General features: G+C 44.8%; 46 protein-coding genes and 1 pseudogene (1 of these 47 only partly in view). 19 read left to right on the forward strand and 28 right to left on the reverse strand.

Features of this window, described 5'->3' with window-relative positions:
- The 5 genes from ATB76_RS01535 to ATB76_RS01555 all read left to right on the forward strand — a co-directional run.
- Nucleotides 1-1,751, forward strand: the 3' portion of a protein-coding gene (locus ATB76_RS01535) for a hypothetical protein (protein WP_061034463.1). The gene continues 1,765 nt to the left of window position 1, outside the view; 1,751 of the gene's 3,516 nt are visible here — the last part of the coding sequence; its start codon lies off the left edge, out of view; it ends in the stop codon at nt 1,749-1,751.
- 9 nt (nt 1,752-1,760) lie between these two features.
- A complete protein-coding gene (locus ATB76_RS01540; RefSeq protein ID WP_045423819.1) occupies nt 1,761-2,666 on the forward strand; it encodes an OmpA family protein in 906 nt (301 codons plus the stop codon).
- Nucleotides 2,667-2,762: 96 nt separating this feature from the next.
- Nucleotides 2,763-3,611, forward strand: a complete 849-nt coding sequence (locus ATB76_RS01545; protein ID WP_038881031.1) for a mechanosensitive ion channel family protein — start codon at nt 2,763-2,765, stop codon at nt 3,609-3,611.
- A 271-nt stretch (nt 3,612-3,882) separates the two neighbouring features.
- Nucleotides 3,883-5,925, forward strand: a complete 2,043-nt coding sequence (locus ATB76_RS01550) for an EAL domain-containing protein (RefSeq protein ID WP_061034464.1) — start codon at nt 3,883-3,885, stop codon at nt 5,923-5,925.
- A 387-nt stretch (nt 5,926-6,312) separates the two neighbouring features.
- Complete coding sequence (locus tag ATB76_RS01555) at nt 6,313-8,379, forward strand: EAL domain-containing protein (RefSeq protein ID WP_061034753.1); 2,067 nt, start codon at nt 6,313-6,315, stop codon at nt 8,377-8,379.
- A 69-nt stretch (nt 8,380-8,448) separates the two neighbouring features.
- Here ATB76_RS01555 and azu read toward each other — a convergent pair whose 3' ends face one another.
- Nucleotides 8,449-8,901 carry an azurin gene (azu, locus tag ATB76_RS01560; protein ID WP_005441233.1) on the reverse strand — a complete coding sequence of 151 codons (453 nt, stop codon included), beginning with the start codon at nt 8,899-8,901 and terminating at the stop codon, nt 8,449-8,451.
- 612 nt (nt 8,902-9,513) lie between these two features.
- Between azu and ATB76_RS01565 the strand changes: the two genes are divergently transcribed.
- The 3 genes from ATB76_RS01565 to ATB76_RS01575 all read left to right on the forward strand — a co-directional run bounded on the left by ATB76_RS01565 (nt 9,514) and on the right by ATB76_RS01575 (nt 15,976).
- A complete protein-coding gene (locus ATB76_RS01565) occupies nt 9,514-13,137 on the forward strand; it encodes an Ig-like domain-containing protein (protein WP_061034465.1) in 3,624 nt (1,207 codons plus the stop codon).
- 218 nt (nt 13,138-13,355) lie between these two features.
- On the forward strand, nt 13,356-14,585 hold the full coding sequence (locus ATB76_RS01570) for an NAD(P)/FAD-dependent oxidoreductase (protein ID WP_038870385.1): 1,230 nt from the start codon (nt 13,356-13,358) through the stop codon (nt 14,583-14,585).
- 83 nt (nt 14,586-14,668) lie between these two features.
- A complete protein-coding gene (locus ATB76_RS01575) occupies nt 14,669-15,976 on the forward strand; it encodes a dicarboxylate/amino acid:cation symporter (RefSeq protein ID WP_061034466.1) in 1,308 nt (435 codons plus the stop codon).
- Nucleotides 15,977-16,027: 51 nt separating this feature from the next.
- Here ATB76_RS01575 and ATB76_RS01580 read toward each other — a convergent pair whose 3' ends face one another.
- The 3 genes from ATB76_RS01580 to norR all read right to left on the reverse strand — a co-directional run bounded on the left by ATB76_RS01580 (nt 16,028) and on the right by norR (nt 18,995).
- Nucleotides 16,028-16,561 carry a cytochrome b gene (locus ATB76_RS01580; protein ID WP_038870389.1) on the reverse strand — a complete coding sequence of 178 codons (534 nt, stop codon included), beginning with the start codon at nt 16,559-16,561 and terminating at the stop codon, nt 16,028-16,030.
- A 156-nt stretch (nt 16,562-16,717) separates the two neighbouring features.
- Entirely contained in the window at nt 16,718-17,365 is a 648-nt protein-coding gene (locus tag ATB76_RS01585; RefSeq protein ID WP_038870391.1) for an HAD family phosphatase, read from the reverse strand.
- 97 nt (nt 17,366-17,462) lie between these two features.
- Complete coding sequence (norR, locus tag ATB76_RS01590) at nt 17,463-18,995, reverse strand: nitric oxide reductase transcriptional regulator NorR (RefSeq protein ID WP_038870393.1); 1,533 nt, start codon at nt 18,993-18,995, stop codon at nt 17,463-17,465.
- 190 nt (nt 18,996-19,185) lie between these two features.
- On the opposite strand from norR, the pseudogene norV reads away from it, so the two are divergent.
- From norV to ATB76_RS01615, 5 genes and pseudogenes are all read left to right on the forward strand, one after another.
- Nucleotides 19,186-20,685, forward strand: a pseudogene (norV, locus tag ATB76_RS01595) (anaerobic nitric oxide reductase flavorubredoxin); the annotation flags it as partial.
- Between the two features lie 11 nt (nt 20,686-20,696).
- Entirely contained in the window at nt 20,697-21,845 is a 1,149-nt protein-coding gene (norW, locus tag ATB76_RS01600; RefSeq protein ID WP_038870396.1) for an NADH:flavorubredoxin reductase NorW, read from the forward strand.
- A 42-nt stretch (nt 21,846-21,887) separates the two neighbouring features.
- Nucleotides 21,888-22,226 (forward strand): DUF1971 domain-containing protein, encoded by a 339-nt coding sequence (locus ATB76_RS01605; RefSeq protein ID WP_038870398.1) that lies wholly within the window; start codon nt 21,888-21,890, stop codon nt 22,224-22,226.
- Between the two features lie 663 nt (nt 22,227-22,889).
- Nucleotides 22,890-23,213 (forward strand): DUF3302 domain-containing protein, encoded by a 324-nt coding sequence (locus ATB76_RS01610; protein WP_005441217.1) that lies wholly within the window; start codon nt 22,890-22,892, stop codon nt 23,211-23,213.
- Nucleotides 23,213-24,208 carry an efflux RND transporter periplasmic adaptor subunit gene (locus ATB76_RS01615; RefSeq protein WP_038870400.1) on the forward strand — a complete coding sequence of 332 codons (996 nt, stop codon included), beginning with the start codon at nt 23,213-23,215 and terminating at the stop codon, nt 24,206-24,208. The genes ATB76_RS01610 and ATB76_RS01615 overlap by 1 nt, the downstream gene beginning before the upstream one ends.
- A 47-nt stretch (nt 24,209-24,255) precedes the next feature.
- Here ATB76_RS01615 and ATB76_RS01620 read toward each other — a convergent pair whose 3' ends face one another.
- A complete protein-coding gene (locus ATB76_RS01620) occupies nt 24,256-25,161 on the reverse strand; it encodes a LysR family transcriptional regulator (RefSeq protein ID WP_038870402.1) in 906 nt (301 codons plus the stop codon).
- Between the two features lie 286 nt (nt 25,162-25,447).
- Here ATB76_RS01620 and ATB76_RS01625 point away from each other — a divergent pair, with 286 nt between their 5' ends.
- Complete coding sequence (locus ATB76_RS01625) at nt 25,448-26,104, forward strand: hypothetical protein (protein ID WP_038870404.1); 657 nt, start codon at nt 25,448-25,450, stop codon at nt 26,102-26,104.
- A gap of 548 nt (nt 26,105-26,652) precedes the next feature.
- Nucleotides 26,653-27,564, forward strand: a complete 912-nt coding sequence (locus tag ATB76_RS01630; RefSeq protein WP_038870406.1) for a DMT family transporter — start codon at nt 26,653-26,655, stop codon at nt 27,562-27,564.
- Nucleotides 27,565-27,626: 62 nt separating this feature from the next.
- Here the strand turns inward: ATB76_RS01630 and ATB76_RS01635 are convergent, their stop codons facing one another.
- The 3 genes from ATB76_RS01635 to ATB76_RS01645 all read right to left on the reverse strand — a co-directional run bounded on the left by ATB76_RS01635 (nt 27,627) and on the right by ATB76_RS01645 (nt 31,965).
- Nucleotides 27,627-28,562, reverse strand: coding sequence for an ADP-ribosylglycohydrolase family protein (locus tag ATB76_RS01635; protein ID WP_061034467.1), 936 nt, complete (start codon nt 28,560-28,562; stop codon nt 27,627-27,629).
- A gap of 186 nt (nt 28,563-28,748) precedes the next feature.
- A complete protein-coding gene (gene manA / locus ATB76_RS01640) occupies nt 28,749-29,981 on the reverse strand; it encodes a mannose-6-phosphate isomerase, class I (RefSeq protein WP_061034468.1) in 1,233 nt (410 codons plus the stop codon).
- Nucleotides 29,982-30,057: 76 nt separating this feature from the next.
- Nucleotides 30,058-31,965, reverse strand: coding sequence for a fructose-specific PTS transporter subunit EIIC (locus ATB76_RS01645; protein WP_038881097.1), 1,908 nt, complete (start codon nt 31,963-31,965; stop codon nt 30,058-30,060).
- Between the two features lie 382 nt (nt 31,966-32,347).
- On the opposite strand from ATB76_RS01645, the gene ATB76_RS01650 reads away from it, so the two are divergent.
- Complete coding sequence (locus ATB76_RS01650) at nt 32,348-33,190, forward strand: AraC family transcriptional regulator (RefSeq protein ID WP_005451367.1); 843 nt, start codon at nt 32,348-32,350, stop codon at nt 33,188-33,190.
- Nucleotides 33,191-33,198: 8 nt separating this feature from the next.
- Here the strand turns inward: ATB76_RS01650 and ATB76_RS01655 are convergent, their stop codons facing one another.
- A complete protein-coding gene (locus tag ATB76_RS01655; protein ID WP_017819357.1) occupies nt 33,199-33,975 on the reverse strand; it encodes a PTS sugar transporter subunit IIA in 777 nt (258 codons plus the stop codon).
- Between the two features lie 12 nt (nt 33,976-33,987).
- Nucleotides 33,988-34,287: a PTS fructose transporter subunit IIB gene (locus ATB76_RS01660; protein ID WP_005441202.1), complete on the reverse strand. Its 300-nt coding sequence runs from the start codon at nt 34,285-34,287 to the stop codon at nt 33,988-33,990.
- Nucleotides 34,288-34,520: 233 nt separating this feature from the next.
- On the opposite strand from ATB76_RS01660, the gene ATB76_RS01665 reads away from it, so the two are divergent.
- Nucleotides 34,521-36,392, forward strand: coding sequence for a fructose-specific PTS transporter subunit EIIC (locus tag ATB76_RS01665; RefSeq protein WP_038870415.1), 1,872 nt, complete (start codon nt 34,521-34,523; stop codon nt 36,390-36,392).
- Between the two features lie 325 nt (nt 36,393-36,717).
- Here the strand turns inward: ATB76_RS01665 and ATB76_RS01670 are convergent, their stop codons facing one another.
- Complete coding sequence (locus tag ATB76_RS01670; RefSeq protein WP_042600114.1) at nt 36,718-37,611, reverse strand: LysR family transcriptional regulator; 894 nt, start codon at nt 37,609-37,611, stop codon at nt 36,718-36,720.
- A 101-nt stretch (nt 37,612-37,712) separates the two neighbouring features.
- Here ATB76_RS01670 and ATB76_RS01675 point away from each other — a divergent pair, with 101 nt between their 5' ends.
- Together ATB76_RS01675 and ATB76_RS01680 are read left to right on the forward strand one after the other, a co-directional pair.
- The gene (locus ATB76_RS01675; protein ID WP_042600115.1) at nt 37,713-38,081 is read left to right on the forward strand and encodes a DoxX family protein; all 369 of its coding nucleotides are present in this window, start codon (nt 37,713-37,715) and stop codon (nt 38,079-38,081) included.
- 100 nt (nt 38,082-38,181) lie between these two features.
- Nucleotides 38,182-39,060, forward strand: a complete 879-nt coding sequence (locus tag ATB76_RS01680) for an NAD(P)-dependent oxidoreductase (protein ID WP_061034469.1) — start codon at nt 38,182-38,184, stop codon at nt 39,058-39,060.
- Between the two features lie 195 nt (nt 39,061-39,255).
- Here the strand turns inward: ATB76_RS01680 and ATB76_RS01685 are convergent, their stop codons facing one another.
- The 17 genes from ATB76_RS01685 to ATB76_RS01765 form a co-directional block, all read right to left on the reverse strand.
- Entirely contained in the window at nt 39,256-40,692 is a 1,437-nt protein-coding gene (locus ATB76_RS01685; RefSeq protein ID WP_061034470.1) for a catalase, read from the reverse strand.
- Between the two features lie 294 nt (nt 40,693-40,986).
- A complete protein-coding gene (locus ATB76_RS01690; protein ID WP_061034471.1) occupies nt 40,987-41,604 on the reverse strand; it encodes a glutathione S-transferase in 618 nt (205 codons plus the stop codon).
- A 14-nt stretch (nt 41,605-41,618) separates the two neighbouring features.
- On the reverse strand, nt 41,619-42,650 hold the full coding sequence (locus tag ATB76_RS01695) for an NADP-dependent oxidoreductase (protein WP_061034472.1): 1,032 nt from the start codon (nt 42,648-42,650) through the stop codon (nt 41,619-41,621).
- Nucleotides 42,651-42,752: 102 nt separating this feature from the next.
- A complete protein-coding gene (locus ATB76_RS01700) occupies nt 42,753-43,340 on the reverse strand; it encodes a TetR/AcrR family transcriptional regulator (RefSeq protein ID WP_039839911.1) in 588 nt (195 codons plus the stop codon).
- Between the two features lie 50 nt (nt 43,341-43,390).
- Nucleotides 43,391-43,711 (reverse strand): N(4)-acetylcytidine aminohydrolase, encoded by a 321-nt coding sequence (gene yqfB, locus ATB76_RS01705; RefSeq protein WP_005432046.1) that lies wholly within the window; start codon nt 43,709-43,711, stop codon nt 43,391-43,393.
- 98 nt (nt 43,712-43,809) lie between these two features.
- Nucleotides 43,810-45,210 (reverse strand): serine hydrolase domain-containing protein, encoded by a 1,401-nt coding sequence (locus ATB76_RS01710; protein WP_061034473.1) that lies wholly within the window; start codon nt 45,208-45,210, stop codon nt 43,810-43,812.
- A gap of 98 nt (nt 45,211-45,308) precedes the next feature.
- Nucleotides 45,309-45,698, reverse strand: a complete 390-nt coding sequence (locus tag ATB76_RS01715) for a VanZ family protein (RefSeq protein WP_038867193.1) — start codon at nt 45,696-45,698, stop codon at nt 45,309-45,311.
- A 2-nt stretch (nt 45,699-45,700) separates the two neighbouring features.
- A complete protein-coding gene (locus ATB76_RS01720) occupies nt 45,701-47,008 on the reverse strand; it encodes an oligosaccharide flippase family protein (RefSeq protein ID WP_061034474.1) in 1,308 nt (435 codons plus the stop codon).
- Between the two features lie 8 nt (nt 47,009-47,016).
- Nucleotides 47,017-48,048, reverse strand: a complete 1,032-nt coding sequence (locus ATB76_RS01725; protein WP_061034475.1) for a glycosyltransferase — start codon at nt 48,046-48,048, stop codon at nt 47,017-47,019.
- On the reverse strand, nt 48,048-48,878 hold the full coding sequence (locus ATB76_RS01730) for a putative capsular polysaccharide synthesis family protein (RefSeq protein ID WP_038867197.1): 831 nt from the start codon (nt 48,876-48,878) through the stop codon (nt 48,048-48,050). The genes ATB76_RS01725 and ATB76_RS01730 overlap by 1 nt, the downstream gene beginning before the upstream one ends.
- Nucleotides 48,879-48,923: 45 nt before the next feature.
- Nucleotides 48,924-50,183 (reverse strand): O-antigen ligase family protein, encoded by a 1,260-nt coding sequence (locus tag ATB76_RS01735; protein WP_061034476.1) that lies wholly within the window; start codon nt 50,181-50,183, stop codon nt 48,924-48,926.
- Complete coding sequence (locus ATB76_RS01740) at nt 50,149-51,201, reverse strand: glycosyltransferase (RefSeq protein ID WP_061034477.1); 1,053 nt, start codon at nt 51,199-51,201, stop codon at nt 50,149-50,151. Before ATB76_RS01740 ends, ATB76_RS01735 begins: the two co-directional genes overlap by 35 nt.
- 2 nt (nt 51,202-51,203) lie before the next feature.
- A complete protein-coding gene (locus ATB76_RS01745; RefSeq protein WP_038867200.1) occupies nt 51,204-52,013 on the reverse strand; it encodes a putative capsular polysaccharide synthesis family protein in 810 nt (269 codons plus the stop codon).
- Nucleotides 51,991-54,186 (reverse strand): polysaccharide biosynthesis tyrosine autokinase, encoded by a 2,196-nt coding sequence (locus ATB76_RS01750; RefSeq protein ID WP_061034478.1) that lies wholly within the window; start codon nt 54,184-54,186, stop codon nt 51,991-51,993. The genes ATB76_RS01745 and ATB76_RS01750 overlap by 23 nt, the downstream gene beginning before the upstream one ends.
- Nucleotides 54,187-54,720: a polysaccharide biosynthesis/export family protein gene (locus ATB76_RS01755; RefSeq protein ID WP_054755177.1), complete on the reverse strand. Its 534-nt coding sequence runs from the start codon at nt 54,718-54,720 to the stop codon at nt 54,187-54,189.
- 12 nt (nt 54,721-54,732) lie between these two features.
- Complete coding sequence (locus ATB76_RS01760; RefSeq protein WP_061034479.1) at nt 54,733-55,959, reverse strand: outer membrane beta-barrel protein; 1,227 nt, start codon at nt 55,957-55,959, stop codon at nt 54,733-54,735.
- Nucleotides 55,949-57,349: an undecaprenyl-phosphate glucose phosphotransferase gene (locus ATB76_RS01765; protein WP_038867206.1), complete on the reverse strand. Its 1,401-nt coding sequence runs from the start codon at nt 57,347-57,349 to the stop codon at nt 55,949-55,951. The genes ATB76_RS01760 and ATB76_RS01765 overlap by 11 nt, the downstream gene beginning before the upstream one ends.
- Between the last annotated feature and the right edge of the window lie 322 nt (nt 57,350-57,671).

A 57,671-nucleotide genomic window follows, 5' to 3' on the forward strand; every position in this document is an offset into this window, starting at 1 on the left:
ACCAAGATTACGAAGCGTACGGAACAGATCTGACATTACGCGCTTCTGAAGGTACGTATTTGAAGGCGGAATTTGGCCATAGTAAAGGCCGTCAAACCGATTCAAACTTTGTCTCATTAGACGGTGGTTTAACTTTTGAGCCGATTGGTACTGTCGGTGAAGATAGAGAAGGTGACATCTATCAGGTGAAAGGCGTGATGAACCTTTATGATATTGCGCCGAATATCTTCTCTGCGGTGGGTAACGATGTTAAGGGCTGGTATAAATCTAAAGATGCGGGATACAGTTACGCAAACCAAGATGACGATTTAGAACAAGAATCTTACGGCACTGAAATTCGCTTCCAAGCGACCGATCGTGTTGCTGTGAAAACACGCTTTACCTCGATTGAAGAGCGCGAATCCGATGGAGATCTAAGAACAGATACCCAACAAGCGGAACTGGAAGCACAGGTTAAAGTTACCAAAAACATTAAGATCTCCGCAGCAGGTAAGCAAGTTGATGAACTGAATAACGAAAATGAAAAAGGCCAAGGCACCTTAGCGGGTCTTCGCGCCGATTACATTTGGGACAGCGACAATAATGTTTATGTTAAAGGCCAAAAAACCGTCGGTAAGACTGATGAATACGATGAGAACGACAGCGTTACTCTGGGTGGTGAAACCCGTATTTTAGAAGACTTCGTGGTTGGCGCAGAATACACCACTGGTGATCGCGGTGATGCTGCTGAAGCGAGTGTGACTTACGACGTAACCGAAGATTACAGCACATACTTAACTTACGTAGATGATACTTACGAAGGCAAAAACAATGTGATTGTCGGTCAACGTGCAGATCTGACTTCAACGGTCGACTTCTACCAAGAAAACCAATTTGTTGATGAAAACAACGGTAAAGGGCGTATCGACTCATTCGGTTTTGGCTATGACATGAACGATGACATCGACATGGGCATAGGCTACCAAAAAGGGGAAATAGAGGACGACCAGAAAATCACAACCGAGCGCCAAGCCGTGAGTGTGAGCACTTCGATTGATCTAGATGACGTGGTCTTCAAGAACAAAGTTGAATACCGTGTCGACAAAACCGATGAAACGACAGACCCAGATAAAAAACGTGTTGATCAATGGGTCACCACCAACCGTTACACTCATCACCTAACGGAGGAGTACACCCTATTTGGTAAATTCAACTATTCGCTTTCTGAAAGTAAATCGAGTGATAAAGTGTTAGCACGCTTCATTGAGTCGACAGCAGGTTTGGCATATCGCCCTATCTACAACGATCGCTTGAACGTGTTATCGCGTTACACCTACTTGGTGGATTTCGACCAACTTAATCGAGATGTTGATTACAAAGATGAAGAAAGCCACATCATCGAAATCGAAGGTATCTACTCGTTGGATGCAAACTGGGATTTAGGTGCGAAATACGCATTCAAAAATAAGAGTGAAATTTTTACTCGTCAATCAGGCGAAGACATTCCAGTCGACAGTAAAATTTCTCTCTATGGCTTGAGTGCCTCTTACCGCGTCATGAAAGATTGGGATGTAACGGGTGAGTACCATTGGAAGACCGACAGCACATATGATGAGCTAGAGCAGGGTGCATTGGTTTCGGTGAACAAACACTTAAGCGATAACTTTAAAGTTGGGGTGGGTTACAACTTCTCAAGCTTTGACGGTAACCTAGCGAATGATGATGATTACGATGCATCAGGCGTGTTCATTAACCTAGTTGGTAAGTTATAAGAGGGTCACATGAAAACGACGATGCGTTTAGTTAGCGGAATTATGGCCGCAGCATTATTAGGTGGCTGTGCAGCAGATGCTTACGTTAGCCAAGAGAACCGAGATAAATTTGCAGACTTAAATGTCTCCAAATTTTTAATCAGTGAGTGTTTAGCACCGCAGCGTGAAATTCATATCGCTGTTGCTGAACATTTCGATTTCGATAAATCCATCATTCGTGAAGCTGATGCTGCAAGCCTAGACGCGTTCATCCGTGATATTCGAGGCTTGAGTGGACGCATTACGATTGTCGGTCATACCGATTTTAAAGGTTCTGACGAATACAATGAGAAGTTGTCTATGCGCCGCGCTGAATCGGTAGAAGCATATCTACAGCAACAACTCGACCCAGAGCAATATGATTGGGAAGTGAAACACTTTGGTGAGTCGCAGCCACTGGCGCTGGGTAAATCTGATCAAGCGCGGGCAGAAAACCGTCGCGCTTACGTAATGTTTGAAGAGGCGAAGAAATATGAAGAAATGCCTTTCTGTGAGCCGCCAAAAGCAGAGCGTAAGGTTTACATGGCGATGACACCGCACTTCGATTTCGATAAGTCGAAATTAAAACCGGAAGACCTTTCACAATTAGATGACTTCATCGCAAAACTGCAAGGTTTAGAGGGTAGCATTATGGTCGCTGGTCATACTGACCAAGTCGGTGCTCGTTCATACAATGAAGCACTTGCAGAGCGTCGTGCTCAGGCTGTAGTGGAATACCTGAAGACGAAACTTGACCCATCACAGTTTGTTTGGGAAGTAAAAGCCTTTGGTGAACTTCAACCTGTGATCAATGAAGAATCTCCGGAAGCCAATGCTTTAAACCGCCGAGCGTTTATCGTATTTAAAGAAAGCGAATTGGGACAACCGACTGAATAATTTGGTAAGGTTGTCCTTTCGCAAGCTCTCTATCTGTTTTCTTAGTGATAGCTAGCATGAAAGGTCAACCTTCTAAACCAAACAGGGAGTCGGGTAATGGAGAAAGTGCAGTTAGTCGTCGATTTTCTTCTCACTCATAAAATTTTATTTTCCGCATTAATTCTGTTGTTCATCATTCTTTTACGTCGTTTGATTCTGTCTCGAATCCGTGGCGACGATGCCTTTATTACAGAAGAACAACGCAGTTGGATGTCGAGAACCAAAAACGGCACATTTGCTATCACCTTGATTCTGTTGTTCATCTTATGGCAATCAGAAATCAGCGAGTTCGCTCTAAGTGTTACGGCGATTGCTGTCGCGATTGTGGTGGCATCCAAAGAGATCATCTTGTGTTTTACGGGGTCAATCCAGCGTGCAAGTTCTCGCTCGTTTCGCATTGGTGACTGGATTGAAGTCGGAAAGCTATGTGGTGAGGTCATTGAACACAACATGATGGCGACAGTGATTCAAGAAATCGATCTGCATCATGGTCAATACCACTTCACGGGGAAAACTGCGACGCTGCCTAACAGTATGTTTTTCACCTACCCAGTGAAGAACCTCAATTTCATGAAGCGTTACGTGTACCATGACTTTTCTGTTGTGGTGAAAGATTTCGTCAATCTCTACCCACTTTTGCCTTTGTTGACCGATAAGATTGATGAGCATTGCAGTTACTTCGCCGACGTCGCTCACCGTTACAACGCGATGATTGAGAAGCACGCTGGTGTTGATCTACCGGGCGCTGAGCCGCACATCCACATCTCAAGTAACATTAATGGTGAGCAAATTCTGCATATCATGATTTTCTGCCCGACAGATAAAGCAAACCACTTAGAGCATCTGATTCGTAAAGACTTTATGGAGCTTTATGAGCAGCGATTTCCAATGAATCCTGAGCATTAAGTTCTCGCTCAATAATCATCTAGCAAATATTAACCCTCACTAGTCAACACTGAGGGTTATATTTGTATATTTCTTATCGTCACGATAAATAATCTTAATGGATCGAAGCGCATATAATCGATAAATTACGCCCGCAACGTAACTTCGTTTGTTGATGGATTTACAAATAAAACACCCACTAAGACTACACAGATAGTCGATTTCTTTAGCTGCGCTTGCACTCACGACTGTTTACACAGCAGTTGCCCCCCGTTTTACTATAAGATGCTTCATGCAAACTGGCTTAAATTTTACTTTTGCGCCTTTTCAACGTTTATCGGCGCTCACAGGGCAATGGCGTGCAGGGTCCAAATCCTACCTAACAGATTTGGCCTCTATTGCACTCTTGTTGTTACCCCTGACTCTATCAAATGCACTTGCCGTTTTTTTAGGCCACGCGTTCCGTCTCTCAGGATGGGTAGAATTATCACAGATGTTATTTCATCTGTCAGATATCCTCATCAATCTGTACCCAAGCGCATTTTGTGTAGTGGCGGGTTATTACCTGTCACATAAAACCAATGTGTCGAGTGCCGTCTTCATTATTTACTCGTTGATCATGTTCTACTTGATCTCGATAGAAAACGGCAGTTTGTCTGCGACTTATATGCTGCCAAACAACCCACTACTGGCATTGTTTAGTGCGATGATGACGTATGTCTATTGCTGCGTTTTCAAAATACGCTTGCTAGAGCCACAAGCGCTGGATTTCTCATCTCGTCTGCTCAAGCATGTCGTTCACTTCTTTCTGTTTGTGTTGATTGCTTTGGCAGTATCGCGACTAACCGCATTCATTATGGCTCTATTTGGTGGGATGATTCGCGGACTGGGTGTGGACCCTCTCACGCTAAAAGGCGGGATTATTTACCAAACGGTACTAGGCCTCTTAGGCTCAATCGGCATCAATGGGCATAACTTGTTGTTTGCCATTAAGCAGCAAATCTACGCCGCTACAGAAGCAAATGTTTTCGCGTGGCAAGCCGGTGACGCTCCTCTAAATGTAATTAGCCAAGGTTTTTACGACGCGTTTATGTCGATGGGTGGTTCTGGTAATTGCATCAGCCTATTGTTGTGCGTGTTGCTGTTTGCCAAAGAACGTAACCACCAGATGCTTGCGTTAGCAGCAACCCCGCTGGTGATCTTCAACATCAATGAAGTCTTGCTGTTTGGGTTGCCGATTATTTTCAACCCATTGTTGATTGTGCCTTTTGTGCTGGTACCGCTATTGAGCTTTCTCATCACTTACGGGTCAATTGCATCAGGGCTTGTTCCTCCGGTTGAAAATATTGTTAACTGGATGACGCCGCCTTTGTTCAGTGGTTATGTCGCGATGGGGAATCAGATTGAAGGCTCATTATTGCAATTATTGATCATCGTCCTTGGTGTCTTTATCTATCGGCCATTTTATTTGGCTTACGCCGGCAAGTATTCTGCGCAGTTTCGTGCGAATACGGCTTACACAGGCATTGAGAGTTCGCTGTTCAAAACCTTGCTTAACAACGTTCGTGATTCGAATAACTCAAGCATTAGTAAATCGACAGCACAAAAGCGACTGACTTCGATTTTGAGGGAAGGGGAGTTGGTCATGTTTTATCAAAAGCTCCAGTCGACCAGTGACGTCAATATCTTCTCTTATGAAGCCTTGCTTAGATACATTGATAAAGAAGGGAAACTGCACCCTCCGACATTTGTGAGTGACTTCCAAATGCTTAACTCAATGCCATTACTGGACAAGCTCGTGATTGAGAAAGTTCTGGCAGACATGCAGAAAATGACGTTATCAAAAGATCGTCGAATTGCCATCAACATTGCAGTCGCTACGATCGAGCAAGAAGAATTTGTCCCGCACTTACTATCGCGACTAACTCATTATGGTATCTCGCCGCAGTGGTTGGAAATTGAAATCACAGAAGAGGCGATTCTTAGTAATAAGGTGTTCTTAATTAAAACTATGGAAGCGCTGCAAGCTCAGGGCATTCGTATCGCTATGGATGACTTTGGCACCGGCTATGCGTCGTTCCCGCACTTACTAAAGTACCCGTTTGATAAGATCAAGCTGGATCGTTCGCTACTGCTGGATGCCAATGATCAAAAAGGCAGAGACTTATATGAATTGGTAGCGAAACTGGGCCATATTACGCATTGCGAAGTGGTCGCAGAAGGGGTGGAAACCCAACAAGAGTACGATTTTGTGAAAGGTTGTGGTGTCGATAAAGCGCAAGGTTACTTCTTTACTCGTCCACTTCCTCTTACGGATATTTTACGCGAGCAATAACAGTGCTGTTTTTTATCGTCACAATTAAAAAGTCGAGTGGAAAGAGGGGCTTGTTGGCGATAATGTGCGCCTCCTTGCTTAATTAGCATGCAAAAATACAAACCACGCTGACCTAAGAAACAGCGGGTTGTATCTAAACGAAGAGAGTGTCGGTCGTCCTAGTCCGCGCTCTTTTGGTTTGGTAGATAACAACAAGTTGGCCATGGCTACCTTTGTTGAGTGACTATTCGCAACGTTGAACGATCAACGCTTTGTTACTCGAATGATACCGTCATCGACTGTCTGTCGAAACTCTCCCTCATTGCGATACAAATTAAACGGACCTTAATTGCGGCGAACTTCCTGAGCGGCTCATCGAGTCGTTTACTAATGGATAAAATTAGCCAAATGAACAATCGATACGTAAATCGGCTTTTTACTTTAATTTCCTCCAACTCGTACATAAATGGCTTATGTAATGTACTGGTCATGTTGCTCCCAGTGTCATTGATTTCCGCATTCAGCACTTTGTTGAGCAATTTTTTTATGATGGCGGGTTACGAGCAAGTGGGTACCACGGTTGGAGCCGCGAGTTCTATCATCTGGAAACTGTTCCCAATCTTGTTATTGGTTTACTTCTCGCAGTTTCTTTCTTCTCTGTTAAAAGTCTCACGGGTTAATGTTATTACGCCTTCGTTGATGATCTATTTCATCGTGTGTAATGAGTGGGGGCTGCTGCAAGAAGGAACGGTCGTACCGAGCAATTACCCACTGGCAATCATCATTCCTATTTTGGTGGGATGGTCTGTCCGTGCAATGCAAAACCGCAAATGGTTTATGCGGTCGGAGCTGCCTAATATTGTCGACCAGTCTTACAACTTGATCATGGCAACGACGGTGTTGGTTGTTGGTTATACCTTATTAGGCTATGTGCTAGGACGCGTTTTCTGTGCCGCTGATATTGCTGGCTTTTTATTGCCAAATCTGGACCCATACTCTCTTTCCGATGGTGTTATTTACGAGCTGGTACGTAATCTATTTTGGTCCATTGGTATTAATGGGCACATTATTTTTGCGCCATATAAAGCGGAGTTGTATGAAGCGACACGTGTAGCGATAGAAAATCATGAGTTGCTCGGAACGCCATTGCCGATACTGACGACCAACTTCTTCGATTTTTATGCGGGCTTGGGTGGTGCAGGAAACACCATTTCTTTGGTGCTTTGTATGTTATTTCTCACTAAAAACCGCAGCTACAAAGCGTTGGCAACCGCAGCTTTAATTTTAAGTTTTTTCAACATTAATGAGCCGATTATCTTTGGGCTGCCAATTATGTTTAACCCTTTGTTGATCGTACCGTTCTTGATTGCACCTGTTGTTGGTCTTGTCATTGCTTATGTGGCAACGGCGCTTGGCTTGGTGGCACCAATGACGGAAATCATGAGTTGGATGACGCCACCTTTGATGAGTGGATATGTTGGCACTGGCTCTACGTGGACAGGCGCGGTGCTACAGCTGATCATTATCTTAGTCGGTGTCATAATCTATTATCCCTTCTTTAAACAGATGGACAATATCGGGAATGCTAATGCATCATTTGCTAAGTCACTTTCTGATGATTTCTTTAATTATGAAGGTGTTGAAAGTGGTAAATCGGCAGGGGCTTTTTTCCCCGAGATTACGAGTAAATTTGCGGCACAAAAGCGAATTACTGACCTAAAAAATAACGGTGAGTTTATCTTGTATTACCAACCTCAAGTAAACACGCGGACAGGTGAGATTCGTTCTCTTGAAGTGTTGATTAGGCACCGTTCTGAATCGGGTGAGATCTCGCCTCCTACTTTCTTAGATGACTTTGCCAAAGTGGGGTTAATGAGTGAGTTGGATTTGTGGGTGGTTGAAACAGCTTTAAAAGAGAGCGCTCCTTTAGCAGACTCGCCTAACTTTAAGGTTTCAATCAATATGTCACCAGAGACCTGTCTTGTCCCTGATTTTACGGAAAAAGTGCTGAGTATGATTAACCAAAGTGCTTTGTCTTACTCTCAAGTGGAATTCGAAATCACGGAAGACATGCTGATTCAAGATGAACACAGTACCCACCGAGTCTTGACTTCGCTCCGTGAGGCTGGAGTGAAGATTGCGTTAGATGATTTTGGTTCTGGGTACTCTTCAATTGGGTACTTGTCTAAGTACGATTTCGATAAAGTTAAAATTGACCGCTCTTTAGTTTTGAATCTCAACAATAAAAATGGTCGCGAACTGTTTAGGCTAACGGCCAAATTGGTCAAAATTACGGGGGCAGAAACCGTCGCTGAAGGGATAGAAACCGAAGCAGAGTTGGAGTTTATGGCGGAACAAAACATTCATTTGATTCAAGGTTTCTACTTTTATAAGCCGATGCCTTTTGAAGACGTGCTTACCCTGAATTTTTCAACTTTAGAAGAGCACAGCGATTACGACCATTATTCTTCCTAATTAAGAAGGGAAGCCACTTATCTTGGCTTCCCTTTTCTTTTTCAGAGGCTTGAGTTCGAGCGTGAACGCTTATTTGAACTCAAACTTACCCTGCATAATTGCCCAGTGACCAGGGAAAGAACAGAAGAACGAGTAATCACCTCCCGGAGTCATTTTCTCTGTGCTGAACGTGATAGAGGTGCTTTCACCGCCGCCGATCACTTTAGTAAATGCGTAAACACGGTCGTCGTTAGGTTTCACGTAGTTGTTTTCAAGACCTGCTGACATGCCTTCTGTACCTACTGCTTGTAGGTTCGCCGTGTCTGCAATGACCACGTTGTGACCCATTGACTGCGCTGGCATCTTACCTGTGTGGTTCAGCGTCAGTTTTACTTCTTTACACGTTGCTGGAACACTCAACGTTTTGGTTGAAAACTGCATCATATCGTTAGCATCGATCGACACTTCACACTCTGCGCTTGCTTGTGCGCCAAAACTCATTCCAACTAGTGCAAAGGTTGCTGCTACTAAACGTAAAGACATATAACACTCTCCATATTTTATTTTTGGGCTGACTTGGATTCAAACCGATCCAATGCATCTCATTATCATCGAATATTCAATCTGAAACCGTGCTTCAATCCGGATATTGACGTTTTGTTGCAAAGTTATACTTATCGTTTTCACTGGATGATCATTCATATACCTTATTTTTAGCGCTTCAGTTAAGAAGTGTGAAGACGATCTTTATAACCGCTTCAGGCACTTCTTTTGTGCTCTCATATCGCTCTAGCTTTGGCGTTTTTTTCGCTAACATGTAACTAAGTATTTCAACTGTATTTATTCTGTAACTTATTGATTTTCAGTTGCATAAAGGCGTAAAAAACACAAATCACACTATTTGTAGAAACGGATAAATTGATTTGTTTTATCTCGCGCACACTTTCAGAAAATTGAACTAGAGTCCCAGGTTTATGTTTGCTTATCGATTGCGCGCGAAATGTCGTCAAATTGACGTAAAAAGACGCTTTATTTTTGGCACTTTTACACCTGTAAGTTGAGTTACATTTGGTTACATCTGTCCGCTGCGGCGCGAAAAAAGTCCCCCTCTATAATGCTGTTCCTTTTTATTGTTGTTTGTATAAGTCCTTAATTATGAGAAAGAATACGCTAGCGATCATGCCAAGTGTTTTAGCACTGGCGATCGGTATGGGATTGCCTGCTGTACACGCAGGAGTGATCACAGACGCAACTATCGTCGGCTCAGAAAGCCAGTGGTGGAACACTTACAAAGTGATCCTAACGAACGACAGTTCAAAGCCAGTTGAACTGCGTGATGCAAAAGTGACGTTTGATTCAAACCTATCTATGTCGACACCATCTTGGTCTGCGACGGGCATCAGCTACCCAGGTATGAAGTTCACCAGCGACGCACAGGGTAACCTGTTCAAGAACACGCTTGCGCTGGCTTTTGATAGCGGTAGCTGGGTGAAATCTCAACTTCCTGCAGGTGAACGTATCGAGCTAACGCTAGGTGTGAGCGGCGTGTTGGATCTGACACTTCTTCAAAATACCATTCGTCTGATTGCTGACGATGAAGGCGAAGTTGGCGAACCAGAAATTTCTCTTCAATTGGCATCGCCAGTGAACGGCGCTGAGTTTGAAGAAGGTCAAGCGGTTGCCATGCTAGCAAACGTAACGGCGACTAATACCAGCGTTAAAGCGGTGACTTTCTTTGTCGACAACAAACAAGTAGCTCGCGTAACACAAGCTCCATTCCAAGCGAGTTGGACATCTGTTGGTGCAGGTGCTCACACGATCAAAGCTGTAGTGGAAGACACCACAGGTTTAACCCAGCAACAAGCAGTCAGCATTTCAGTAAAAGAGAAGCCAGTTGAACCACCTGTGACACCAGAAGTGCATGAGCTGACGTTCGTCGCACCTACACAAGGTCAAACATTGATGGTGGGTCAGGCAACGACGATCAAAGCCCGTGTTGATGGTGAATTGATCTCTAAGCTGGAGTTCTGGGCGAATGACCGCAAGTTAGGTCAACGTAACATCTCTGCAGGTCAAACGACGTATTCTCAATCTTGGACGCCAAATGAAGTGGGCAATGCGACACTGAAAGTGGTGGTTCTTGATAAGAATAACCAAATGGTTGAACAACGCAGTATCACTGTTGCTATTGAAGCAGCGCCAAGCTTTGTTAAGCCAGAAGTTAGCTTCTCTTCGCCTTCGAACGGTTCTAAGTTTGAAAAAGGTGAAGCGGTTTCGATTTCTGTTCGTGCAACGGATGCTGATGACGATTTGTCTCGCGTTGTCGTGAAAGCAAACAACAAGCAAATCTGTGACTTCAACGCAGCAACCACAAACCAGTTCTCTTGTAACTGGACGGCGTCAGAAGTTGGTGCAGTTAAGCTAGAAGCGATTGCGACGGATGCTGAGAACCTAACGGCGACAGCACGTGTAAACATCACAGTTGAAAAAGTAGAAACACCGACACCTCCGCCAACAGGTGGACTGTGTGCTGACTTTAATGTGTACCCAGACTGGACTCGTGGTGATCACGCAACAGGCGGTGACATTATGGTTCACCAGAACATTGCTTACTCAGCGGTGTACTGGACGCAATCTGTTCCTGGCAGCGATAGCTCGTGGTCATTACATCTAAACTGTGATGGTACTGAGCCGGGTACAGCGCCAGCACTATCACTGCGTAACCCAATGGACCCAGTGCGCCTGGAAGTGGCAGGTTGGCCAAATACATTCGTAGTGGCGAGCCCATCCACTCAAGCGCCAAGCACGCTCACTATCGCAGCAAGCAACAGTGATGCGCTAACAGACCTAGAACAACTGACACGTTCATTTGTGTCGGCTATCGAACAAGCAGAGAGTGCGGGTACAGCATCTATCGTGATTCAATCGGATGTTCTGGATCTCGCTACGCAAGACAAAGGTGCGTCATTTGTTGCCGTTGCGGTTAAACAAGCATTGACGAATGCCATTGATATCACGGGTATCCGTATTGATATTGATGCGGTCAACGCACTGAGCGATGACGTGAAAGGCTGGGCACATGCTTACAACTTGATCTTCACAACCCTTGCGCCACAAGCGACATTTGGTTGGTCACTAAGCATTGGTGAGTTTGCTTACGATACCCACTCTGGTCGTCAGTCTGTATGGGATGAAGCGTCTGTTTTCACGGCAGATCTACTTGATAGCTTTGAGCTTTACAAAGCAGATGCTGCGAACAAAGCTGACTTTGTAGCGTTTACTAAATCAAACGCGACTGCTGCGCTAACTAGTGATCAGTGGCATCACGCACTTGAATACGTAAAACAGGTGACAGATTACGTTGATGCGCCTGCAATGCTAACGAACATGCCGACAGAGCAAACTGCAAACTACTTCATGGGCAACACGCAAACTGAGCAGCAAATCCGTAAAGCCGCGTACAGCAACGTATTTGCATTGATGTTTGATCAAGACTCTCAAGCCCTAACCAGCAAGATTGAGCTTTACCAAACGGCGAAAGTGCCACTGTACTACGTAGGTGAAGAGTTAGAGAAAGGTTCATTGACTCGCATTGAAGCGCTAAACCAAGAGTTAGCAAATGCTGAAAGCGTGATGGATAACGAAGCCTTCCTATACGAAACACCGCAATCTCAGTGGGTTCCGTCAACGGTTTACAAGTGGAACGACTTCCTAGATGGCTTGAACGCAATGCACAACATTGGTGTAGCGGGCAACAAGTTCTGGCTAATGAACGATGAAGTTGATGACGCAACCAACATCAAATACGCGAAAGTCGCGATTGCTGCGTTCCTTGCGCAAAGTATGCAAGAGACCATCCGCTACAACGCGTGTGATGAAAACAACTGGTCTGAAGTGAAATACGGCGCGCCTGCGGATTACCCAATGACAGCAAGCTGTGGTCAATTGGGTCAGAAATACGCAGATTACGGCGTAAACCCAGTTTCTGGTTTGGACCATGCGTACTCTTGTCCTCGTGATGACAAGATGGAAGTCAGTGCTCTGACTCATGCGAAATGGTATGGCGCTCCAGCTCCAGTTTTTGCAGCACCTGATGCAGTACTTGAAGAGCGCGGCCTATTGGTGAACGGTGCAGCAGGTCGTTGGACAAACAACGGTCACTGTAACGATGTTCCAGAAAGCGTAGATACGTCTAAGCAAGTGTGGGAACGCGACGAATGTAAGACTTACGTTGGTCAGAAAGCAGGTAAGTTCATTTGGGACGGCAGCAGCCAAGAAAGCGTTGAAGGCTGTGGCTGGTGGGGTCGTGGTGTTATCCAAACCACCGGTCGTCAGAACTTCGGTACGCTTAACCACTACCTAGGTCGTTCGCACGTTGACCCATCAAACATTGGTAAGACAATTGACGGCGTAACGGTAGAAGCGCCACCGGCGAACCCACTTTATGCTGAGCTGGACTTCTGTTCTAACCCAGGTCTGATTTGTAGCTCGGAAGAGAACAAAGAGATCAAGTGGATCGCAGGTCTGTTCTACTGGGTAACGTCAGTTCAGGCATACAACGATGAAGGCGGTCAGTACGCTGATTGGAACTACCACAACGAGCTGAAGAAGTACGTGGACAGTGGCCTGCAAGGTTCTCAATTTATCGATGACGTTTCAGGCATCGTTAACCGTGGCTGTCCGGATCTGACGTGTTCGACAGGTGATGTTCACAACGTGAAAGAGCGCCGCGAGAACTTCAAACTGGTACTACAAAAGCTAGGTCTTGATCCTCGCTAATTAAGATAAAGCAACATCGATGAAGCAAAGCCATCACTGAAAAGTGATGGCTTTTTTGTTTTTCGCATTAGGTTTGGATTTTTACAAATCCGTAATAGTTATTTTCTTTTTCTGCTTATTATCATTTATTTGCAACTCAATATAATGCCCGTCATTCCAAACGTATTTGCTGCGTTTTTGATTTTTATCTTTCGATGGATGGTTTCCGGGAGGGGAGTATGTCGAATTTTGTTGTTGTCGGTGGTGGTGCTGCGGGTCTAGAAATGGTCACGCGTTTAGCGAGCAGTTTTGCTGGCAAATCTGACCATACCGTTACTTTGGTTGAGCCATCTTCTCATCACTTATGGAAACCAAGACTGCATGAGATTGCGGCGGGCACGTTTGATAATGAGCTCGATTCGGTTGCGTTTCGTCTTCATGCTGCTTGTCACGGTTACCAATATGTTCAAGCTCGTATGTCAGGCTTAGACCGAGCAAATAAAACCATTACGGTGAGCGCTGAGTTCTCTCCAGAGCAAACATTGAAATACGATTACCTCGTGATTGCCGTTGGCGCGATCAGTAACGATTTCAAAATTCCGGGCGTAAGCGATCATTGTTTGTTCTTAGATTCGGCTTCTCAAGCAGAAAAAGCTTGGGAACAGATGAAACAAATGCTAGCGAACGGTGGTTCACATCGTGTTTCTATCGTGGGTGCTGGCGCAACTGGTGTTGAGTTGGCGGCCGAATGGGCGAAAGTCAGCAAGCAATTAAACCGCTATCAAGATGATACTCAGCTTTCGATTACACTCATCGAAGCGGCAGATCGTGTGTTACCTGCAAGTGCTGAGTGCATGTCTACAAAAGTATTGAAGAAGCTACAAAAGCAAGGTGTTAACGTTCGCTTAAACACTAAAGTTCAGCGTGCAGAAGCAGACCGTATTGTGACGGAAAATGAAGTCATTCCTGCGGATCTACAAATTTGGGCGGCAGGGATTCGATGCCCGGATTGGTTAGCGAATCTTGATGGTCTTGAAAGCAACCGCATTAACCAACTTAAAGTGTTGCCAACACTGCAAACCACTCTTGATGAAAACGTGTTCGTCATTGGTGATAGCGCTGAATGCCCACAAGAAGATGGAAGCATCGTGCCACCACGAGCTCAAGTTGCCAACCAAGCAGCGGCGCATTTGGCGAAGCAATTTAAACGCTTGGTGAAAGGCAAAGAGTTAAAACCGTTTGTATTCAAAGACGGCGGAATGGTGGTGGCTCTTGGACATGACTACGCGGTTGGCGCATTGATGAATGATAAAGTCGTATTGCGTGGACGCTACGTTCGCCGCTTGTACGACACGATCTTTAGGCTGCATCAGCGCGTTATTTTCGGTTGGTTCCGAGTGTCGGCTTTGGTAGTGCTTAAACGCGTAAAAGGTTTATTGAACCCATATTACAAAGGCTCTTGGTCTTAATCCAAGCCGTGACTCTTCACTTCCATTTTTTCATTTTTATCGAGCGCCCAAATCATCAGGATTTGTGGCGCTAGGTGTTTTTTATGCGTCATTTGCAACTCTCTTTGCCCGTTCAACTTCTTATTTCTGCCCTACTTGCGTGGGGTGGGGCTCAAGCCATCCTTCTTTTAGTCGACCATGGGTTGGCAGACAAATCGCTTTTACTGTCGAGTGATTACTACCAAATTCTAATGTTGGGCAAAACGGTCTACCTCGGCTTACTGAAAATGGTGGTGGGCTTGATGGTGCTGTTTTCTCTTGTCGAAGGCATCACCAATATTGGTTCAACCGTTCGCCTTAAAGCGCTGGGTGGACGAACACTGCTCTTCTACAGTTTCACCACCTTAATTGCCATTAGTTTAGGGCTTGGGGCGTCGTTAGCCTTACCTGCATGGGAGCCACTTAGCCAAAGCATTTCTGTGGGTAGTGATGTCCATTTGATTGACGAGCAAGGCGCTGGTGGTGCCGCCATACTCACTAATCTCGTTAAGATGGCGATGGTGAATCCGTTTGCTGCACTGGCGAATGGCAACTTACTGGCGATCGTGGTTTTCTCCTTTATGGCAGGCGTTGCGATTTTGCTTTCTGTTCCGTCAGGTCATCCGTTGCTAGCGGTGATTTCGGGGCTGAACAAAAGCGTCAACACCATGATTCGAGGCATCGTTAAACTGTCTCCGATTGCTATTTTTGCGATCGTGTTTGATATCACGCTGACTTCAAGTGGGAATCTGATTCAGCAACTCGCGTTGTTTGCGTTACTGGTGTTTTCCCTCACTATGGTGCACGGGTTAGTCGTGTTACCAACCATCGCCAAGGTAATGACGGGTATCTCTCCAGCTGCGCTGTTTAAAGCGATTTCAGCACCATTGGTCATGGCGTTTGCAACGTCATCAAGTGCGGCAGCGCTGCCTTTGGCAAAGCAAAGTGCGGAAGACAATTTAGATGTCGCGCCAGAAGTCAGCAGCATGGTGTTGCCACTCGGCTCTGTAATGAACATGGATGGCACCGCGTTATTTGAAGGTGTCGCTGCGATTTTTCTAGCTCAGTTGTTTGGTGTGGATTTGAGTACCACTGGATTGGTGATGATCTTCATCATGGCAATGGTTTCTTCAGTTGGTGCGCCGGGCATGCCTTCGGGCTCCATGTCGGGGATGCAGTTAGTGTTGCTAGCGGCGGGTATTCCGCTGGAAGCGATTGCGATTTTATTGGTGATAGAAAGACCGTTGGATACGTTCCGCACCGCTGTTAATGTGGAAGGGGATTTGATTGCGACGCTTGTGATCGACCGCTGGCAGAAGAAGCAGACGGTAGAACCTCAATCGCTCGATTCTTCAGAGATGTTGATGAGCTAAAAATAAAACGCACTCCCAATTGAGAGTGCGTTTTTTGTATCTATATCGATTCTACGAGCGACCAAGCATTCGAGAAATGGTGCCATCTTTGTCGACCACTTGGTGTTTGATAGCGCCAGCAACGTGAAGAACAAACACAGCAATCAGAATTTCCACTGCAGAGTGATGAATGGTTGAGCCGAGTTCTTGAAGCCAAGGGGTTTCTGGACCTTCAGCGATAATAACCCAACCGAAGATATCGACCGCTCGGCCACCACCAGCGCTCATTGCGATGCCAGAGATAGGCATTGCCAAAGTAGCGAGCAGAAGTATACCGTGTACTGCTTTGGCCGCTTTATCTTGCCATGCAGGCATTTCTGAAGCGGGTGGCAGAGCGCCTTCTTTTAAGCGCCACACTAGACGGATAAGAGCGACAACTAAAATGATAGCGCCTAGTGATTTGTGGATGCCATACCATTCAAACTTTTCTGGGCTGCGTGGCAAATCGACCATGTAAAGCCCTAGAGCGAACACCCCGATAAAAGCAAGTCCAGTTACCCAGTGCAAAGCGATAGTTTGCCAAGTTAATGGCTTTTTGTTGAGCATAATATAATCCTCGTTTTATGTATGGTTATGCGAGTGATTATCTATTAATGTTGTGAATATAACTACACAGTCATGTGTAAAGTTGGGTAAATATTATCCACAAAAAACGCCCCAAAAGATGGAGCGTTTTTAGTCAGTTAGATGAGAGGAAACGGGTTATTCCTGTTTTAAATCAGCTAATGCGTGATTCAAGGAAGGAACAATCGCATGGCCAAAGGCACGAACTTCTTCGCAAGGTTCAACAAGATCTGGGATTTGGAAAGTAACCATGTGCGCCGCTACTGCAGAACGTACGCCATTGTTGGAATCTTCAAACGCGATACATTTGGTTGGATCTACGTTTAGACGACTTGCCGCAAGCAGGTAGATCTCTGGATCTGGTTTGCCGTGTGACACTTCACAGCCTGTCGTTAAGTTGTCGAAATACTTGCTTAGGCCCGCCAGTTCCAACTTCTTCTGTGCTACTTCTTTCGCTGTTGATGTTGCCACTGCGGTAGGAATGCCTTTTTCCTTCAACCACTCTAGCAATTCAACTACGCCATCTTTCACTGGTATCGCTTGATGTTTTACCACTGCATCGTATCGGTCACGCCACTCTGTGTGCAATCGGTCAAGATCATCCCCATAAGCTTTGCGGAAAATCACTTCAATGCCTGCTGCATTGCGACCAATGATTGAAAGGTAAACGTCTTTATAGAATGGGAGGTTTTGTGCTTCACACGCTTCTTGGAAAATGCGCATGCAGACACGTTCCGTATCGAGGAGCAAACCATCCATGTCAAAAATAGCAGCTTGATAATTCATTACTTTATGACTTGTCGATTGAGATGGCGCATTTTGACACAAGCAAGATCGATTTTCCTGCGTAATTCCACCATCTCACACGCTTTTTACCCAATCCCTATTTTATCCCTAGGCGTTTCGCTAATCGGTGTAAATTGCCGTTATCTAATTCAAGCTGACGTGCCGTTGCTGCCCAGTTGCCTTGGTTCTCTTCCAGTGCTCGAACAATCATTGCTTTTTGGAATGAGTCTGTGGCAGGCTTCAATCCGCTCTCTGGTAGCTCAAGCCGAGAGTTTTGTTCCGTTTCTTCAACGTTCTTGATGTTCTGATTCGGCGTTCTAATATCAAAATCTTGCTCAACTAACTCAATGTCCATGGCGTGAGTACGCGCTTTTGCCAAAACACCAGCACGTTTAATGACATGTTCAAGTTCCCGCACATTGCCTGGCCATGAATAGTCTTTGAGTGCCAGCACCAAAGTGGGAGACAAACGAATGCTGTTTAATCCCAATTTGCTTCTCAAGCGTTCGGCAAAAAAGCCCGCTAATAACACCACATCGTCTTCACGTTCACGAAGAGGCGGAACATGAAGAGGGAAGACGCTTAGACGGTGATACAAGTCGGCTCGGAAGCGCCCAGCGGTTACTTCTTCATGCAATATACGGTTGGTGGCGGCGACGATGCGTGTATTGACTCGAATATGGCGGTCATCACCCACACGTTGAATGTCGCCGTATTGTAGGGCTCGAAGTAACTTGGCTTGCAGCTCTAACGACAGTTCGCCGACTTCATCTAAAAATAGTGTGCCGCCGTCGGCTTGTTCGAACTTACCCTTACGATTACTAATTGCGCCTGTGAATGCGCCTTTGATATGGCCGAACAACTCGCTTTCCGCGACTGATTCCGGCAGCGCCGCACAGTTGAGGTAAACCAAAGTATTGCTAGAGCGACTAGAGCGATGGTGAATAGCGCTCGCAACCAACTCTTTACCCACGCCCGTTTCTCCCATCACTAGCACAGACAATTCAGTATCGGCGACTGCATCAATCTGTTCTTGAAGATTTTTCATGCCCTGAGAGTTACCAATGATTTCATTACTTAAGGTGCGTTTCTCGGCGTAAGAGTCGCGTGGCAGGTTCGCTTGTGTCTCTAGTTGTTCTAGCAGGAGCGCAGTGTGTAAGCCACCTGCTGCCAATGCGCTGACAAAACGTAACTCTTGGTTGCGTAGCCCATCAAATTGGTTGGGGTCGAAGGCGTCAATCGTAATGGCACCAATCAGTTGATCGTCGATCAGCAGAGGTAAACCAATGCAGGAATGGACATGCAGTTTGTCATCGTGGTTTGGAATCAAGCCATCGTATGGATCAGGTAAGTCGCTGTCGGAGGGAAAGCGCACGATATCGCCTGCTCGGGCAATGGCTTCTAATCTTGGATGTTGCTCAATAGAGAAACGGCGTCCAAGGACCTCTTTCGCCAATCCATTGATCGCTAAAGGTTTAAAGTGCTGGTCTTCATACAAAAGAAGGGCAGAAGAGTCACACTTCAATACGTCTCGAATCGTGGTTAATAACGTATCGAAGCGAGCCTGTTGAGTGAGCGCCGAGTTAAGGTCTTGCGTGATGTGTAGCCATTGCGCGATTAAAGAAGTCATAGCCAATACCGATTGTGTCAATATGACTATTGTAGTGTCTTAATGACAATTTTCAACTGTGTCTAAATGACAGTTGTCAAAGTTGAGTTTTAATTAAATTGTTGAAATATAATGGAATTAAAAGTTGGCACGCCCAGTGCAATACAAGAAGAAATTATTTTTGTTTATCCCGTCATTCAAGGTAGTAATTATGACAATTCACGTAAAAAACAACATCCACTGGGTAGGTCAACGCGATTGGGAAGTTCAAGACTTCCACGGTACAGAATACAAAATGACAAAAGGTACCAGCTACAACAGTTATCTAATTCGTGAAGAGAAAACCGTATTGATTGATACGGTCGATCATCGATTCAGTCAACAATTCATCCAAAATTTAGAGATGGAAATCGACCTTAAGACTATCGACTTTATCGTGGTAAACCATGCAGAAGAAGATCACTCAGGTGCATTGTCGGCATTAATGGAGAAGATTCCGAACACGCCAATTTACTGTACAGAAGCGGCGATTGATTCGATTGTGGGTCATCACCACCATCCTGAGTGGAACTTCAAAACCGTAAAAACGGGCGATAGCATCGATATTGGTAACGGTAAGCAATTGGTGTTCGTGGAAGCGCCGATGCTGCATTGGCCAGACAGCATGATGACATATCTAACTGGCGATGCGGTGTTATTCAGTAATGATGCATTTGGTCAGCATTACTGCGATGAACGCTTATTCAATGATGAAGTGGATCAAAATGAGTTGATGGAACAGTGTTTGCGTTACTACTCAAATATCCTAACGCCATTTAGCAGCTTGGTAACAGCCAAAATCAAAGAAGTGCTGAGCTTCAACTTGCCTGTCGACATGATTGCAACTTCACACGGTATTGTATGGCGTGATAATCCCGTTCAAATTATCGAGCAATACTTAGCGTGGGCAGACAATTATCAAGAAGATCGCATTACGATTTTCTACGATTCCATGTCAAATAACACTCGAATGATGGCAGATGCCATTGCGCAGGGCATTCACGATGTTGACCCTGGCGTGGCGGTTAAAGTCTTCAATGTCTCTAAACATGACAAAAATGAAATCCTAGCTAATGTGTTCCGCTCAAAAGGCATCTTGGTTGGTTCGTCCACTATGAATAACGTCATGATGCCTAAGATCGCTGGCATGCTAGAAGAAATTACTGGTCTACGTTTTAAAGCTAAAAAAGCCGCTGCATTCGGTAGCTACGGGTGGAATGGTGGCGCGGTGGATCGTATCCATGCTCGATTAACTGATGCAGGCTTTGAAACTGCAGTCAGTTTGAAAACCAAATGGCGACCAGATGGTAAAGCGATGCGTGAGTGCCGCGAACATGGTAAGAACATCGCAAAATTGTGGGCAAAGCATGACCTGACTAGTCCTGTTCTTGCTCCGGCGATTACTGCGTCCGCACCACAAGTTCAATCACAACCCGCTGCGCCAGCGACAACACAAGCGGTAGTAGATGCTGCTCCTAGCAACCCTAGTACAGAGGCGCATCCTGCAGATTGTCAATGCATGGTTTGCACCGTTTGTAATTGGGTATACGACCCAGCTCAAGGCGAGCCTAACCAAGGTGTTGAACCGGGTACAGCTTGGTCGGAAGTGCCAGATTACTTCTTGTGCCCAGAATGCCATTTAGGTAAAGACGTTTTCGTTGAATACAACGGTTAGGAGGGAATATGCAAGCACCTATTGTAATTATTGGCAGTGGCTTTGCCGCTTACCAATTGGTGAAAACTGTGCGTCGCATGGACGCAGATATTCCATTGCAAGTGTTTACTGCCGATGATGGCGCTGAATACAACAAGCCTGATTTGAGTCATGTATTCAGCAACAAGCAAACCGCCCAAGACTTAGTGGTCAAAAGTGGTGAGGCGTTCGCACAGGAACACAACATCGAACTGTTCGCCCATACCATGATTGAGCATGTCGACGTGCAAGCTCAGCAAGTGGTAGTCAACGGCCAAACCTATCCTTACTCCAAACTGGTGTTTGCGACAGGCGCGAAAGCCTTTGTGCCGCCAATATCTGGTGATGCAGCACCTGAGGTGATAACGCTAAACTCGCTACAAGAATATCAATTAGCAGAAGAGCAAATCAGCCGTGCGAAACGAATTCTAGTGATGGGTGGTGGTTTGATCGGCGTGGAGATCGCCATGGATCTCGCAACCGGTGGTAAAGCGGTTACGGTGGTTGAGCCAAATGCCCGTGTGCTCGGTAACCTGATTCCTGAATTCGTCGCATTGCCGCTCGAAAACCAACTTAAGCAGCAAGGTATTCAACTTGCGTTGGAGACTGGGGTTGTTGCGATCAATCACTCAGATGATTCGCTGGTGGCGAGTTTGAGCAAAGGTGAAGAAGTCGAAGCCGATGTAGTGATTTCAGCTGCGGGTTTACGTGCTAACACTTGGTTAGCGAAGGCTTGTGGGGTGAACGTGAACAGAGGCATCGAGGTAGATGCCCGATTACAGACATCAGTTGCCAATATATTTGCATTGGGCGATTGTGCCGAGATCCAAGGTCGAATGATGCCTTATCTCCAACCGATCGTGCTAAGTGCCAATGCTTTGGGCAAACAGCTACTAGGGCAAGAAGCAGAGCTGAAACTACCGCCTATGATGGTAAAGGTGAAAACACCGAGCTACCCAATTCAATTGGCAGGCGATTTTAGTTCGGTGACGAACTGGATCGTGCAGATTTCTCAAACTGGCATTGCCGCGAAAGCAGAAGATGAAAATAGCCGACTCATGGGCTTCGTCGTGACGGGAGAACAAGTTACGCAAGCATTTCCATTACTTCGAGAGTTGTCTCAAGCCGGTCAGGCTTAACCGATTTAAACGAAAAGAATTGTAATTAGAGAGGGTATCATTATGTCGCATCTACGAATTCCTAAAGACTGGACTGTTCAACGTTCAACGCCTTTCTTCACTAAAGACAATGTGCCACCAGCGCTACTGACTCATCACAATACCGCTGAGGGTGTGTTTGGACAGTTGTGTGTCATGGAAGGGCAAGTGACTTACTACGGCTTTGCTGATGAACACGCCACAGAAGCAGAAGTAGTGGTGGTGATTAATGCAGGCCAGTTTGCTACCAGCCCACCGCAGTACTGGCATCGTATTGAGATGAGCGATGATGCTCAGTTCAACATCAATTTCTGGTCGAATAAAGACAAGAGTGGGCAAGCGATGTTCCACGCGAAGAAATAACGCATACAGAAGTTAATACAGCGCTAATTTGTCGGGAAGAAGTGTTTTCTATCAAGCTTAATTATTAAGCGTAGGTAAAAGGGCAGAGATTCGTCTCTGCTCTTTTTATATGTATGCTTTGGGGCACTTTAAATTCTTCACGGGTTTGTTCTGTGACTCTTATCACTAAGCAATAACTGTCAGCCAATTGAATAAGTGTTATGTTATAACATAATTTCAATTCCATTTTGAACAGTCAAAGAATAAAAGTGATTTTAGGTTTGTTGCTTGTGCCGGGTTATTAATACCCGTTTAGAGAGATGGAGGGGTCCAATCGATTTTTTCGGAATATTTACTGGTCTTGCAACCTTATCCAAAGCGATATCAATATTGGTATCGCTTTTTTTCTATCTATAGAAAGCGAGATTCGATCCTGTCCTGCTTATTATGAAACTATTCAGAACTTGAATGGGTATAGAGGTCTAACTTGATGATTTTATGGACAATTAAATATCACTAAACTGTCATTTAAACAGGAATCAATAGTCCTGATGTAAGCCTCATCCTACTATTTCTTCATTGCGACGGAGCGACAAGCTTAAGGAAAGTCATCACTCAGTTACGTTTTAGCAGTGTTTAGTGCGTCTTAAACGTCTAGAACGTCTTAAACTAGGAGCTTCCACAATGAATTTAACCCTGGACTACGCCTCTCTGGCGATCTTATTTGTGGTGCTGTTGATTCTGATTTTTGGATTGATTGCCCTACACGATATTCCCTACGAAATTGCGAAAAAACGTAACCACCCTCATGCCGATGCGATTCATGTTGCGGGATGGGTGAGCTTGTTCTTCCTTCATGTGATTTGGCCGTTCCTTTGGATCTGGGCAACCATGTACGACGGAGAGAAGAAAAACTGGTTAGGTGCTAAGCCTTCGATATCTCAACAAGATTACGAGCAGCTGTTAGCCCGCATCAATCAACTTGAGCAAGCGAAAGGGGAAGAATAATGGAAACACTCATCATCCTAAGTTACGTAGCGCTGTGCGTTATCGTGTTTCGAGTATTTCGTGTGCCTAAAACCAAGTGGACACTCACCACGGCGTCGGTCATTGGCATGTTCATCGTTGGTTGGATTTTTCTCTACATGGCGATGTATCAACCGGTTTCTCGTATGGCGCGTTTGTATAGCGTGACGACGCCAATCACTTCTCAAGTAGAAGGCATGGTTACCCAAGTGTATGTGCAAGGAAACCAGCAAGTGAAAGCGGGTGACCCACTTTACCAAATTGACGACACGCCATTTAAAGACAAAGTGAACCGTATTCAAAGTGACATCAAACGCACGGAATCAGCGATTGATTTTTACCAATCTGAATTAGCGAGATACAAAAAGCTGGGCAGCAAAGGTTACTCTTCTCAAGAGAAAATCGACAACATTGAGAACCAATTGCTTGAGCAAAAAGCCAATCAAAGCAAATACCAATCAGAGCTCGAAGTTGCACAGTTTAATCTGAGCAAAACCACCGTTACCGCACCAACGGATGGGTATGTCACGCAAGTGGCGCTGCGTCCGGGTATGAAGAGTCGTATTGTGCCGTTTCAAGGCAACCTGACCTTCGTTCACAAAGAAGACAAACAGCTGTTTGCTGCATTTAAACAAGCACCAGCACGATATGTGAAAGTCGGGTATCCGGCAGAAGTGACCTTCAATACCATTCCCGGCCATGCTTACAAGGCCCATGTGACACAAGTAAATGACATTTTTGCTCAAGGCGCGATATCACCTTCAGGCAACATGAAGTACCCAGAGCAAATTCCTGCTGGTGGCCGAATCTTAGTGAAAGTGGAATTGGATAATCCAGACTTAGTCAAAGACATGCCATTGCCCTCCGGCACAGATGCACACGTCGCGGTGTACTCACCTAAATGGGAAATGTTCAGCATCGTACGTAAAGTGATTCTGAGAATGCAGAGTTGGCAAAACTGGTTATTCGAAGGCTAATGACATCAAGGGCAAAGCTGCAGGTTTTGCCCTCTATTGCTCGTCTGTTACTCAATGGATTGAGTGACCGCTTGTTTAATAGCATTCCTTAGCCATTCATGCCCTTTGTCGTTCTTTTGTGATTGGTGCCACGTCATGTAAATAGGTACCTTATTGGCTTCAAAGGGCAAAGGGAAAGCGTTCAATCCGAGCTTGCTTGCCAAGTTGTCAGAGAACCAACGCGAGGTAACGCATATCCAATCGGTTTGAGACACTAACTGTAGTGCTGTCATGGTCGAGCCGGTGGAATAAGCCACTTGTCTCGGGGGAAGCGTATCTTCGATGATCAAAGAGTCTAAAGCGTTGGTGTTGAGCCGCTGCGTTCGCCAAGTTACATGAGACTCACGCATGAAGTCGTCGTACGTTAGCGTGTTTTGAATACGAGGATGATCTTGGCTTACTGTCACCATAAGTTCCTGTTCAAACAGCAATTCATTGTGATAACCATGATCCGTCAAAGGCACGGTAGCAAGAATCACATCCACGCGTCGGCGTCTTAAATCGTCTTGGCGGTCTTGTTCGTTCAAGTGTTCCACATCCGCTTCAATAGACACCAATGGCGCATGCTGAGATTTGTATTTCGCCAAGGCTGGCACGAGCATTAAATCGATATCTTTATGGCTAGAGATTCGAAACGTGCGTTGGCTGGTTTCTGGCGTGAATTCTTGACGAGATTTCGAACCGTTGATCAATAGGCTCAAAGGCTCTTTGATTTCTGCGTGTAACTCAATCGCGAAATTCGTCGGCACGATACCTCTGCCTTGACGAACAAAGAGGGGATCTTGGTATTGATCTCTTAACTTGTTGAGTGCGTGACTCACGGCGGGCGCAGTGATGTTTAACGCGGTAGCGGCATCGTTGACGCTTTTTGACTTCATGACCGCATCAAACGTTTTTAACAAGTTAAGGTCCATACATGCTCTCTCAGTTGGTTATCTTTCATTGTAAGCAGACTATGAAAGTAAAATAAAGTTTAAGCACATTTGGCAAGCGTTCGTTCTAGAAGGGAGAATAAAACAGGCTTTTACTGAGTTGATTTGCTGTTAATTATATGAATAAAAAGGGTTTTATATGATTTTGTGGTAATTTTAGTCCTGATATATGGATCTAATATCACAAATTTTTATATTAAAGTTGTTTCATATTTGTTTGGTGAGTTAGTTTCCCTCTCGAATCTAATGAGGAGAATAGAACATTACTATGAAAAATATAAAAGTTGCAGTCGTCTTCATCGCTGGTATTAGCCTACAAGCTCATGCCAACAACTCAGTTGATATCACCAGTAGCACGCCTGAGGGAGTACATACAAAGTTTGAATCTGCTCATCAAATCCATGATCGTATGGCGTCTTCTGGTTTTACGCTGCATCGTTGTGGTATCCAGTCTATCAAGAGAGGCCACATGGCTGATCAAGATATGGAAACCCCACATAGCCAGATTACTTGTATGTACTCAAAACCTGATGCGCAAGTTACGGATGAATCCGAAATTGCTTATTGGCACTTAAACGTCGTTTACGATATGGGCAGCCAAATGTACAAAGCGGGCCACGAGTTTACCGATATCTACCAGACTCATATCTACACGCTAACACCAAGCTACCTTTTAGATGCTGCTCCTAACTTTCATCAGCAAAGAGCAAGTCTTCAGTCATCTGGTAAGAGCGTAGGTGAGTGTGAGTTGCAGCAAATTTACTACTTTATGAAGCCGACAGAGGCAACGTACCTTTCGCATGTTGCAACTTGCCCAGTTTATGCCGCAGAAGGTGAACTATCAGGTCACTTGAATGTTGCTATCGACTACAACTCAGAAAGAAAAGGCTATACGGAAGCTAGTGTTGGCTTTGAATCTCTATAGTCTTTTAGATTAGTCAGTATTCAACCTTTCGCTTTATGCACCAGTTAATGACAGGTGCATTTTTAACTTTGCTGAGACTCTCTGACAGCTTTACTTGTCTGTGCGAACCCTAAAAAAATATCCTAGCCTGCATTGGCTCAGGCTAGGGCGAAGCTCAGTCAGAGCGTTAAGGATTGCTAAAGAATTATATATGCTATTGGTTTAATATATATTGCCAGCCATCACACTACTACGCCGTTAAGGTGATGGAGTGGTTAGTACATGTGATTTATGAAGGATAAACTCCATTTAGAACGATTTACTGCGCTCAACTTGGATCGCACACTTTATAGCTTTCTAAAACCACAAATAAAACAATGACATTGCCATGTGTCTTTTTTGTGGAATAAATTTTCTCTAATTAATGTTTTTGTAGAATAAATTTCCATATCTATTTAAATAGTGTTTGTAAATGGTAAAACATTTCTAGATGGAAATTTTTAAAATGTGGCACGTCAATCTGGTGAAACAAGCCAGTGAATATTAAATGTTTTAAGTAAGTCGTCGTCATGAATTCAAAATCTTTTACTGCTGTACTCTTTCTGTCCGTGTGTTTGATCTGGGGAACCACTTGGTTCGCAATGGAAGTCGCATTGCACTCTATTCCCCCTGTTCTTGCCACAGGTATGCGTTTTTTCCTTGCTGCGCCTTTGCTGTTTGTGATGGCAAAAGCATTCAAACAACCTTTGATGTTCCCAAAGGGTAAACGTCATTGGATTTTTATCGTGGCTGTTTTCTACTTTGCGATGCCGTTTACTCTGATGATTTACGGAGAGCAATACATCTCATCGGGTCTTGCATCGATTATTTTTGCCAACATGCCGGTTGCGGTGATGCTAATGTCTGGCCTGTTTTTAGGGCTGCGTTTAGCGCGTCACCAAGTGTTTGGTTTGTTGACGGCAGTGGTAAGTCTTTGTCTGATTTTGGGCAACGAGATGCAACTGGGTGGGGAAGATTACTTACTGGGTACGATGTCATTAGCTCTCGCGGTGGCGATGCATGCAGTGATGTATGTGCTAGTTCAAAAATACTGTAAGGACATTCAGGTGCTGACTTATAATGCACTACCTTGTTTTATTGCTTCTCTTCTACTATTTGCTTTATCAGCAGTCTTTGAGCAAATTGATGTATTGGCGTTTACTTACGACTCAGTTCTAGCGGTGGTTTATCTTGGCTTTGTGGCAAGTGTCGGCGGTATTGTGGCTTACTTTAAACTTGGTCAGGTTTCGACACCGTTTCAAGCTTCGATTTGTTTTCTGATTTTCCCTTTGGTCGCGTTATTCCTATCCGCGTTTATTAATGGAGAAATGCTTTCAGAGCAGTCGATTATTTTAATGCTACCTCTTATGTTTGGCATTTTGTTAACCAAAGCTCCTAAGAAGCTTTTCAAGTTCCGCTCAGTGGCAGTACCCGCCGAGTAACGCATAGCAAGAGGCTCTCATGGGCCTCTTTTTTTGCCCTGAATCCGCAACATCCCCTTCTTTTATAAACACTGCAGTAAACGGCGAGGTAGTGCGGTTTTATCCATCCAGTGATTTGGAATCGACATTGGTGTGTCGTAGTAACTTGCCCCAAGAATGGCACCGAGCGGAATAGCTCGTCCACTTGAATCTCCGCCACAGTAAATGTTCTCACGCATGGTGGTTTCGTAGCTTTCTGAGTTCATCAACAAATGACAAATCACCACAAATGAAGCGTCTAAACCGCAATGCATCCCAACGGACTCCGCAACGCTGGTGGCGGTTCTGCCGCTCATCGCTTCTGCACGTTGAATATCGTTAGCAATCTTTGGAGAAACCGTCTGAGCTGCCATCACACACGCTTTGGGCGCAGCGCCTTGCAACGCCATCTGAATCATCACTGCGATAGCTTGGGCATACATAACTGCGGTGTCGTTGTTATTGGTAACCCGCACTGCGGAATCGACCAGTTTAGCGAGTTTGTCATCATCGGAATGAAAAGCCACCAACGGCGGAAGCTTAGATAGTGCAGGGTTTTGCGTGTCGTCAGCCCCACATAAGGTCACACGCAGTTCTTTGTCTTCTAATGCATGAATGTTGAGCAGTGTTTGCTTTGTCGGTTTGTCTGTATAGCCTTGCCATTTACCACCAAAATCAAACCATTCTCGAAACGAGCGAATGTAACGCGCCTCGTCGTAGTGTCCGGTTTGAACCAGAGCGTCTAACATGGCAACAAGCTGCGCGCCGTAGTGGGTGAGATCACCGACTTGCTTGCTACCGTGGGCAAAATAACCTTTGTCATGGTATTCAGTTTGATTAGGTTGATGAAATTCCGGATGTGGAGAACCAAACTGCCTGATGAGTTCTTGATCGTAAAGCCAATGAAATCCGAGAGATGCTGCATCACCGACGAGTGCGCCGATAATGGCATGAAGAGAGCGAGCGTTTCTATGAGTCATCTTGCCACCTTTGTCAACAGGGCTACTCAATAAGTCTTACACAGTTTCTTGGTTTTGTAGGGAAATTTTTCTGTTTTGGATCAAGACTATAGTGCTTAATTAACCATTGATTTATTGGGGTTAAAAGCAAAGCGCCCCGCGAGTGGCGAGGCGTTGGTTTTAGTGGCGTACTATTAACAATAACGATTAACTGTAAGCGCGTGCGACGCGACCTTCACAATCCAAAGTAACCTGTTTTGCGTAAGCCGGAATGAAAACAGATTGTCCTTTTTCAACTTCGCATGTTTCGCCGTTTGCGTGAGTCAGCACAAGTTTGGTATCCAGAGGCATAAGGATCTCAGCGGTTTGAACTTCAAGAGTACGCTGGTGAGCTTGTTTAACGATGGCGAATTTGAAATCGTCGACTGGGATTGGGTATTCCAACATATCGTCGATTTCGTTTGGTGCGAGCAATAGGCTGTCGAACGGCTTCTCGTTGAAACGTGTGCATGCAACAAGTTCTTTCACATCCATGTATTTTGGTGTCAGACCAGCGCGCAGTACGTTGTCTGAGTTCGCCATGATCTCAAGACCTGTACCTTTCAAGTAAGCGTGTGGCGTTTCTGCATCTAAGAACATGGCATCGCCCGGTTGTAGGGTAATCACATTAAGCATCAGTGGTGCAAACAAACCAATATCGCCAGGGTATTGCTTCTCTAGTTCAAGAATAAGGTTGAACAGAGGTAAGTCGGTGATGCGAGCTTGAGCCAATAGCACCGTCAACGCCATCTCTTTCTGTTCGCCCTCTAGTGGCAGTAGACCCGAGAAGAAGGTCGCCAAGCCTGTTGGCGTTTGGTTTGCGATAAGGTCATCCACCAAACCTTGTAGCTCAGGAATCGCCAGCTCAGAGAAGAAGCTGATGATTTCACTTGTTGGGCGGAAGCCATTCATCGCCTGGTATTCGGTTAGCGCGTAAACCAATTCAGGTTTGTGGTTTGGATCTTTGTAGTTGCGGTTTGCAGCGGTTAGGGGGATGCCTTGTTTTTCTTCCAGTGCAAAACCTAATTCTGCTTGCTGTTTGTTTGGGTGAACCTGAATCGACAGCGCTTTCTCAGCGGCAAGCACTTTAAACAGGTATGGAAGTTCACCAAAACGGTTTGTGACTTCTTCACTCAGAAAGGTATTCATGTCTTGAGCAATCAGTGAAGACAGTTTGGTCTCTTCACCGTTTACCATCACCAATGAGCAACCGTTTGGATGCGCGCCCATCCATACTTCTGCTTGTGGTTCGCCCGTTGGGTTTTCAATGCCAAACAGTTGGTTAACAGAAGTAGTACTGCCCCAAGCGTAGTTTTGAATCACGTTGTTCATCAGGAAAAACATCGGATGCTTAGCTTGAGTTTGAATCGTTTGTGTATCGGACATCGTTAAATCAGACATAGAGTGTCACCATGAGAGAAAATCATGGCTTGGGCGACATTGCCCAAGCCATAGGAGCCATTTGGGGGTAGGGGTATTAAGCGGCTGCTTGCATCATTTTCGCTTTGCGAACTTTCTTCAGAGTTACACACGTTACTGCGGTAACTACTGCGCCAGCTGCCATACAAATCAGAGCAAGTACTGGGTGGTTCATCGCGCCAAGTAGAGCCACAACTGGACCGCCGTGAGCAACACTGTTGGTAATGCCGAATGAGAACGCCATTACTGCCGCTACCATTGAGCCAAGTACGTTTGCAGGAATCACTGACATTGGATCTTGCGCCGCGAACGGAATCGCACCCTCAGAGATACCAACCAGACCCATTGCACCAGCTGCTTTGCCCGCTTCGGTTTCTGATTCTTCGAACAGGTCGAACTTACGACCAAGTGCCGTTGCCAGTGCCATGCCGAGAGGTGCAACTGGGATTGCACATGCCATCGCACCCATAAATTGAGTTTGACCACTTGCAATCATGCCCACAGAGAATAGGAACGCTACCTTGTTGAATGGACCACCCATATCGAAGCCAGCCATACCACCAAGTACGATACCCAGTAGAACGACGTTACCTGTACTCATGCTCGTTAGTAGCGCAGTCAGGCCGTCCATTAGGCTTGCGATTGGCGCGCCGATAACGAAGATGAAAAGACCAGCGATGAATAGCGAGCCTGTGATTGGCGCAATCATGATTGGCACTAAAGGTTGAATGAATTTGTGGTAGTTAATCGACGTAATCCACTTCACGAAGTAACCCACAAGCAGACCAGCGATGATGGCACCGATAAAGCCTGTACCTGCGTCTGCGCCGTAGAAAGAACCGTTGTTTGCAATCCAACCACCGATCAAGCCAGGAGCTAGAGCAGGACGGTCAGCAATTGCGTAAGCAATGTAACCCGCTAGGATTGGGATCATCAGCGTAAAGGCAACCACACCGACGTTGAGGATTTGGTTCCACATGCTGCCTTCAGGAATTGCCATGCCCGCTTCACTTGGCTGACCTCCGACGGCAAGAGCAAGTGCAATCAACAGACCACCTGTTACAACGAATGGGATCATGTGTGATACGCCATTCATCAAGTAGCGGTAGAGATCAGAGCGAGCCTGAGAGGCTTTGTTTGCCACAGACGCTTGTGCATTGCTGCTTGCTTCTGCTTGGTATTCTGGAGCGCTTAACGCTTCGTTAATCAGACCTTGAGCATCGCGGATAGGGGCTTTTACGTTGGTTTTAACCACGCGTTTGCCCGCAAAGCGGTTCATGTCGACTTGTTTGTCACATGCCACGATGATTGCGTCTGCACGTTCGATTTCTTCTGCGGTTGGGCTGTTTTTCACACCGATTGAACCGTTCGTTTCAACCTTGATTTCGTAACCCATCGCTGCTGCACCTTTCTCTAGCGCTTCTGCCGCTAGGTAAGTGTGTGCAACGCCCGCAGGACAACCAGTAACACCAATGATGAAGCCTTGGTTTGCTGGTGCGTCTGTCACTGCTTGCGGCTCTTCTTTAGCAAGTAGGAGTGCCAGTGCGTCTTGGCTGTTTGCTGTACCTAAGAATGCATCAATGAAACCATCTTCAATCAGTTTTGAAGACAGCTCTGCAAGAACTTCGATATGGTGGTTATCGCCACCGTCTGGAGAAGCGATCATGAAGAACAGTTTTGAAGGCAAACCGTCTTCAGCGCCGTATTCGATACCTGATTTGCTTACGCCGATCACAACCGCTGGTTCAAGAACCGCGGCACTTTTCGCGTGTGGGATAGCAACGCCATCCTCAAATCCGGTATTACCTAACTCTTCACGTGCTTTTATATCTGCAAGAAATTGCTCTTGGTCTGAAATACGACCTTGGGCGTGTAGAACTGCAACCAGTTCTTTAAATACGTCTTCTTTTGAAGTCGCTTGAAGATCAAGCTTAATCAAGTCTTCATTTATTAGTTTGGTGATCATTGTCGAACCCCTATAAATATAATTTTTATTTCAGGGGTATTTTGAAATTAACCAAGCGGAGACAGTAGTGAAGAAAAAATGCATTTACTGGACGATTGTAACCGCCCGACTAGAGTGTGATGTAGATCGTCTACTGGATAAACTTACTGCATATCTGTGACATTATGTGGAAGTCGATGAACCATAAGTGAAATGTGTCATTGCTCCCATATATAAGGGTTTGAAGACTTTGTTGATGATTTTCTAGACTGGATAATTGATGCGTTAACTGGATTTTTGTAACGTTAAAGTGGAAGTGTGATTTTGCTCAATAGCACAAAAATCCAGTAGGGTGTATATCTATAGGTATAGCATCATGGATGCGTGTTTAAGAGTACGTAAAATGATTTTTCATGATTTGATTTCATCAGTATTAAACGAGCGAGAACCATTCCATAATATATGGTTTGCTGGTGATTTTCATACACCACCTGAATTTAGCTATCAGGTTAACTTCCCTCGATTAGAATTGGTTTTGTCTGGTGAATATATTAATGAAATGGAAAGTCATGATCGCAAAGTGACGCATATCGTGGCGAAAACCGGTGATGCGATATTTATTCCGCCTAACTGTTGGAATAAACCTGACTGGGATACAGATTGCTCGGTATTAAGTATTCTCTTCGGTCGCCGTCAATTGGGTTTGAGTCTCGTATCCAAACGTAAAGGGGAAGCGAGCTTTTACGATATCCAAAAGCACAGTATTCAAACTCGTTCTGGATTTGCCATTGATAATATCTTGGAAGCGCTGAGTTCATTGGCTCGTGAGTGCAATAAAAAGCCAATGGATGAGCTGTTGCTACAAGCCTTGTTGCAATACGCTAAATCGATGTTAGATGCGCCTATTGAGACGCAGGCGCACAGCCGAGTGCAAGATCTGTATCAGGGCATTTGTATCTACATCCAAGAGAACTTTCACCGCCCAATCACGCGCGACAGTATTGCGTCGAGGTTCAGCATCTCTTCTAACCATTTGTCGCGTTTGTTCCGTCAGCAAGGTCACATGACGTTAGCCGATTACATTACGTGGGTTCGAGTAGATCGCGCGAAGTTTATGCTCAAGAAATACAACTTTAAGTTGAATGAGGTATCGGTGCGCTGTGGATTCAAAGATGTGAACTACTTCTGCCGAGTCTTTAAGAACCGCACGGGCAGAACGCCGACGGAATATCGCGGTTCAATCTAGAACAGACTCTAAGCAAGCAGTCTCGACATGGCGTACATCAGAAGCGCCTGCAAGTCGACGCTGCTTTTTGTTAGCAGTAAACGCTCAGCCATTTGGTCGGTCAGCAGGTTACGGGTTAAGTTGGTTGCCGCAATGATGTGTTCGCGAGTCGGTTTCGCTGGCATTACTAATGCGATAGCAAGATGCACTTCCCCCATTTTTGATGCCCAATCCATCGGAATCTCGTTCGCAATAACCGCGACAGAGATGTGGTCCACACCTTCGAACATGACATGTGGTAGAGCAATGCCCGGTGTTACTGCGGTTGAGGATCGTTCTTCGCGTTTGATAAAGGCGAGAATGAGTTCGTCTGGGTGAATCGGATGAATAAGCTGCGCTAGCCCTTTCAGGCACTCAAATTTGGTGAGTTCAGTGTGCGCTTTGGCGTAATGCCATTTAATTTCACAAGGCGGGCAGATTTGCGGAAGACGCTCAGCAAGTTGGCTTGAGAACTCGTAGTTGATGTGAGAACCCACAACGGTAAAGTTCTCAGCAATCATATCTTTGATAACGAAACAGGCAAGCTCGGCATCAATACCAATAGCCGTGATTTGACACAAGTCGCCTTGCTGCAAGCCAACTTGTAAAACCGCGATTGATTTAGTGAGCTCAGCAACGCGATTTTGGGTTATGTTGATGATATGTAATGTGCTTTTGAACTTTTTGGCGACGCGATTAAGGGGCTGCGCTACGTGAGCACTGGCATTGATATCGTCGACAAAAAAGGTGATCTGGTATTCGTTCATCAGCACAGCGTATCATCGACAGTGTACAAGGAACACTTTATCGACATTGAGTAACACGTCTTCAATAGGGATTTGGACTTTGTTGGTGCCTTCAAAGCGAGCTGGTTGTTCAATCTCAATATCGGACACAATTAAGACACGATCCGCTTGTGCAATATCGTGGGGAGTGAGCTGATTCTCAATACCCATCGCGCCTTGCGTCTCAACCTTAATTTGTACGTTATGCTTAGGCGCAGCTTTCATTAGTGCATCTGCCGCCATATAAGTATGAGCGATGCCTGTAGGGCACGCTGTCACCGCTACGATCTTCATGTTCTATCCACTTTATTTTTTTGTGGATTTTAGCATAGTGACCGTCGGAAGGATGGATTTAAAGCAGATAATCGCAAGAGCTCTATCACAGTTTAAATCTCATGTTACATTAATCCAGTTAATGCACTTTTTGTCCTGTATTGGAAAGGACGAGTGTTGGTTACTCTGTACACAGTCATAGATGGAACAAATAACTCATGACTCTCGAGCGTGAACATTGCAAGGTACAAACAATGGACATATTAAACCTTATTGAGCCGGAAACCATTTGCTTGGATTTGCAGGCTCAAACCAAAGATGAAGCGCTCAAAGAGCTCGTCGAATTGTTGGACGCGGCGGGCAAGCTCACTAGCAAAAGTCAGTTCTTGGCGGACATTTGGAAACGAGAAGAGATTGGCAATACCGGCTTTGACGAGGGTATTGCCATTCCTCACGCCAAAAGTAATGCGGTCGCCAAACCCGCAGTCGCAGTGGGCATCAGCCGAAAAGGGATTGATTATGGTGCTGATGACGGCGAGCTGTCTGACGTATTTTTCATGCTGGCTTCTCCGGATGGGGATGACCATCACCACATCGAAGTCTTGGCACAAATTTCCACCAAAATCATTGAAGATGGTTTCGTTAACAAGTTAAAAGCGGCGGAGTCGGTGGAGGAAGCGCGCGAGCTACTTACTGATATTCAATCGAACACGAATGACTCTGGTATCGATCCTTTAGAGTTTGCATCTGAGCCACTCAGCCCTTGGGCGCAAAAGCTCGGCAGAATGAAAGAACACTTACTGTTTGGCACCTCTCATATGATTCCGTTTATTGTCGCGGGCGGCGTATTGTTGTCTCTGTCTGTGATGATTTCAGGTCATGGCGGTGTTCCGGAAGAGGGGATTCTGGCAGATATCGCTGAGATGGGGATAGCAGGTTTGACGCTGTTTACCGCGGTATTGGGTGGTTACATTGCCTATTCGATTGCGGATAAGCCGGGTCTGGCTCCGGGAATGATTGGTTCTTGGATTGCGGTGAGTCACTACAACACCGGCTTCTTGGGCGCGATTGTCGTCGGATTTTTCGCCGGCTTTGTGGTTTGGTTACTGAAGAAGATTCAATTGCCGGACAGCATGAGCTCCCTTGGCTCTATCTTTATCTACCCGCTGGTTGGTACGTTTGTCACCTGTGGCGCAGTGATGTGGGTGATTGGCTCACCGATAGCCAGCGCAATGACGACCATGAACGATGTGCTCACGGGTATGGCGGGCTCTGGCAAAGTGATGTTGGGCACCGTACTAGGCGCAATGACTGCGTTTGACATGGGTGGCCCTATCAACAAAGTGGCGACTTTGTTTGCTCAGACTCAAGTGAATACTCAGCCGTGGCTAATGGGTGGTGTCGGTATTGCGATCTGTACTCCGCCTCTGGGCATGGCGTTAGCGACTTTCCTATCGCCAAGTAAATTTAAACGTGATGAACGTGAGGCGGGTAAAGCCGCGGGCATCATGGGCATGATTGGCATCAGTGAAGGGGCGATTCCGTTTGCTGCCGGTGACCCAGCTCGCGTACTGCCTGCGATTGTTGCTGGTGGTATCGTCGGTAACGTGATTGGGTTTATGTTCCATGTCATTAACCATGCACCGTGGGGCGGCTGGATTGTGCTGCCAGTTGTGGACGGCAAGATTGGCTACATAGTTGGCACAATCGCAGGCTCGTTTACCACAGCATTGATTGTCATTGCGCTTAAGAAGACGGTAACAGAAGACGACAGTCCGGTTGGTCAATCTCAAGCTTATACGTCTGTGCAAGGTGAGGGTGAGGCAGATATTCTTGCCGTGACATCTTGTCCATCAGGTGTGGCGCATACCTTCTTAGCGGCGAAGTCATTAGAGAAAGCCGCCTGTGCGTTAGGCATTAAGATCAAGGTTGAAACACAAGGGGCGAACGGCATCATTAACCGAATCACTGACAAAGATATCGCCAAGGCGAGGTTTGTTATCTTCGCTCACGATGTAGCCATCAAAGAGCCGGAGCGATTTAGAAAAATGAAGGTGCTGGATGTCAGCACTAAAGACGCGATGCTCAATGCTGCAGCACTGTTGCAGGCGAAAAGAATCCCTTAAGTACATATCCCCAAGTAACCTCGATATGCATGGTTCAGCGAGAATGATTTGGTTTTCAGACGAGGCAACGATTTGAAGTTCTAGTGGTGCTAAATCAAAAATCGTTAACAAAGTATGCAAACCAAATCAACTCGCCCTTCGGGAGCTTGTCACTGAAGCGATTTCTTTGTCAAACACCTTGGAAATAGATCACTATTACGCTGCGATGTTTTCCTCGAACTCGAGTCAGTGACCAAGCTCTGAATACTGCATATTGAAGTCACTTGGGGATAATCCCACTAAGGCTATCTGCTAGTTAGCTCCATCATTTTTGATGGAGCTTTTTTTATCCCTGAGAAAAGTGCTTAATCAAGAAATCAATAAAAGTGCGAATGCGCTGAGGTTGGTACTCACTATCTTTGTAAACCAAGTACATTGGTAGCTTAACTGATTGATATTGCGTTAATACTTGAATTAACTCACCATTGTTGAGCTCTTGTTCTACCATCCATTTTGGCATTGCAGCGATGCCTTGCCCAAGCTTCGCCATTTGCACCAACATCTCAGGGCTATCGCTTCGAACCTGTTCTTTCACTTTCACTTTGACTTTAATGCTTTCATTACCATCGCTAAAACGCCACAAGTTAGACGGATTAGAGAGTGAGTAGGTTAAACAAAGATGTTTGCTCAAATCGTTAGCACTAAGAATAGGATCGCGCATGTCGAGGTAACTGGGAGACGCGAAGTAAACTAATTCATTATCCATCAACCAGCGCGCTTTTAAACCCGAGTCTTTTAGGTAGGCGGCACGAATCGCGATATCAACATTGCCTTCAACTAAATCGACAAACTTGTCCGAAACCGACACATCAACGCTAAGCTCTGGATGTTGGTTGAGAAACTCATTCAGTGGCGCAGATAACAAGCGAACGCTAAACGCACTCGGCACTGAAAGCTTGAGCTCGCCAGAGACCGACGCTTGTTCTTGTCTAAGCAGCGACTCGAAGGAATCCATTTGTTCTGTGAGTGTCTGCGCCAGCTCGAGATATTGCTTTCCACCAGAAGTTAAGCTGATAGCGCGAGCATGACGATGAAACAAGGTGATGCCGACTTCACTCTCAAGCCAAGCGATCTTCTTGCTCACTGCACTCTGAGTGGTATTGAGTTCGTTAGCCGCGGCAGTAAATGAACCTAACTGAGCAACACGAGAAAAGACTTTCAAACAATCAAATTTATCCATGATGCATTCCTGTTTGGAATGATAAGTAGCTAAATATTACCCTCCTTAAGTTTTAAGTGGAATGCTTTAATACTTCCATCATCTGTTCGGGAGTTAAAATTATGGTGTTGATTCAAGGGTTGTTAATCGCGTTTTTCTTGTTTGCCAGTTCTATCAAAATCATCGGTTGGGTGAAGCCGATTTTTGAGCCACAGCTCGCTTTTTTTCATAAATATGGACTGAACCGTGCCGCTATGTTTCTGGTTGGACTGGTTGAGGTGACGGGTGCAATTTTGATGTTAATTGGCTTGTTATCGACGAACAACTTGTTAAGTGCGATAGGTGCAAGTTTTATTGTTTTCACCTCAGTTGGTGCGATGTTTTTCCATTTTCGTTTTGATACTTGGAAAGATGCGATTCCGTCAATTGTGACGCTTTTATTATCACTTTTGGTGGCTTCGCCTTTGATTGAGTTTGTTGCGCTTATTTAAGACGAAATTATTGCAAGTAATGTTCTGAAATCTTTAGTAACATGTTTCAAATAGTAATAGTTTCAAAACATAACGTATTTCGAATTCAAGGAGGCTTGCAATGGAAAAACTAAGAGTAGCATTTATTGGTCTGGGTGTGATGGGATACCCAATGGCTGGTTACCTAAGTAAAGCGGGCTTTGAAACCAAAGTATACAACCGCACAAAAGCGAAAGCCGACAAATGGGCTGAAGAATACCAAGGTGTTGCTTGTGAAACACCACGTGAAGCGGCAGAAGGCTGTGACATCGTTTTTACCTGTGTGGGCAATGATGATGACGTTCGTAGCGTTGTTTACGGTGAAGAAGGCATTCTGGTTGGCTTGAAAGCGGATGCAGTTCTAGTGGACCACACGACCACTTCTGCAGACCTAGCGGTTGAGCTGGCTGAAGCGTGTGTTAAGTACGGCAATCACTTCATTGATGCGCCAGTTTCTGGTGGTCAAGCGGGCGCAGAAAATGGTGTTCTAACCATCATGTGTGGTGGTGAACAAAGCATTTTTGATCGTGTTTCTTCAGCGATGGATGTGTACGCGAAGCAGATGACACTACTGGGTGAAAACGGTCAGGGTCAACGCTGTAAGATGGTAAACCAAATCTGTATTGGTGGCGTTTTACAAGGTCTGAGTGAAGCTTTGCTGCTGGCACAAAAATCAGGCTTGGACATCGCTCAAGTCGTAGAAACGTTGAAGCACGGCGCTGCAGGTTCATGGCAGATGGAAAACCGCGCAAATACGATGGCGGAAGATAAGTTCGATTTTGGCTTCGCTATTGATTGGATGCGCAAAGACTTGGGTTTTTGTCTGCAAGAAGCAGAGCGAGTGGGTTTAGAACTTCCACTGACTAAGAAAGTGGATGAGCAATACGCAGACCTTCAACGTGATGGTTTAGGTCGCATGGATACATCAGTACTGATCAAAGCGGTCGCTAAAAATCAGTAGTTGATGAATCAGTAATAGATAAACAGTTCTTTGGTATCAAAGAGCTTAAAGAAATCTAAGTTAATCATAATGAATCTCCTTGAGCATTGGTTGTGGCTAGTGATTAAGGATTAGTGATTTGAAATCAGGAGGTGCTGTAGAGCACCTCCTTTTTTATGTCTTTTAATCACACAGTGTGATGATTACCGCGTTCGCTTACTTGTTTAAGCCTAGTGCAATCTCAAGACCTTTGCCGTACGCTTCGTCCGCTTGGTATGCGTGTTGAACGTGGCGCTGTTGGATGAACTCTGGCACACCGTCAATTGCGCGAGCTGTGTTGTCGAACAGAGTTTGACGTTGCTCTTCGCTCATTAGACGGAATAGGTTACCCGCTTGGCTGAAGTAGTCTTCGTCTATACGGTGATCGTAGTGATCAGCGTTGCCGTTGATGCGTAGAGGTGGCTCAGAGTAATCTGGTTGCTCTGCCCATTCTTGTTTGTAGTTTGGCTCGTAACCTAGTGTTGAACCAAAGTTGCCATCAACGCGCATTGCGCCATCGCGGTGGTAGCTGTGAACAGGGCAACGAGGTGCGTTCACTGGGATTTGATGATGGTTCACACCTAGACGGTAACGTTGAGCATCGCCGTAAGCGAATAAACGACCTTGTAGCATCTTATCTGGAGAGAAGCCGATACCAGGTACTACTGCTGCTGGGTTGAACGCTGATTGCTCAACTTCTGCGTAGAAGTTTTCTGGGTTACGGTTCAGTTCGAACTCACCAACTGGGATCAGCGGGTAATCTTTTTGAGACCATACACGTGTTAGGTCGAATGGGTTGAAGTTGACTTCATCCGCTTCTAGCTCAGGCATGATCTGTACGTACATCTTCCATTTAGGGAAGTCTTGACGCTCAATCGCTTCGTAAAGGTCACGGTGATGGCTTTCGCGGTCTTTACCTACGATTGCTTCTGCTTCTTGGTCAGTTAGGTTTTTGATGCCTTGCTGAGTTTTGAAGTGGAATTTCACCCAGTAACGCTCGTTTTCTGCGTTGATGAAGCTGAATGTGTGGCTACCAAAACCATGCATATGACGGTAAGAAGCTGGGATACCACGGTCACTCATTACGATAGTCACTTGGTGGAATGCTTCTGGTAGTGATGTCCAGAAATCCCAGTTGTTTGTAGAGCTACGCATGTTAGTGCGAGGGTCGCGTTTTACTGCGTGGTTTAGGTCTGGGAATTTTAGTGGGTCACGTAGGAAGAATACTGGTGTGTTGTTACCAACCAAGTCCCAGTTACCTTCTTCAGTGTAGAATTTTAGTGCGAAACCACGGATATCGCGTTCTGCGTCTGCTGCACCGCGCTCACCAGCTACAGTAGTGAAGCGAGCGAATAGTTCTGTTTTTTTGCCGATGTCAGAGAAGATCTTAGCGCGAGTGTATTTTGTGATGTCGTGCGTTACTGTGAACGTACCGTAAGCACCAGAACCTTTTGCGTGCATACGACGCTCAGGGATCACTTCGCGGTCAAAGTGTGCCAATTTTTCAAGGAACCAAACGTCTTGTAATAGTTGAGGGCCACGAGGACCTGCAGTCATAACGTTTTGGTTATGTGCGACAGGGCAACCTGCTGCTGTAGTCAATTTCTTGCTCATTTGAATTTCCTTGCAATAGTGATAATAAATCTTGTCTTTTGGATGAATCCGAAAGTTATGCGAGGAGAATAACGCTGTAATTGAGAAGAAAAAAACTGTTATTAGCAATCAGTGTGATAGGTGTCACCTATGCTTTAAGTTGTTGTTAATTAATGGCTTTGTGTCAATTAACATTATTTGTCGTGTGGATTATAAATGGTATTCAGGCATGTTTAGTGTGAATGGTTTCTGCCTATTTCAAAGATTCCCGAAATAGACAGAAATTCTCAACGGTTTGAGAAGGCCTCAACTCGATTAACCGAACTTCACTTCAAGTTCTTCTGCTTTAGCAAACGCAGAATGAGTCGCGAGCTGTGCACCATAACGTTGGATGTTTGGGAAGCGCTCAATGACGCCAAACTTGTTTAGGATATCGACGACAAAAGACATCATGAAATCCGCGCCTGTTAGTCGCTCTTCTACAAAGTAGGTTTTCCCTTCTAGGCTTTGATCAACGTAGCCCATGACTTTCATGGTTTCCACATCGGCGTAGTCCGCAAGGAAATTGGTCTGTGCGCCATCTTTAGCAACAAACATCTTGAGCAGCAGGGGAACCATGGCTGAGCTCTCTGCAAAATGCAGCCATTGAATGTACTGCGTGTAAGCTTTGCTGCTACGCTCTGGTGCAAAACGTCCATCTGCATACTTTTCAATTAAGTATTCAGTGATAGCACCAGACTCTGTAACGATCTCGTCGCCATCTTCCAATACAGGTGACTTGCCGAGTGGGTGAATGCTCTTGAGCTCAGGTGGCGCAAGGAAGGTGACACTGTCACGAAGGTAAGGCACGATCTCATAATCCACCCCCAATTCTTCTAACAACCAAATGATGCGTTTTGAGCGAGACTGGTTTAAATGATGCAGTTTAATCATAGAAGAATCCTTTCTTATACAGGTTGATTGGTTTGAATAACAAGCTTGCCGAAGTTTTTGCCTTCCAGTAGACCAATGAATGCCTCTGGCGCGTTTTCTAAACCTTCTACTAGATGTTCGCGATAGTGGATTTTGCCTTCTGCTAGCCATTGGCTTACATCTTTGACGAAGTTTGTGTAGCTTTGCTCATAGTGGTCAAAAATGATGAAGCCTTGCATCTTGATGCGTTTAACCAGAATGTTACCCATCAGCATCGACATACGATCTGGGCCTTCTGGTAATGCTGTCGCGTTGTATTGAGAAATCAAACCACAAAGTGGCACGCGAGCGCCGACATTTAGCAGAGGTAACACGGCATCAAAGACTTTACCGCCTACGTTTTCAAAGTAGACATCGATACCTTTGTCGCATGTTGCTGCTAGCTGCTCTGCAAAGTCATCTGCGGTGTGATCAAGACAATCATCAAAGCCTAGGGTCTCTTTTGCGTACTGACACTTCTCTGCGCCGCCTGCGACACCGATTACACGACAACCTTTTAGCTTACCGATTTGACCAACCATAGAACCAACCGCACCAGTTGCAGCTGCGACAACTAGGGTATCGCCAGCTTTGGGCTGACCAATTTCCAATAAACCCACATAAGCGGTAAAACCAGGCATACCAAGCACACCGAGGGCATAAGACGGATGCGTCGGCTCGCTGCCTAATTTAAACAGACCTTCGCCGTTAGATAGCGCGTAATCTTGCCAGCCTGTGTAAGCTACCACCCATTCGCCAGTTTGGAAGTCGGAGTTCTTCGATTCCACCACCTGACAAACGGTTCCGCCAACCATCACATCGTTTAGCTCTACAGGATCAGCGTAGGATTTGCCTTCATTCATACGGCCGCGCATATATGGGTCAAGAGACAGGTACACGCTACGTAAAAGCACTTCACCTTCGCTCGGGGTAGGGATGGCATTCTGTTCTAAACGGAAGTTCTCTGGGACTGGCGAACCTTTTGGACGGTTAGCCAATACGATTTGACGGTTGAGCGTTTGGGTCATGGTAAGTTCCTATATTAATTATTAGACCAGTCGTCTAGTTTTGATTCCTAAAAAATCCGCCGTACTTTTTGGGTAAAGATAAGGCGGATTAAGTGTGGTTCGTTATTTGCCTTTTAGCATACTTTGAGTGCTCTCAAAGCTACGCATTAAACCGGAACGATCCTGATACAGTTTGTTGAGTAAGCTTGCGCCAATCCATTGATGGTAAATCAAATGGGCGGTTTGTTCTGCTGACTCAACTTGGATAGAGCTGTCTTCAATGCCCGCTTGGACACAATCTTCGATGGCTTTCACTACTTGAGTGGCACCCGAAGCCAGTTTTACGCGCATTGCTTCTGAAAGATCAGAGACTTCAGCACTCAACTTCACGACTAAGCACTTGTTGGCGTTACATTGGCCATTTTCAATCGCCATCCAGCGTTCGAAATAGCTCAAAAGGCGGTCGCAACCAGAGCCTTCACTTTCAGTAAAGTGGGCTGTGATCATCTTAAGGTAGCGAGAGAAGTAATCTTCAATCAATGCCTCACCAAATTGCTCTTTCGACTTAAAGTAATGGTAGAAAGAGCCTTTCGGCACATCCGCTGCCTTTAAAAGTTCTGAGAGCCCAACACTGGTAAAACCTTTGGTCACTACCAATTGGTAGCCGACATCGAGAATGTGTTGGCGTGTATCGTTCGTTTTTGCGTTCATGAGCAATACTATAAAAGCGATTAGACCAGTCGTCTAGTAAATTATGGTTCTTACTTGATCAGTTCGTATTCAATCACATACAGTTCATCGATATTCGGATAGATCTCGCGAATAAGCTCTTTCAGTTTTGGCAGTTCAATCGCTTCTTGTTCTGCGTGGAACTCGTTGATGTCATCAAACTTCAGTGGTGCCACTGATAGGATTTTGATGTCACACACCTTACGGTCTGTTTCTAGGGTGAACACTTCCACTTCAGTGTTTGGCACGTAGTGGCTTTCTGATTCATCACGAATCGTGATCGTCTTTTTACCCGCAGTGATAAGTGGTGTTAGGAATTCAAAGAAAGTGATTTTAGTTGGATGTGAAGACATAACCGATGCTCATATTAATGTAATAGGGCGAGAGTATATCTCGCCCTTTAAGAAAAATATCCAAAAAAGTGCTAACCGAGGAAACCCACGCTGAGTCGCTATTTCGAGGAGCGCAGTCGGTAGTAGGTCTCCGTATGATTGCCACTTTTCGCTTTAACGTTATTGGTCTTTCCCTGTTCATTTTTGACAGGGCTGAAGGTTAAAATGATGCCGAAAGCTTTGTTCTCGAACTCGTTTTCCGTCATTGGAATGAAAGTAAATGAGGGTTGACCTACCATCTGAGCTTTTAATGCTCCATCATCAATGAACACCTCTACTACCTTTTTGCCATCCAAGGCTTTATATGTTCCCGTGAAGGCCTTAAGTTGCCCTTCATTCATTGTCATGTTTGGGCGGTCATAATCTGGCAATTCAACCTTCTCATCAAAGTACAAACCGACAATGTTTCTCACAATGTCGTCATAGGTTTCATGAAGTCCGTTGATTGAGATGACTATCGCAACATCTTGTTTGGGGAAGTACAGCATTGACGAGCGATAACCTTCCAAGAGGGCATTGTGCCCATAGCGTTCCAGTTGCGAGTATTCAGGGCTGTAAATACCAAAATACTCCTTCAACATCATTTGCACTGCTTCTTTCGGGAGCAACTCACCTTGGAACAGTGCCCGAATAAACCGAGAAACATCGAGTGTTGTTGACGTAACGCTCGCCGCTGCACCTGTTACGGTTGGCGACCAGTGCGGTGTGATTGCCACCCATGCGTTGTTCCAGTAATAGAAAGACGTAATGTGAATATCGCACGCCTTGAGATCAAGGCAATACTGAGTGTGCGTTAAGTTCAATGGTTGCGTGATTTGAGCGCGGAGTACCTCGTCAAAGCTCTTTCCCGTCACTTTTTCAATGATATAGCCTAGCAAAAGGTAATTTGCGTTTGAGTATTCATATTGACTGCCTGGTGGAAAGTTAGAGGGTAGCGCTGCCAATCTCGCAATCATTTGTGCTTGCGTTTGAGGCTTTGCGTAGTAACTCAGAAAGTCGGGTTCATCAATAAAGTTCACCAACCCAGAGCGGTGTTGGAGCAAATCTCTGATGCTGATGTTCTCAGCGTTGCTAATCTCAGGAAAGAAGTCGTTCAGTTTGGTGTTCAAACTAAGCTTATTTGCTTCAATTAACTGCATCACCATGGTAGCCGTCATGGTTTTGGAGATAGATGCCACTTTGTATGGGCTTGAGCTGTCTGCAGAAACATAACCACGGCTGGCTAATAAACCAACTTTACGGTTTGAGTAACCAGTTTGTTTGTCCAACACCACGTTACCTTTATCCAAAATAGTGAAGCTGCCCATGGCTTTGTTGTATGTGAAGAGATCGTCGATATAACTGTTGATGACGGTGAGTTTGTCTTCCTGTGCTTGTACTTGTGTTAGGCACAAGAGCGCAGTAACTAAGGCAATAGCGGATTTGAATGCAATTCGAGAAAGTGTTCTTTTTAAAATCAAGGCGCTGTACAGAATGGAGAAAGGATAGAGAGAGTATAACGCCTGTGGAGGACAGGCGTGTAGTTTGTCATTTTAGAGTGATGAATAGGCCTAAAAAGCTAATGATTAGCAAAGAGCTTTATAAACTTGGCACAGAAATAGCCCAAGATAATACCTATCCAGTTAGTACTAAGATCTTCAAAACCGAATGAACGAGTGGCGATAAACAACTGGCTGAGCTCTTCTAACGATACAATGCAAAGCAATAATATAAGAAGGCGGATGCCAAACATGTCCGCTTTTGTTGCGCTTACCCATTTAGGGAAATTAAATACGGCGAGAAATCCGATTAAAAGACTGAACGTAAAGTGTAATGTACTGGAGCCGCCCACATAGCTCTCCAGTTCTTGATAAACGCTGTGGTCTATATCTGAGCTTTTCCAAAGTGATAAAGACACCGTCAACAACAGTACCGCAGCGAAGCTTAGTCGAGCAATTGTATTGGTCATATTTACCCCACAGGAAAGAAGCCTAGGTGACGTTTAACAAAATAAAGAGCCGCCAAGTTTTGAATGGCTAACCCTATCGCCATAGCCCATGCAGCCCCCAGAACGCCGTAACCATTTGAAAGTAAAATCAGTAGCGCAATGGAAATAACACCAGAGACAATGGTGATGTATTTCATGGTCTTTTCATGGCCGCTCATTAACAGTAAGAAACCAACGGAACCCGTCGCGACATTAATCAATTGCCCCAGAGATAAGGCCAATAATAGAGGTGCAGCAGCAATAAACTCTTTACCAAACAGTTGCATGATGAATTCAGGGAATAACACACAAATGATGACGGGGAGAATCGCAGCCCCAATGTTTGCTCGACATGCAAGGCGGCTTAGATTGCGTAGTCGGTCCATTTTGCCCTCTTTGTAGAGTGAGGCAAACATAGGCGCAACAACAAAGTTGATGGTGACAAGAACAAAGCCAATCAACAATGAGGTTCTTTGTGCTGCTGCAAGTAAACCGAGATCTGACGTCGAAATAAAAAAGCCCGCAATGACGAGGCTTCCCCACTGAACGAGGTTAGTGAAAATACTGCCAACCCAAACCTGATTTGCTGAATAGGTAAGTTCCTGATTATGTTTGGTACTTCCGTGTTGGTATTCACCTGAGCGAAGCCATTTTAATGTTGAATGGATAGCGACTACGGTGGTAGCGACTAAAAACAGCACCATTAGCACGTCGGTACTGATTGGATAAACGTCTTTGGCAAAGATAATCAAAGCCACCATTAGAAAGCTTACGCCAAGCTGCAATGCAATCAGAGAAGTAATGACTTTTCTTGATGCTTGTAGGACGCGACTGTTGGTTTGGCCAATAACGAGAAGAGGAATCGCAATAATGGCAAGCGCTAAAGAGAAATTCGAGGCTTGAGTCGTATTGAGTTGTTCAGGAAATGTTGTAAAGGCTAGATATAGCAAAGAACAAACGGCGACACAAAAGAGCAAGCTGCGGGCAAGTGCGATTCGGTAATTGTTACTCTGCCCGTGACGGTTTTGATTTTTAAATGCGATTGCGTTGAATTTTACTAACGAAATATTAAAACCGAGCTGAGCAATGATTGCGACTAATGAGACAAGGTTAAACAGATAAAAAAACTGACCCGCTGTGGTCGTGTTTGAATATCTTGAAACCACGAGGGTCAACAAGAAAGCGAAGAAAGCGGCGAGGGCTTTCACTATCGCCGTTGCAGCACCAAGTGAGAAAAATTGCTTTTTGTCACTTGGCAAGTTTTGAAGTTTTTGATTAATCGATTGAAGCATAAAAAACCTTAGCTGTAGATACTGTTCAGCGCTAAGCGTTGCTTCTCTTCACTGAACGCTTCATTTAAACCGACCGTGTACTGGTTGAAGTCAATGTCATGGTAATGATTAATGCAGTGTGTCAGCTGCTTCGCCATGTCTTGAGGGGTTTGTGCTAAGAATGGATAATTAAGATCTTTAGTAGCACCGATTGATCGAATGACCATAGGTAGGTGTAATTTTGCCGCTTCCAAAATGGTCAAAGGCATGCCTTCCCAAGCAGCGGTATGCAGATACATATCTGAACTTTTCAGCAAGTTGACCACTTCATTTCGTGGAATCATTCCAGTGACCGTTATCCCTATCTCACGTAGTTGATCTTCGAGCTCAATATCACCACCACCAATCCAAGTGATGTCGAACTCTCGATTTAGGTGGTTTGGTTCTAGGGAGGCGAGAGTTTCAATCAAAAACTGAGGGTCTTTTTGAGGTGCAACACGACCGAGCACAACAAGTTTTAGCTTGTCTTTTTGTGGGCTTCTAGCGCGTGTTTCACTGTTATAAGTGACGTAGTTATTCAGTAGTTCCGCACGTTTAGCTCCGATACTTACTGCGAGGTCGCATTCTCTTTGACTGCAACCTGCTACAACATCGATCTTATTGAGTGATATTTTTTCTAACGTTTTGTAGAGGTTGCGGGAAACATTTGAAATATCTTCACGTTCAAATGCATAGCAATGTGGCGTGTAGACTAGACGAGAACGACCAAGTTTCAAGAATCGCCCTAGGAAGCCGGCTTTGCTTGAATGCAAATGAACAATGTCTGGCTTTAATTCAGCAATAAGCGCATTGGCGTCTTTCATAAACTGCCATAAGCCACCTTCAACCCACTTTGTTTGCTTGAATACGTGATTACTGGATTCATTAGTCATGTCGTTTGAGCGTGCACGAGCAAGTAAGGAGTGTTCGTAAGGCTCGGCGCGGGAGGAATGTACATAACTGTATAGCGCTGTTTGAACACCACCACCGAACGCTTCGGTAATATGTAGTACTTTTTTCATTATGACTTTGTCCCTGGTGTTTGCTTCCATTTATTTTTGAATGCTTCGCGCTCTTGCTCAGAGTAAACGTGGCGGTATAAAGGGAGGTCATACATATAGAAAAGCTTTGAGAAATCGTAACGTTCTTTAAAGTATTGGTGGATGTTGGAGTACCATTTGTTTTTTGCCTCGTTGCTGTTTTTAAGCACGAATTTGTCAAGCTGAAGAAACTCACCGATTTCTTGGTCTAGAGAGCTAAGTTGCTCACATTTGATCAGAATGACACTCGCTTTCTCATTGTCGAATGTATAGAACGGTTTCGTGTTATCAATATCTTGACGTAAAACATCAATATTGAAATTGCGCTTCAGTTCGTTATCAAACCAGTTAGCAAAGTAGTTAAGATTGATGTAGTTATCGAAACAATGTTCGATGTGCTTATACGTAACATCCATATCTCGATGGATGGCATCATTTTTCTTCCCTTCAATAAATTGGAGGTGTAAGTCTTGGAAAAAACGAGAAAATACTGTCGCGATAGGATCTCGAACTAGCGTAACGATCTTAATATGTTCACGCTTTTGTAGAATGCGCTTACGCTTGTTGAGTACTAGGCGGTACATGGTGCGGTTCTTAAAATCAAAGAACTTACTTACGTCCTTTTTGTTGTGATACATGTGGAATTCTTCATGATCATCAAAAGTATGAATGTGGTAACTCGGGATTTTTCGTTCACCTAACGTGTGTTCAATTGAGGACGAACCTACTTTGCCCATTTGATAAACCAACACAAAATTGTCTGCTTGAAGTTCTCGGTTCTTTTCAAATTGTCGAGAGATTGAATATTTCATTTATCCTATCCTTGATAACTTTAAATTCGTTGTTCCGCGGTGTGATTAGTTGTTGGTTATAGGCGGAATCGGTAATTCAGTTTGATCGTTATGATCAGGTTGTTTAAGAGGTTCTATCTGACGACTATAATGCCGTTTTTTGCTGATCATGACGGGTAGTAAAAGTATTAAAATGATGGTGGTATTCACCGCGACGAAAAAAACCATCACCAGAGCGTAAATAGAAAGCAATAAGCTTTTTCTGTTTACTTTCAATGTCTTGAAGCATTTCTTCATAAAGTGGAAGTAACCACCAAATAGTAAGGCAATGCCGAGTAAGCCATACTCTATTGAAGTGTCGAGAATGAAATTGTGGGTATAAATAGCCAACTCGTCGTAGTTGAAATAATGAATCATATAATGAGGCAGCATCTTTGCTCCGACGCCCAAAATAGGATGCTCAAGTAAGATGTCGAGGCCGTTTGCCAACAGTAATTTACGGTGTAAATTGGAAACCCAGCGAGCCTCACTTTGGTTGGCGAACAGAATGTCCTCTTGGGTTATTTCAAGCTTATCCGCCAATTGTTCAAACCCAAAATAGAGTGCGGCGGATATCGTCGCTAAGATAATCAAAGTGCTAACGAGTAACACCGTCCATGCATACGTTTCGTTGAGGGTTTGACGGATTAATCGTTTAATAAAAAGCTGGTCGATGAAGACTAACAAACAGAAACCTAGCAGTGCTTTCCTTTCTTGCGACATGAGCAGTAGAGCAAAAGCAAGCAGCATTAAAACAGGGAAAGCTTTGATTCGTGCTCGATATAAATAGAGAAGGGAGCAAAGAACACCAAAAGCGTATTTACTGACGCCAAGAAGTTTAAAACCGCTGTGGTAACCTTGCGCAAAGTGCCACGCTGCGACGAGAGCGCAAATGATCAGCAAGCAATAGGTGAAGTACACCATCACTCGTTCATCGCTAAATACACCATAGGCGTATAACACCCCCAATAAACTGAGTATTGCAACCCATTGAACGGTCTCTGTGATTAAGGGGAAGATAGGTACGCGATTCAGCATGCCATTAACAAACACGTAGCCGGTAAACAACAGCAAGAATCCAATTCCAGGGTGGAACAACTTATGCGCTTTTCCTTCAAGGACAACCAGTGCAGCAAACCCCAGCGACAGCAAGCTCGCAATATCTGATGGTGCTAAAGTAACCCCTCCTAATCCAACCTTTATCGGCACGAAGAATAGAGCTAGGGTAATCGCAGCAAGCAGCGACACACGGTTACTTGCTGGTGCAGAGTTGCTGGTAAAGACCATAGTAACCATCTCGGAATTTATCGATTGTGTATAGCTTGGCACGATTCACGGAATATTCACTGGCGTGGTCGTAGAGTCCGATCGTGTTGCATAGTTGAGCGATCTTTTCTGCTAACTGCTCTGACGCACCGACAGTGAACAAATATTCCTTGTTACCCATGACCTCATCCAACCCGGGTACATCAGAAGAAAGTACAGGCAAACCTGCCGCCATCGCTTCGACCGCAGCAAGACCAAAGCCTTCAATATGTGATGACTGGACATAAACGTCCATATTAGAAAGAAAGGCGGGGATATCAGAAACTACGCCATGAAAATGAACACGTTCTACAATATTGAGTTGTTGGCACAACGACTCTAATTCATGTCGCTTTGCTCCATCGCCAGCAAGGTGTAGCTCATAATTGTGAGGCAATAGTGCAACAGAACGGATAAGCGTTTCATGATCCTTATGTTCATGCAGTCGGCCAACCATACCGACGTTAATCACGCTTTTTTGAGCAAGTTGGCTCTCAGTTTTCACCTTCATCGGGAAGCGTTCAAGGTCTACTCCGTTGTGAACCACACGATATTTGTGTTGATAATGAGGCATAAACTTAACCAACTCTTCTTGCACTTTTTCACTGATGCTGACAGTCAGGTCATGGCCTCTATAAAGGATGTATTCTAAGAATTTAAATAGTGGGTAGTCGCGACGACGATTGTAAGAGCAGTGTTCGGTTTGAATACGCTTTTTTCCAAACGCCAATAAAGCAAGGTAGATTGAGGGGTAAAGATGGCCGTGCACTAAATCTGGCCAACGCAATACCGACCACCTTTCTTTAAGGGAGAGTGTTTGCCAGTTGAAGCAAACGACTCCTTGTGCGGAAAGTTGATCCAAATAGTCGTTGTCATCGCATAATACTAGGACTTTGATTTCATACTCTGGCCCGTGTTCCATGACGAGATCGACGAGAAACTTTTGTGCACCACCATTCTTGGATAGGTCATTGATAATGTGTAGTATTTTTGTTGTCATGGTTAAGCCGTTAAGTATTTTTTCTTCAACGTTTCGATTTCTGGTGCGGTAAAGAAATGTTGTGTTAACTTGGAGGACAGCATTTCTTCGACGAATTCAGGTTTGGGTTGGTATGAGCTTTTAAACTCTTTAATCAACGGTGAATACCATTTATTGTCGGCCTGATTTTCATGCACAACTTCTACATCTTGTTGCAAAAACTCGCTGATCGCTTGTTGCGATTGATCCAGCTTGTCGATGCGAACCACCATGAGTGAAAAATTACGATTTTGATAAGTCTGGTAACCAAGTTGGTGATCAAATGGTTGAACAAAAACATCAATGCCTGTCAGTGCTTTGATTTCATTATCGAACCACTCAAGAGGATATTGGTGATTAACATGCTCTTCGAATGCTTCATGAAGTAACTGAGGACGCTCAGAGCGTACCGCGCTGTCATCTTTGAGGTACTTGTCTGCCATCCAAAACGGTAACGACTGAAAAAACATCGAGACGTTTCGTCCAACAGGTTCACGAACTAAGGAAATAATACGGACTTGTTCCTTACGTTTGAGCATATTGCACATGACAGCTCGTTTTAATGTGCGTTTAACAAGGTTAGTGACGGGCTTATGGAGTTGTGCCCGCACGGGTGAAATCTGCTTTCCTGCTTCAATTGACATCAAATCATGCAAATGAAGCGAGTTTGGAATGGATTTTTCTAGTGCGCTCGAACCTACTTTGCCCATCTGATAAATAAGGATCGGTTTTTCTTGGCTTTTAAGAATCTGATACCACTGCATAGAATGATTAGTAGGCGTATTTTTGGACATAAAGCGCTTCTCCTTCCTTAGATTTCGCCTGAGTGATAAGAACACCAAGAGATGGTATCGAGTGTTGAATTTGTTTGGATAACGCTATGCTAACCAGTGATGCTTTAGTGGATTCTGAACGGATAACCGTGATCAGACCGTTAGCTTGTTGACCTAGGATTAAGGCGTCACTAACAGACAGCAATGGTGGCGTATCAATAATGATGCGATCGTATTTGTCCTTTAGATGGCTCAACAATTTATCGAAGCGGTCTGATGCCAGTAACTCCTGTGGGTTAGGTGGAATGATCCCTGCCGGCAGTACATCTAAATTCGCTTCTTCATTACGTACAATGCAATCTCTCAAAGGGGCGTCCATAGTCAGGATGTTTGTGAGGCCAGGATTTGACTCTGGAATATTGAATCGTTTTGCTAGTGATGGTCTGCGCAAGTCACAATCAATAAGCAGTACTCTCTCCATCGTTGAAAAGGATACGGCCATATTGATGCTGGTGGATGTCTTACCCTCTTCTGGTATTGCAGAGGTGAAAGGCAGTACTTTCTGATTGGTATTCGTAAGCCTTAACAACAAGGATGTTCTTACCGAGCGGCAAGCTTCACTAAACAGTTTTTCATCTTGGTCTAAATAAGCCGAGTAGGTAACGCCTCCTTGTCTGAGGTTACGTTTTTTGACCTTTGGAATGGTACCAAGGCACGTGACGCCAAGTTTATCTTGAACATCAGATGAAGTTCGAATGACTTCGCGAAGTGTTTCTAAAAGAATCACAAGCGCGCAAGCAATTGCAAACCCGAAGAAAGTAGCGATTAGAACCAACTTCATGCGCTGTGGGGCGATAGGGAAGAGTGGCACAATCGCTGGGTCAGTAAATCGCGCAGTGACATTTTTGTAATCGCTTGTCGCGTTCGTTTCTTTTTCACGATTCAAAAACGCTTCGTAAAGATCTTTGTTGGATTCCACTTCTCGCTTGAGTTGCTCGTAACGTGCTTTTTGAGATCCAAGCATTTGGAAGTCTGACTTTTTACGATCCAATTCAGCTCGTAAAAGATCTTCTTGTGACTTTGCTGCGAGCAAGTCTTGCTGCTTACTAAAAGAAATTTCACGTATCAGTCGCTGCGTTCTTGCTTGGATAGATGTCAACTGCGCCTGAGCTTGAATCATACGATCATGTTTCGGGCCGTAGCGTTGTGACAATTCCGACACGCTTTTCGCCGCTTGTGCTTCAGATAGTTTTAAATCGCGTATTTGCGCTTGGTTGGCAAACTCATCAATAGATAACAAGCTATCCAAATCTTGTGAGGACTTTCGCTTAAGGAGCTCAATTAATGTTTGTGCTTCTATTCGGTTGTTGACAGCAGTGTTGAGTTTTCGGTTGAGTTCTTCCAGTTCGTTAGCATAGATGTCATCAATGCCATTAATGTCGATTAGCCCTTCTTGCATCAAGAATTCTTGCAGAGCCTGCTCTGAGGTTCTAAGGCGTTCTTCTAACTTCTGCGAGTTATTGGTTAACCATGTTGCCGCATTTTGCGTGACAACCAGTTTAGCTTCGAAATTTGCATCGATGTAAGCCTGACCGACGGCGTTTGCAACGGTGGTTGCAAGTTGAGGGTCGGTGGAGCGAAAACGAATCTTCACCAATTGGGTATTGCGAACGGGCTCAATCTCAAGCTTTCTTTTAAAAGTTTGTAGCGCTTGATAGTACGGTTTGCTGTGTTGGGATGTTTCCTTGGGGTTTGGTGCGACGTGCAGTAAATCCTGTACAAAAGGAATCGCTTTTATTTCATCAATTTTCTGCTTGATACCGCTAGCACTGGTGAATTCTGGGTGCTTAGTTAGGTTGAGTTGAGTGATGACTTTATCGGCGATGTGGTTGGATTTCAGTATCGCGATTTGAGTTTGGAAGTACTCTTTCTTTGTGGTATCAACTCCATACACTTCTTCGATCGAGAGGGCGCTTTTTTGCTCTTCTTGGATGAGTAGGGTTGCCGTTGCTTGGTATACCGACTTCTTTGAATAGATATACCAAGTGCAGGTGAGAGAAAAGATAATGGTAAAAGCAAGAATACTTAACCAGTTCTTTTTCAGGGTTCTGAAGTGGTGCCCGAACCGAATTAGCTCAACGTGATTCGAAGGGATATGATTTGCTTGAGTTCCGTTCATTGAATTGCCTGTCATTTAGAAGAAGCTCTGATCGATAAATACAATGTCACCAGGTTCAACAGAACGTTGCATGCTGACACTTTCCACGGTTTTACCCGTATTGTGTTGAGTAAGGTTGATGCCTTTACGGGAAGCTCTATCCGTTAACCCACCTGCGAGTGCTATCGCTTTTTCGATGGTCAATCCTGGTTGATATTCAAAGCCCCCAGGTTTTCTCACTTCACCGTTGACATAAAACAATCGGAAACTGTTGATGGTGACCATCACCTTTGGATTAATGAGGTAATCTCCCTTTAACCCAGTCTCGATTTCATACTTCAGTTGTTTTGGTGTTTTGTTGATTGCTTTAATACGCCCAAGGTATGGGTAATCAAAGTAGCCATCTGACGTGATAAGGATATTTTTAATGGTGAGGTCTTCTTCGCCATACACTTGGATTGAAATCGTGTCGCCAGTATCTAATTGGTAATCCTGTTCGTTAGCAGCCGAAAACGTCGGAGCACTGAACAAGGTGAGTACGAAACTCAACAAAGTGGTTAAAAGTTTCATTAACGTTCCTTGTTATAAAGAAAATCGAGCGTTAAGAGCCCAAATGTTTTGATCAAAGCTATAATTCTGCCAATTGGAATTCTTGTCCTGATATCGCCAGTCAGCTTGAAGTAAAACCCACCGCTTTATGTGGTAATCGAGTCCCGCAGAGAGGGCGTAGCGATCTTCATTTCGAGTGATACCGGTATAGTCATCTTGTTGGTACAAAGCCCCTAATCGTGTTGTTAGGTAACTGTTCCAATCGTGTTTTATATCTAATATGTAGCGTGTTTGAAGGTTGTAATCGCCGTCTTGGTCAGGGCTAACTGCCGCTTGGGTGGTTTTGACCGTAAACAGGGTTTGCTCTTGTGGGAGCCACTCCAAACCAATGTCCCAACTCAATCCGTCAAAGGTTTCTCGCTCATCGCTGTCGAAGCTCTTCACCTGATAGCCCAAGCGGGCTATGCCCTTAGTTTTACCTGTGACTTCCCACTGAGCTCCGGTGTAATAGAAGCCAGAATAGTTGTCTTTTGAAGGTGAGGAAGGGTTGTCTGACAGGTAGTCTGTGTTCGCTTGTTGAGTGCCTACTAGCCAATAAGTTCGCGGTGTTGCACGTAGATAAAATTCTAAATGGGCATTTGGTGAACGAAAGTCGTTGTACTTCGTCTTTGAGCTTCGCTTTCCGGGTAAGCCTTCACGGTAGTTTTGGTAAGTTTTGTCTCGATATCCAATGCCAGCTTCGAATCTTCCTTTTGAACCCTCAGAACCAAATACATAGTTTGTTCTCAGGTCATTGCGATGAAATTCAACCGGATCAATCAGCAAGGAGCCTTGACCCTCAGTGAAGTCCTCACCTTTTTCTTCATGTTGAGCTCGAAATTGATAATCGATAACAAGATGATTGCGACGATTGAACTCAAAGAAATTAGTAAACTGAAAGGTGTGGTCATCGTAGTCATTCTGATCATCAGAAGAAAACCCAGCACTCAGCTTATAGAGCAGGTTTGCTCGGTATTGATTACGCTCTATTTTGGCCAGCAAAGCAGGTTCTACGCCCCATATGTTGACTGATTCTATGTTCTCACCACTATCGGCTTTGTTGATGTTGTCATTACCTTCGTAAAACAAACCAACGGTAGGAATAAGCTCAATGCCGGAGTCTGTTTTGTAGGCCATCGGTTCAGCCGATGCCCCTGCCGAGATGAGGGTAACAGCTGCGATGACAGGAGCTTTCTTTATTGGGATGAATTTAATACGCATTGGAACCTGTAAATCCTTTGAAAATGGTTAAGAAAATGATTTTGAGATCCATCCATACTGACCAGTGGTGGATGTAGTCCAAATCGAATTCAACGCGCTTTTCCATTTTATCTAGAGTGTCTGTTTCACCTCGATAACCATTGATTTGAGCCCAACCGGTAATACCAGGCTTTACCTTATGTCTCAGCATGTAGCGATCGACAATCTGGCGATACTCTTCGTTGTGTGACACCGCGTGTGGACGAGGTCCGACAATTGACATCGTACCTTGAAGAACATTAATAAATTGAGGAAGTTCGTCGAGAGAAGTTCGACGAAGGAATCCACCGAAAGGCGTAATACGAGGGTCGTTTTTAGTGGCTTGTTTTACATCGTTGCCTTGTTCCATCGTTGTCATTGAACGGAACTTCCAAACTGCAATCTTTCGACCATCCAACCCGTAACGGAACTGTTTAAAGATGATTGGGCCTTTTGAAGTCAGCTTAATCCCGACTGAAATGGCGAGCAGTACTGGAGAAATTAGAAGCAATATAATGCTAGAGAGAACAATATCTTCTAGGCGTTTAATCCAAGATGAAATCCCTGCGAAGGGGGTATCAAAAACGCTTAGAGTTTGTACTTGGCCGATTTGATCCCAACGTGAGTGCAACAGGTTATAAGTGAAGAAATCAGGGATGAGATAAGTATTAGCTGTTGTATCAGAAAACTGATTGAGGAATAGCGCGATACGCTCGTTTGCATGCATTGGCATTGCGATATAGACGTAATCGACCTCACCACGTTTGGCTCGTTCCAGCGCTAAACTTACGTTGCCTTTGATTGGGTAGTCTGACGTAGGTAATCGGTCCTTTGAGCGTTCGTCGTAGAAACCATCGAACAGCACACCATGTTCAGAGTGGTTTTCTAGTTCATTCGCCAAAGTTAAACCATGTTGGGTTTGTCCAATGATGATTGCTGTTCTGGTGTTGTAGCCTAGTTTACGCATGTAGGCTAAAGCGACGCGAAACACGCTTCGCCAAGATAAAAGGAGGATGGGTGTAAGCAGGAACCAAACGACTAATAGGTTTTTATCAAATAGTTGATGAACTTGAGAGAAGTACAAAACCATAAAGAGGAAGGTACAGGTAACGAGCCAAGATATGCACGTGATAGAGATTTGCTCTTTGAACGAGCTTGTACGCCATGAGCGATATAACTTGCCGCTTTCAGCCATGATCAGAAATGAGATGCTACCGACGAATGATAAGATTACGTAGTCTTTCTCAATAGAGGTGTTAACGTCATTCATTACGAGTAGCAGCATAAATGACACAATGACAACGAGATCAATCAGGCGGTATAGAAAAGCAAACTCCACCTCATGCGAACGAATAAGTCCTTTGTGTTTCATAACTTAAGTTTCCCTTTAGACACGCTACCGCCATTGAGTGTCGTTCTCAATATCCGTGTCGTTAACGCTTTATATTGTTAAGGCTTGTGTAATAGATTGGGCTAGAGCCCTTATATATCCGAAACAAGTTTAAAAATTTGCATTGTTTGGGTAAGTGGAAATAAGAATGAAATTTAGACCTTAGGCTAATATTTACAGGTTAGGAAAAACGTAATACTTACTGGGGGTTGGTGGGTAAAAGTACTAATCAGGGAGTAAGATAAGGTAACTAATGTTTGACGATGAACATTGTCTATTGGATTAATTTTTAAGGTGAGAAATT

This window comes from Vibrio sp. MOR3 (genome assembly GCF_001557775.1).
GTDB lineage: Bacteria > Pseudomonadota > Gammaproteobacteria > Enterobacterales > Vibrionaceae > Vibrio > Vibrio jasicida.

Excerpts from the sequence above, each read along its gene's own strand:
- yqfB (WP_005432046.1), bottom strand. The coding sequence starts at position 43,711 with ATGTCTTCACATCCAACTAAAATCACTTTCTTTGAATTCCTAACACCA.
- ATB76_RS01540 (WP_045423819.1), top strand. The coding sequence starts at position 1,761 with ATGAAAACGACGATGCGTTTAGTTAGCGGAATTATGGCCGCAGCATTA.
- ATB76_RS01630 (WP_038870406.1), top strand. The coding sequence starts at position 26,653 with ATGAATTCAAAATCTTTTACTGCTGTACTCTTTCTGTCCGTGTGTTTG.
- ATB76_RS01725 (WP_061034475.1), bottom strand. The coding sequence starts at position 48,048 with ATGAAAAAAGTACTACATATTACCGAAGCGTTCGGTGGTGGTGTTCAA.
- ATB76_RS01585 (WP_038870391.1), bottom strand. The coding sequence starts at position 17,365 with ATGAATTATCAAGCTGCTATTTTTGACATGGATGGTTTGCTCCTCGAT.
- ATB76_RS01680 (WP_061034469.1), top strand. The coding sequence starts at position 38,182 with ATGGAAAAACTAAGAGTAGCATTTATTGGTCTGGGTGTGATGGGATAC.
- ATB76_RS01615 (WP_038870400.1), top strand. The coding sequence starts at position 23,213 with ATGGAAACACTCATCATCCTAAGTTACGTAGCGCTGTGCGTTATCGTG.
- ATB76_RS01740 (WP_061034477.1), bottom strand. The coding sequence starts at position 51,201 with ATGACAACAAAAATACTACACATTATCAATGACCTATCCAAGAATGGT.
- ATB76_RS01660 (WP_005441202.1), bottom strand. The coding sequence starts at position 34,287 with ATGAAGATCGTAGCGGTGACAGCGTGCCCTACAGGCATCGCTCATACT.
- ATB76_RS01700 (WP_039839911.1), bottom strand. The coding sequence starts at position 43,340 with ATGAACGCAAAAACGAACGATACACGCCAACACATTCTCGATGTCGGC.
- ATB76_RS01665 (WP_038870415.1), top strand. The coding sequence starts at position 34,521 with ATGGACATATTAAACCTTATTGAGCCGGAAACCATTTGCTTGGATTTG.
- ATB76_RS01580 (WP_038870389.1), bottom strand. The coding sequence starts at position 16,561 with ATGCTCAACAAAAAGCCATTAACTTGGCAAACTATCGCTTTGCACTGG.
- ATB76_RS01610 (WP_005441217.1), top strand. The coding sequence starts at position 22,890 with ATGAATTTAACCCTGGACTACGCCTCTCTGGCGATCTTATTTGTGGTG.
- ATB76_RS01650 (WP_005451367.1), top strand. The coding sequence starts at position 32,348 with ATGATTTTTCATGATTTGATTTCATCAGTATTAAACGAGCGAGAACCA.
- ATB76_RS01720 (WP_061034474.1), bottom strand. The coding sequence starts at position 47,008 with ATGCTTCAATCGATTAATCAAAAACTTCAAAACTTGCCAAGTGACAAA.
- norW (WP_038870396.1), top strand. The coding sequence starts at position 20,697 with ATGCAAGCACCTATTGTAATTATTGGCAGTGGCTTTGCCGCTTACCAA.
- ATB76_RS01755 (WP_054755177.1), bottom strand. The coding sequence starts at position 54,720 with ATGAAACTTTTAACCACTTTGTTGAGTTTCGTACTCACCTTGTTCAGT.
- ATB76_RS01685 (WP_061034470.1), bottom strand. The coding sequence starts at position 40,692 with ATGAGCAAGAAATTGACTACAGCAGCAGGTTGCCCTGTCGCACATAAC.
- ATB76_RS01750 (WP_061034478.1), bottom strand. The coding sequence starts at position 54,186 with ATGACAGGCAATTCAATGAACGGAACTCAAGCAAATCATATCCCTTCG.
- ATB76_RS01670 (WP_042600114.1), bottom strand. The coding sequence starts at position 37,611 with ATGGATAAATTTGATTGTTTGAAAGTCTTTTCTCGTGTTGCTCAGTTA.
- norR (WP_038870393.1), bottom strand. The coding sequence starts at position 18,995 with ATGACTTCTTTAATCGCGCAATGGCTACACATCACGCAAGACCTTAAC.
- ATB76_RS01570 (WP_038870385.1), top strand. The coding sequence starts at position 13,356 with ATGTCGAATTTTGTTGTTGTCGGTGGTGGTGCTGCGGGTCTAGAAATG.
- ATB76_RS01690 (WP_061034471.1), bottom strand. The coding sequence starts at position 41,604 with ATGATTAAACTGCATCATTTAAACCAGTCTCGCTCAAAACGCATCATT.
- ATB76_RS01545 (WP_038881031.1), top strand. The coding sequence starts at position 2,763 with ATGGAGAAAGTGCAGTTAGTCGTCGATTTTCTTCTCACTCATAAAATT.
- ATB76_RS01555 (WP_061034753.1), top strand. The coding sequence starts at position 6,313 with ATGAACAATCGATACGTAAATCGGCTTTTTACTTTAATTTCCTCCAAC.
- ATB76_RS01620 (WP_038870402.1), bottom strand. The coding sequence starts at position 25,161 with ATGGACCTTAACTTGTTAAAAACGTTTGATGCGGTCATGAAGTCAAAA.
- azu (WP_005441233.1), bottom strand. The coding sequence starts at position 8,901 with ATGTCTTTACGTTTAGTAGCAGCAACCTTTGCACTAGTTGGAATGAGT.
- ATB76_RS01645 (WP_038881097.1), bottom strand. The coding sequence starts at position 31,965 with ATGATCACCAAACTAATAAATGAAGACTTGATTAAGCTTGATCTTCAA.
- ATB76_RS01625 (WP_038870404.1), top strand. The coding sequence starts at position 25,448 with ATGAAAAATATAAAAGTTGCAGTCGTCTTCATCGCTGGTATTAGCCTA.
- ATB76_RS01635 (WP_061034467.1), bottom strand. The coding sequence starts at position 28,562 with ATGACTCATAGAAACGCTCGCTCTCTTCATGCCATTATCGGCGCACTC.
- ATB76_RS01605 (WP_038870398.1), top strand. The coding sequence starts at position 21,888 with ATGTCGCATCTACGAATTCCTAAAGACTGGACTGTTCAACGTTCAACG.
- manA (WP_061034468.1), bottom strand. The coding sequence starts at position 29,981 with ATGTCTGATTTAACGATGTCCGATACACAAACGATTCAAACTCAAGCT.
- ATB76_RS01745 (WP_038867200.1), bottom strand. The coding sequence starts at position 52,013 with ATGTCCAAAAATACGCCTACTAATCATTCTATGCAGTGGTATCAGATT.
- ATB76_RS01575 (WP_061034466.1), top strand. The coding sequence starts at position 14,669 with ATGCGTCATTTGCAACTCTCTTTGCCCGTTCAACTTCTTATTTCTGCC.
- ATB76_RS01760 (WP_061034479.1), bottom strand. The coding sequence starts at position 55,959 with ATGCGTATTAAATTCATCCCAATAAAGAAAGCTCCTGTCATCGCAGCT.
- ATB76_RS01735 (WP_061034476.1), bottom strand. The coding sequence starts at position 50,183 with ATGGTCTTTACCAGCAACTCTGCACCAGCAAGTAACCGTGTGTCGCTG.
- ATB76_RS01675 (WP_042600115.1), top strand. The coding sequence starts at position 37,713 with ATGGTGTTGATTCAAGGGTTGTTAATCGCGTTTTTCTTGTTTGCCAGT.
- ATB76_RS01565 (WP_061034465.1), top strand. The coding sequence starts at position 9,514 with ATGAGAAAGAATACGCTAGCGATCATGCCAAGTGTTTTAGCACTGGCG.
- ATB76_RS01730 (WP_038867197.1), bottom strand. The coding sequence starts at position 48,878 with ATGAAATATTCAATCTCTCGACAATTTGAAAAGAACCGAGAACTTCAA.
- ATB76_RS01695 (WP_061034472.1), bottom strand. The coding sequence starts at position 42,650 with ATGACCCAAACGCTCAACCGTCAAATCGTATTGGCTAACCGTCCAAAA.
- ATB76_RS01715 (WP_038867193.1), bottom strand. The coding sequence starts at position 45,698 with ATGACCAATACAATTGCTCGACTAAGCTTCGCTGCGGTACTGTTGTTG.
- ATB76_RS01765 (WP_038867206.1), bottom strand. The coding sequence starts at position 57,349 with ATGAAACACAAAGGACTTATTCGTTCGCATGAGGTGGAGTTTGCTTTT.
- ATB76_RS01550 (WP_061034464.1), top strand. The coding sequence starts at position 3,883 with ATGCAAACTGGCTTAAATTTTACTTTTGCGCCTTTTCAACGTTTATCG.
- ATB76_RS01655 (WP_017819357.1), bottom strand. The coding sequence starts at position 33,975 with ATGAACGAATACCAGATCACCTTTTTTGTCGACGATATCAATGCCAGT.